Origin of the sequence: Vibrio sp. 1457 (assembly GCF_033340195.1) — a bacterium.
GTDB classification, from domain to species: Bacteria; Pseudomonadota; Gammaproteobacteria; order Enterobacterales; family Vibrionaceae; genus Vibrio; species Vibrio alginolyticus.
The window spans coordinates 57,672-115,342 of record NZ_JAWOWA010000006.1 but is presented as its reverse complement, the minus strand read 5'-3'; the positions used below and the strand labels follow the sequence as shown (position 1 = coordinate 115,342).

Here is a 57,671-nt window from a genome sequence, read left to right as displayed (position 1 = left end):
GCGCGGCTTTTTCGACGTACTTCCACGGCACATGCATGCACGATTCAATAGCGGTAGAGACTTGGTTGTCATGCAGACGCTGCGCGAGTTCTGCCACCAAATCCGCTTGCATGAGAGGCTCACCACCGGAGAAGGTCACGCCACCTTGGCTTTGGTCGTAGAAAGGTTTGTCCTTCATCAAGGTGTCGAACAGCATGTCTGATTTTGCTTCTTCACCGCAGACGGTCAGTGCTTGCGTAGGACAGACGTTTCGCAGCGCGATCAGTTGGTCTTCTTTGATGGCTTTGCGATTGATGATGATCTGGTTGTCGATGCGTTGAATACCATCGTTCACCGTTTCACTACCCGCAGTAGATTGAGTTGTAGCTTGATAAGCAGAAACGCACAGCTGGCAATCTTCCATGCAGCTTCGCTGATCAAACAACAGTGAATGCTTTTCGCTGCGGCTTTCTGGGTTTTGACACCAAGGGCAAGACAAGCTGCATCCTTTAAGAAAAAGAATGGAACGAATGCCATCGCCATCATGGGTAGAGAATCGTTGGATATTGAAATACATCTCTGCTTGCCTCTTGGTCTGTGCTACCGCTGTGTACTTAATCCGTTTCTTGCTGGTTAAGTTTTATCAGCGGCTTTTCTTTGTTCGAACTGAAAGCTTCATTTGAGCGTTTACAAGTTTCACTTAACTTTCATTTAATGAAATTATTATAGTTTCAAATGAAATTTCAATTGATCAAAATCAAGATCTCGTTCGATTGTCAGATCTATAGTGATCCCATCATCAAAACGAAGATTTTGTTTAAGGTAGAAACCATGATCGAACTTTATTTAGATACTGCTGATGTGGCAGAAGTAAAACGCTTTAACCAGTGCCTACCGCTAAAAGGCGTGACGACAAACCCAAGCATTTTGGCGAAGTCAAAGCAGGGACTGAATGAAACCCTAGCAGGTATGCAAGAAGCACTTGGCGGGACACCTCGCTTTCATGCTCAAGTCGTGAGTTCAACCGTCGAAGGCATGCTGGCAGAAGCGCGCCAACTGAATGAATTGCCTTACGATATGGTGGTAAAAGTGCCAGCAACAGAAACGGGCTTAGCAGCAATTAAGCTAATGAAAGAAGAGGGAATTCAGGTTCTTGCTACCGCTATCTATTCAGCTCAACAAGGCTTCCTTGCAGCACTGTGCGGTGCAGACTACCTAGCACCTTACGTAAACCGCATTGATGCGATGAACGGCAACGGTGTTGAAGTGGTCGCGGATCTTCAATTGTTGCTCGATCAAAACCAACTACCAGCGAAGATTTTGGCAGCCAGCTTCAAGAACACTCAACAAGCGATGGAGGTGATGAAACTGGGCATCGAAGCCATTACATTGCCAACCGATGTGGCGGCACAAATGTTCGCACATCCAGCAGTAAAACCGGCGGTTGAGCAGTTCGATAAAGACTGGAGAGAGACGTTCGGCGAGAAACTTTCATTTGAAAGTTAATTAAAAGTAAGAACTCAATATCTTAGTCAATAATAAGGGAATCTTAACTCACCCTGTGCGCCGGTGAGTTAAGATTCCCTTTTTGTATTTCATATAAAGAGGCGAGGTTTACAGCCGTTCTCTATTGGTCAGTGACCAAAGGTACACGCGTTTGAGTAAACTGATTTTGAGCCTCTTACGAATACCTCGTTTGGAATGGCGGAGTCGGTTTGGTAGCACAATGGCTCTCATCTCGGTTTTCATTTCTTTTCCATCCCCCAACACAGTAGACCTCCGATACAGTAAGCCAGCAGATCTTTCCAATCAAATGTGGCGCCCAAAATCACAGCCAGAGGCGATGAAGATTCGATACCAAGCCAAACCGCGACCTGTAACAATTGCCCTAACTCAACAGCGAACGCAATCAACACCACCAATGAAACCAGCCAGTTAACGGGCATAGAGAACATACTTGCAAGAAAGTAGTAGAGCCAAACCACAACGAGAACATCACCAAATGTCGGACGAATAAAGCTGTCTCGAACATAGAGTGCAATAACGACCAATGCGATAAAACACACCAAGCTTTTCAGTCCATTTTTTGCAGAAAATCGCAGGTGGATAGCGGATGTCTCTTCCACCATATCACTTGGCTGACCAGTGAGAATTGCTCGTTTAAACATCTTCATGATTCGCCTTTGCGCTTTCTTCTGCTTTCTTATTTCGTGCGTACCAGTCGATGTTGCGTGTAATAACCATAGTGAAGCTCAAAATCGCGAAACACAGCAATGCCCCCATAACCAATGCGTAGCTTTCTGCTTGTAGCAAGCCAAACAGTAATCCGTAGAGAGTGAGCAAACACGCTCCGAATATCGCGCCGTGCTTGGTGTTGCTCAACATACCGCTCACGTACACACTTAAAAGCCCCGTCGATGCGACTGCCGACACCACATACGCCCAGTTAAAGCCTAGGTGTTCACTCATCGAAATCAGCAACAGATAGAAAAGCGCTAAAGCCAGACCAATAAAGCCGTATTGCACTGGGTGAACCGGACGCGCTTGGAACAGCTCCAGTAAGAAGAAACTCGCAAATACTAATGTGATAACCAACAGTGAATAGTTCACAGCTCGGTGAGACTTCAAATAGTGGTCAACGGGGTCAATCAAATCTACGCCCATTTGTCGCTGTTCAAGCTCGTGACACGCATGATTCGATGACAAACAGCTTTGGAACAGCTGCGCGATATTGGTAGAGAAGTTATTGCTCGCCCACTGTGCATTAAATCCATCTTCAGATACCTCTGACGACACCGGTAAGTAATCACCGATAAAGCTTGGATGCGCCCATTTTGAAGAGAGCTCAACCGTTGTTTGACTGCCGATTGGTGTGACTTGAAGCTGCCCCATCCCTTGCAACAAGAAGTTAAGATCGAATGCCAAAGGTTGTTCTGCGTTTAGGTCTGCAAGTGTCAGAGTACTGTGGAAGCCTTGTGGTAACTGATTTAACCCCGTTCCCGGTGCGACTTCGATATCAGAGCTCGCCATGGTCATGTCATCCAAACGAATTAATCCGCGGCTGTCTTCAATGCCAACCACTAGGCTCATGTTGTCAATATCAAGCCCATGCAACGCCGCGAGATCGTCTGCATCGAAAGTGCCTTTCAGTGCCACTTGTGCTTTGTATAAACGCGCACGGTAAATGCCTCGGTACTTTTCAAAACTGTCCAGATTCGCGCTCATATCAAAAGTGCTAGGTAAAAGAAATTTACGACGCTCTTTAATCTGTACTTTGTCATCTCGGTAACTGGTTTCGGTGTAGTTAACCATGATGAATGGACCAATGATGCGCTGCTCGCCGCTGCTACTGCGTGCGATGTCGTTTCTGACTTCATCTTGGCGATATGAGCGTTCTGAGATCAGCCCTGTGACCATTGAAAGCGGGATTTGCAGTAAGACAAACAAAAACAGCACGAAGGCGAACTTCGTGCCGAGTTGGTTATTGAGGATCTTTTTCATGTTTCATTCTCCATTTGCTGATGGAAGTAATCTAAATCAGCAATTTGGAGAACGAATGGAGCTAATGTGGAGTTTCTATGGAGTTGGTAAAATCAGGGTCACTTTCACGCCAGAATCGACGTTTTCGACTTGTAACTGACCTTTGTGCAGCTTGATCACTTGCTCAACAAAATTCAGCCCGAGCCCAGTGCTCTTAACGCCATTTTCCCGAGCGAGGGAGTAGAAGCGTTCCGTCAAACGCGACATCGCGTAGTCGGGAATGTGAGGACCTGAATTGAAAATCGACAGGCACATTTTCTCTTTCGCGACCTCAGCTTTCCATTCAATGCATCCCTCCGAATCAACAAAATCCAGCGCATTGTCCATCAAGTTAAAAACGGCTTGTTTCAGTAAGAAGGCATCACCAAGCACGGCGAGATGGTCATCAATTTGGATGTTGGCAATCACCGACTTTGCACTCAAGCGCGCATCCGCCGATTCAACCACTTCATTGACCATTTGTTTTAGCGAGATAGCTTCGACTTGCTCTAGCTCGGGGCGCTTTTCAAGACGAGCCAGTTCGAGCAACTTATCAATCAATGACTGCATGCGGTCGCTTTCTCGCTCAATGTTGCCAGCAAAGCGCGTGACCTTTTCTGCAGGCAACGGCATTTGCAATATTTCACTCGCGCCTTTAATCGCTGATAACGGGCTTTTCAGCTCATGAGTCAGCGTCTGTACGTACTCTTCCACATATTGTTTACCATCGAGTTGATTGCGCATCTTCTCTAATGCGTCGCTTAGCGTGCCGTACTCATAAAAGATACGAAATGTCGGCTTAGAGACCTTTTCACCTTCACCCATTTTGGTCGCGTAGTCTTCTAGCTTGTTCAGTGCTGAGTGAATTCGCCAAGCAAACAATGCCCCTGCCAATAGCACTAAACCACTCATCCACACCATCCAAAACAGCACATTGCGTTTAGAAAGATCGATGAAGGGTTGTACTGAGCGATTGGATTTTGCCACCGTCACGCTGCCAATGATTTCACCTTTGTGGTAAATGGGCGCAGCCACGTGCATAACGGTTGAGAGCGGATCTTTAGGGTCTTCGATGGTACTGCGCGCGCCGTATTGACCACGCAACGTGAGATATACATCGTTCCATTGCGAGTAGTCTTTGCCTACGTCTTGCTGCCAAGAATCCGCAATCACAATGCCTTGTTTATCGGTAATGTAAATTCGATGGTTAATCGCTTTTTTGCCAATTTCCCAAATGCGCGCTTGAGGCTCTCGCTGCCCATAAGCCGCTAGTAGTTTGGAGAAGCGACTTTCAGACAACTTTCCGTTCGCAACATCTTCTTCTGCCAATACTGCAAGCAAGTTCGCCATATCCACCAGCGTCTCTTCGGTGGTTTGACGCACGGTTGGCTTAAGTTCTTGGACGACCGTTTTGCTCACCATGTAAGCCGTCATTCCGACTAAGATGAAGTAGAGAAAAAACAGTCTGAGTCCAAGAGGGATCTTCGGCCAGCGATTCATCATTCACCTTTAATGCAGTAAAAGTAACCAAAGCCACGCTTGGTACAGATGCGTTCAGACATCTCAAACGGCTTCAACTTATGGCGAATGGCTTTGATGTGGGTATCAATATTGCGCTCGTACGCAGCTTCCGGCGCCATGTCAGCAGCGACCATAAGTTGCTCTCGGCTCAATACATTGGAAGAGACAGAAATCAGTTTATCGAGAATCTTAAATTCGACCGCAGTTAACCCAAGCATTTGCCCGCCAACACCGTAGTCGAAGTTCTGCGCAACTAAATCATGGTTCAAATGAGGTTGTTCTGGAACAGCTACAGGCTCTGGTTTGTCCTCCATCATTGGCGCTTTAGCTTTGATTCGAAGTTTAATGCGAGCCAACATTTCGCGCGGGCTAAATGGCTTAGTCACGTAATCATCCGCGCCAATTTCCAAACCGACTACGCGATCAATTTCATCGCTTCTTGCGGTGAGAAAGATTATGGGAATATCAGAAAACTCACGGATGGTTTTGCATAATTCAAAACCATTGCCATCCGGTAAGCCTACGTCTAAGACAAGTAACGCTGCGGAGTTGTGCTGCAAAAAAGCTAAGCCCTCTCCTGCTGTTGTAAACCACTCTGCGTGGTAGCCATCCATCTCTAATACATGAATCAGGTTCTCTGCGATAGCAGATTCATCCTCGATAATAAGGACGGTGGGTTGTTCGCTCAATGTCTTAGCCTCATTGACGGTGTTTATCTTTATGTTGGTATTATCACTTAATTTGGAGCCAAGGCTAGTGGATTGATGCAGCAAAGGCGCAGTTCGTGGATAATACTAATCAAACACACTTCTATTCAGCATAATAAATTTATCACTTAGATTAATGGGTCACCACAATTGTGAATACAATGATTTCAACCATTGATATGAACAGTGTTCATTTTAAACTCAAGTTATCAATTCGATTTTATTTAAAGGACAGTCACTGATGAAAAGAGCGCTAATCCCCCTGGCTTTACTGACTTTGCTCTCAGGTTGCGCCAGCATGTCTCCGGATGAGTGCAAAACGGCAAACTGGTACAACGTAGGTTATCAAGATGGCCGAGATGGCAACGATCCAAACATTATCAATAGCTATACCGAAGACTGTGGTGAAGCGGGTGTGACACCCGACCGAGCGAAATGGAAAGAAGGCTTTGATAAAGGCACTATCCAATATTGCTCACCAGACAATGGGTACACTGTCGGTATCGAAGGCAAAGAATATTACGGTGTATGCAGCAGCAAAGAGTTTATTGAGAACTACCAGTTAGGTCATCAAGAATATCAACGCCAGCAACGCATCCAACAAATCGATACTGAAATCTCGGTCATCGATAATCAGCTTGATGGCAATCCAGACAAAGATAATGCCAAGAGACTGAAAGAGAAGAGAAAGCGATTGGCTGACGAGCGTTCAAGCCTCTTGTCGCCAACCATCAACTTGAATCTGAATTTCTAAATCGATTGGATTTAGCTTCTAAAAATTCATGGCCCTAACTCAGTTCTAGGGTCATGAATTGACTGTTCGGATCGAGTTCGTAATCCCCGAACGGCTCGCAGTACACAAAGCCATGCTTTTCATACAACAGGCGCGCTGGTTTAAAAAACTCCATCGAGCCCGTTTCTAAACTCAAGCGCTGCAAACCTTTTTGCTTCGCTTGCTCAATCACATGAATCAATAATTGAGATGCCACACCTTGGTTTCTTGCCGTAAGCGTGGTGCGCATGGATTTCAGCTCCGCGTGTTGGTCATCCAACTCTTTAATCGCTGCACACCCAAGCAGTTGCTCACCTTTCCATCCGGTCCAAAATGTCACTTCTGGCGCTTTGAGCTTATCTAAATCTAACGCATGCACGCTTTCTGGTGGTGACGTGGCGTACATGTCCTGTAAATGTCCTTCCAACAGCGCTATCACTTGCAGCCGTTCTAAATTGTCGATTTCAATCCTCATCTTTCCATCCTTGGTTTTTCCTAGCTAAAGCGGCTGTCTCATAATGTGTTGCGGTCCAACGGGGCCGCCGTGGTAAAGCTCATTGGTATCTTCAAACCCTGATTTTAAATAGCACTGATAAGCGGGTATGTTGCGGCAATTCACAGTGAGATAAAGCGCATCAAACTCGGGATAATGGCGTTTGGCGAAATCGGCAAACTGTTGAATGGCTTGCTTGGCGATGCCTTTGCCTTGATGACGGTGATCCACCAGCAAAGCACGTACGCCTAAACTGTTTTTCGGGCAAAAATCGTATTTCTCGCTGTAAGCAGCATCAAATAGAAAAAAGCCAACCACATCATCGTCTGTCAAAATCAGATGCGGAAGTTCTGTAGGTTCAAGACGCGTAAGCATTTCACCCACATCCGCGACCGTAAACTGCGATTGCTCTTCTAGCACACTAAGTTCGCAAGTTTGTTCATGTCGCTCAGGCGAATACTTTTCAATGGTAATCATAATCTTCCTTGTTGTTTTTATGCTCAATTCATACAGGGTATGTCGTAAATAGAAATACCTGGTGTCGTATTTCCCACTCGCAGGCAAACGTTTAGCACTCTATTATCCTCGCCATTCGATAGAGAGGTTTCCATGTCCCGTTTTTTACTTTGCAGTTTTGCACTCGTCTTACTCTACCCTACTGCCATTGATTTGTATCTTGTTGGTTTGCCTCAAATTGCGTCAGATCTCAACGCCAGTGAATCTCAGTTGCATATTGCGTTTTCGATCTATTTAGCTGGCATGGCTACCACGATGTTATTCGCGGGAAAAATTGCAGACTCTGTGGGACGAAAGCCTGTTGCCGTCGTCGGCGCGATGATCTTCGTGCTCGCATCTTTTCTCGGCGGGATGGCTGAACAACCAAACACTTTCTTGATTGCTCGCTTTTGCCAAGGCGTCGGTGCTGGATCTTGCTATGTCGTCGCGTTCGCGATTTTACGCGACACGTTAGACGATGAACGCCGCGCGAAAGTATTGTCGATGCTCAATGGCATCACCTGTATCATTCCAGTGATCGCACCCGTGATTGGTCACTTGATTATGCTGAAATTTCCTTGGCCGAGTTTGTTTACCACAATGGCAGGAATGGGCATTCTCGTCAGTGTATTGGCCATTTTTGTTCTCAAGGAATCACTACCCAGCCAACAAGGTGAAGAACAGACAGCGCCAGAGAGCCATCAAGAGACTTTCTTCGAGCGATTTTTTATCAGTAGGCTGATCATTACTGCACTTGGAGTGACCACCATTCTGACCTTTGTTACCGCTTCACCAATTGTCGTGATGAGCATGCTTGGTTTTGATCGCGGCGGCTATTCTTCCATCATGGCAGGGACTGCGACGATCAGTATGTTGATTTCGTTCTCGGCGCCATTGGCATTGGGGATTTTTAAGCAGCGAACCTTAATGATCACCTCTCAAGTATTGCTCGCTTGTGCAGGCATCGTGCTCAGTGCTGCCCATTTCCATGATGGACAATCTCTTTACTATGTATTCGGACTTGGGCTGATTTGCGCTGGTTTCGCTTGTGGCTTTGGCGTGGCCATGAGCCAAGCGCTCAGCCCATTCTCTCAACAAGCTGGCGTGGCTAGCTCGTTACTGGGCATTGCTCAAGTTTGTAGTTCAGCGTTCTATATTTGGTTTATGGGTTTCATCGGCGTTAGTGCACTGAATATGTTGGTGTTTATCTTATTGTTAGGTAGCGTAATCAGCCTTGCTCTAATACTATTGATTCCAAAGCCTGTTCACGATACCCATTATGAAGAAATCCCTAGCGCGACTTGATTTAAACTTACTGTTCACTCTGCAATTATTGCTGCAAGAGCAAAGCGTCTCGAAAGCCTCGAAAAAGCTGAACGTTACGCCCTCTACCGTAAGTAAGTCGCTCAACAAACTTCGTCATTGGTTCGATGATCCTTTGTTTGTCAAAACACCTAAAGGTCTTGCGCCAACGCCCTTGGCGCAAAGCATGGAGCAAGATCTTGCAGAATGGCTGCAAATTGGCTGCCAGATTGCAGAAAAACGCAGCGATATTACGCCTAAAGGAGTGCGGATATCACGATTGAGTCGCCATTAGTGCTCACAATGCTGGACAGACTCATCGTCGCTATCCACCAGCGATACCCTGAAGCGAAAGTAAAAACCAGTAACTGGGATTACGACTCACTCGACGCCATCATTCGAGGCGAGGCGGATATCGGTTTTACCGGCCGAGAGAGTCACCCGAGATCGAAAGAGTCGTTGGATCTTCTGCCTTATTTCTTGGATTTTGAGATTCTATTTTATGACCTGCCGATGGTGTATTTACATAAAGATCATCCGGCATTACAGCAAGAGTGGAATCTCGAGACCTTTCTGAGCTACCAACACATCAATATTGTTTGGGAAAAAAGTGAAACTTGGGCGTTGGATGAAGTATTAACGGAACTAGGGCTACAGCGCTCTATCGGGCTGACGATGTCCAACTTTGAGCAATCCCTTTTTATGGCAGCGCAGCCGACGCATGACATGATCACCACCGCGCCGCACTATTGCAAAAGTTATACAGAAAAGCTGCATCTCGATTTGGTGTGCTTGCCAATTCCATTAGACCAAGCTCAACAAGACAAGTTACTGATTCCATTTACCATGATTTGGCATAAACGCAATGCGTACAATCCCAAATTGCTATGGTTGAAAAACACCATTAAGTCATTGTACAAACAACCTTCCCAACCACAGTAAGACTCAGGCTAAGGTCAGGTTTTATCTGGTTATTTTTAATGACTTTCTTGCTCTGATAGCTATAACTAATCACTTTATCAACTAATAAAAATGTTCTTTTGGATCTACACTAGCTGTTCATTTACACGCTAAGGATCAAGGATGTCGACCTTTTTACTCACTGCTATTGCAATGCTGGCGTTCGCTGCCAATTCATTATTGTGTCGAATTGCCTTGGCAGAAGGGTTAATTGATGCAGGAAGCTTCACGCTCGTTCGATTGATATCTGGCGCGATTACCTTAATCGCAATGCTTGTCGTGAGAGGCCAGTGGAAAACCGATCGGCCAACTTCTCGCTTTCGCTTTTTTGCTGGCGTGGCGTTATTTGGTTACGCTGCCCTTTTCTCTTTCGCGTACTTACAACTGGCGACAGGAACTGGTGCTTTGCTTCTGTTTGGTGCCGTGCAACTGACGTTACTGGCAATCTATTGGTGGCAAGGTGAGCGCTTTCAGTTTCTCGAAATCATCGGTATCGGCCTTTCGATTGTTGGCTTTGTTTGGTTAATGTTGCCATCTGCCACTCGCCCCGATATCAGTTCTGCACTTCTCATGTTGATTTCTGGCGTTTGCTGGGCTGCGTTTACTGCGCTCGGCAAACAAGCGCCTTCTCCAAGTAGTGGCATCACGTGGGGATTCATCGCTGCATCTATAATTGGCATACTCCTATCACCATTGATGCTGTCCTCAATCCACCTTTCTTTGAGCGGAGTGTTGCTCGCTATCGCATCTGGTGCCATTGCCTCTGGCCTTGGTTATACACTTTGGTACCAAGTCGTACGTAAGCTCTCTTTGCTTCAAGCCGCCGTCAGCCAACTTTCCGTGCCAGCCATTGCTTTGCTACTCGGCAGCATCGTACTCCACGAGCCTCTTTCACTGCATACTCTTTTAACCAGCGGCATCATTCTTGGTGGGATCGCTTTGGTTTTTTTATCTCGATCCAAAAAAACAAACGAACAATCGGCAAGCCGATAAAAAGTAATAACTTTCCCTCTCAAATACCCATTCATCATCTATGCTTTTTAAAGCAGTAAAGCTCATTGCAGATGGTACAAGTGGTCTGCTTTGGTACCAGGCGAAGAATATAAGGTGAGAATTGGCTCACACAATGCAGCGATTTTGTTTCAAAAGTGAGAATCATCACAGATCGCGAATTTGCTCGTTTTAGGCGTTTCACCAATAACGCCAAGGGCTAGCGCGAGATCAAGCCAAATACGCACTTTTTGTTTTGACAAAGGGTTTACAAAGCACACTTTTTCACCCGCTATATTCCGCCCCCCGAATTTATTCAGAACAAGATTCTGATTATTCATATAAGAAATTCATCAACTTATAACGATAAGCCTGAGCAAACTTTGACACTATGAACGACAAAATAAAATTCGCTATTAAAGTATCGCTTAGCCTAACTCTGGCTTATCTGATCCCGTTTGCCATGGGTTGGCCGCAAGCATCGACGGCCGCAACCACAGTGATGCTGATTGCATCCACAAGCAGTCGTCGTGAATCCCTCGCCAAAGGTACCTTACGCGTGTTAGGTACATTGGTTGGTGCCGTGGTTGGCTTGTTACTGGTGGGGTTGTTTGCTCAAGATCGCTTGCTGTACATGCTGAGCGTGTCGGTTGTGGTCTCTTTCATTTTTTACTTCCGTAATGCCTATCAAAAAGATCCTACGCTACTCATGCTGACCGGTGTGATGACGTTGATGATGTCCAATGGCGGTGACGCAGAAGGTGCGTTCCTTTATGGCGTTGACCGCGCCTATATGACGGTGTTTGGGGTGGTGGTTTACACACTCGTGGGAACTTTCTTATTCCCGACCAAAACAGAACAAAACCTAAGACAGCTCATCGAACAACTCAACCAAGCACAACGCGCGTTGTTCACCGCTATCTTGCAAAATTTCGAGCAAAAATCGGCAGGGCAAATCTCTCCTCAAGAAGGCGGAGAAGAAAATCCAGAAGCTGAAGAGCCACAACCTAGCGTGGACACTCTCATCGAACAGATGTTTGCCGCCCAAAATGCGCTCGAACAGCGCTTTGCTACGGTCAGTGTGGAATGCAGTGAAGTGTCGGCCTACATGAAAGAGTGGCGCTTGGCGGTTCATTTGAACAAGCAGGTAACGCAACAATTGACCGTTGCGGCGCACAGCCACTTTAGCCACCAGCAAGACCGTGAAAGCATCAGCAACTTTGATCAAGCCGTTGCGGAAATTGACGCGCTATTTGATACCTGCCAACAAGTCTGGGACGAAAAAGAACCCGCTTTTCGTGTTCAGGAATTCAAAGTCAAATACAACCAAGCGTTGCTAGAAGACGCAACTCACCTAGAGAAAGGCTCTGCGCTTACGCTTGGTCACCTATTGGAACTGATGCATCAAAACTTGTCACGTTTAGCTGAGAGCATTAGCTGTATTGACTCTGTGACGAATAATGTCTCCTTTGACGTGCCACTGCCGAAACCGAAAGGCAAGTTTCTATGGTGGGACGCAGAAAACTTTAAAACTGCGGTCAAAACCTTTGTTACCTATTGGGTTGCAGGACTGATTTGGATTTACTTCAATCCACCAGGCGGCTACTCATTCGTGGTCTTCTCGACCATGTTTATGTCTTTGCTGTCGTTCGTGCCTGTGCACCCAATTTTGTTGCTTGTGCTGTTCACTTTCGGCTTCTTGTTCGCGGTACCTTCTTACGTCTTCATCCTTCCGCAATTGGATCTCGGATTAGAACTTGGCCTGTTTATCTTTATCTACACCTTTATCGGTTTTTATCTGTTTAACGGGCCAGTGACGATTTTCTATATGATTGGCTTGTTTGTTCTCGGTTTAGATAACAACATGTTTTATCACTTCGGGATCCTCATGACGATCATGCTGTTGTTTTACATGGTGGTGTTCATGATTATTTTCGCGCACTACTTCCCGTTTAGCTCACGACCAGAACACCTCTTTTTGACCATAAAAGAACGCTACTTCCGACATACCCGAGAGCTCTTCACTACCTATCAACAGCAGTCCAGCTCGGTTGTTACGCCGCTCAAACGGGCCTTGCACTTGGTGACGCTCAATGTCTCATCGAAAAAGCTCAAAGTGTGGGGTTCGAAAATCAACCACAAACACTTTGATAAAACCACGCCAGAAGCGATCGGCGCGTTTAGCAAAGCGTGTGATGTACTCAGTAATCACATCAACATCTTAATGGCCGCCGAGAAAAAGTTGATGACCAATCCACTAATTACTCAGCTTCGCCAACAGCACCGCGATTCCATCATTCCTTTGATGGCGGGCGCTTTAGCCAGCCATCAAGCAACACAAGAACTCGACTCCGTATTCGACCAATACAGTCAAGATTACCAAACATTCGAAGATAAACTGGAAGATTTTTTTAGTGAGTTGGATTTATCTGACTACGCTTATTCAGAGATAGCCGGTTTTTATATCTTGCTGAATTTAAAACGGAACGTGTTCGAAGCAATCAAGCATTGCAAGCAAACCTACGAGGATATCGATTGGGTGAACTTACAACAGAAGCGTTTTTAAAGGTGGGGATATGATGCTTCCAAAACTAACCAAACCAAGCCTCGCCATACTTTCTTTGCTCGGACTCAGTGCGTGTACCACGGTAGGACCAGATTATGTTCATCCAAAGCAGGCGCCACTGCCAAGTGACTGGTCGGTGCAAAAAGCAGCAGCCAAAGATACGCAGCAATCAGAGCAACAGCTACAACAATGGTGGCAGCAATTTAATGACTCGACTCTTAATCAGCTGGTTGAGTTGGCGAGCAAACAAAACCTCGATTTAGAAGCCGCAGGGCTACGAATTGTACAAGCACGTTCATTGCTTGGTATTTCGACGGGCTTGCAATACCCACAAGTTCAAACCGTGTCAGGAAACCTAGCGCGTGCCTACGTAAATGATCAGGGCGTGAATAACGCCACTTTGTCGTTTGATGCTGCTTGGGAAATGGATGTTTGGGGCAAGTATGCTCGCGGTATTGAGTCGGCAGAAGCGGGTTACTACGCATCCATCGCATCGTATCACGACATCATGGTCACTATAACCGCCGAAGTGGCGCGCAATTACATCAACTATCGCACATTCCAAGAACGTATTTTGCTGTCTCGCCGCAATATCGAGATTCAAGAGCGTGTCGTACGTATTACTCAGGTGCAGTTCGACTCTGGCAACGTTACAGAATTGGACGTTCAACAAGCTAAAAACCAACTCTACACCACCAAAGCAGCGTTACCGAGCCTCGAAGTGGCAATGAAGCAGTCACGTACTGTGTTGGCTTTGCTACTGGGTCTGTTACCAGAAGAAGTAGATCGACTGCTACAGTCGGATGGGATGCACAAGCAAATCGCTGAGTACGAAGCCCAGTTCAAATCGACGGGCAGAAAATCGGCGCTATCAGGCACCGACGAGCGCTCCATTGTGCCGCGTCCACCTCTGTTGGATACCCAAGTGGACGCAAACTTAGTGATGCGACGTCCGGATTTGCAAGTCTCTGAGATGCAAGCTCGCGCGCAGAGTGCGCAAATTGGCGTGGCGGCAACCGCTCTGTATCCAAGCTTTTCGCTGTTCGGTTCCATCGGTATCGACAGTACGGTTCCCGATGGCAGCAGTTTCAGTTTTAGCGATTCGCTCACCATGGTGGTTGGCCCAACGTTCAGTTGGAACATTTTCCAATACGGACGCGTGAAAAATAACATTCGTTTCGAAGATGCTCGCTTCCAAGAAACGCTGACGAACTACAACAAAAAGGTACTGCAAGCCGTTAATGAAGTCACCAATGCAATCGAAGCGTATGACCTGTATTTGCAGCAAAAAGATTTACGCTTGCAATCGGTCAACTCTTCCATTCGTGCGTTCAACATATCCATGACACAGTACGAAAACGGACAAATTTCATTCGAACGTCTGCTTAACTCGGTAGAAAAAATGACCCGCGCAGAAGACAGCTACGCAACGATCAAAGGTAATGTTGCGAACCAAGTTGTCGCGCTCTACAAAGCCCTCGGTGGAGGCTGGCAAACCCAAACAGGCAAACCTTTCATCAGTGAATCGATTGCCACGCAGATGACAGAGCGCACTGACTGGGGAAGTTATTTAAATGAAGAAAACCGCGTATTGCCGCCTTTGCGACTCGAAACTCCGGCTGAGACCAGTGATGAAAACAAAACGGAGGATCGGTAATGCCTCATGAACTCTCTTGGGGAGACGTTTACTTTTCTCCTACGCTACTCGTGCTCTTTCTCGCCGTCACGGCCACGTGGATAACGGTGATGATATTGAACAAGACACGTTTGTCTCGCTTCATCGCTTTTCCGTCTCTGACGTTTATTGCCATCATGGTCGGTTATGTGGTGGCCATCGACAGCTTTTATATTCAATTTTAGGTGCCAAACAAGATGAAAAAACTATTCGTAATCGCACTCAATCTTGTCATTCTTGGTGGCGCAGCTTGGCTCGGCTATCAAAAGTTTGAGGAATACTTTAATAACCCATGGACACGAGATGGGCAAGTGCGTGCTAACGTCATCAAAGTGGCTCCTCGCGTATCAGGCCCAATTGTAAATGTCGCGGTGCAAGACAACCAAGAAGTAAAAATGGGGGATTTACTGTTTGAAATCGACCCTGCGACTTACCAGGTTGCGTTATCTCAAGCCGAAGTAGCACTGGAGCGCTCCATTGTTAGCTCTCGCGGTAAAAAAATCGAATATGACCGCTTAAAAGACATTCGTGCCAAAGACCGTGGCGCAGTTTCTCATAAGGATCTGATTCGTCGTGAAATCGCTTACGAAGAATCGCTACTGCAAATCAAATCTGCAGAAGAACAACTAAAATCAGCACGCCTTAACCTCAGCTTTACCAAAGTTTATGCGACCGTCGATGGTTTTGTATCTAACCTCGATATTAGAAACGGTACGCAAGCGGTCGCAAACCAACCACTGCTCGCACTGATCGACAAAAACAGCTTTTGGGTATTTGGTTTCTTCCGTGAAAACCAACTTGCGCAAATCGAACCTGACAGCCAAGCGCGTGTCACTTTGATGTCTCACCCAGACACGCCAATTGACGCGACGGTTGACTCGATTGGTTGGGGTATTGCGCCCAAAGACGGCACGGTCGGCTACAACCTTCTTCCAAACGTAAACCCTGTTTTTCAGTGGATTCGCCTAGCACAACGTATTCCGGTGCGAATCTCCCTACAAGAACTTCCTGAAGATGTTGATCTTCGATTCGGGCTTTCTGCGTCCATCATGGTGATGAAAGAGTCATCCGCAGAAAGTGAACAATAACTAAGTGAGAAGAGCCATGGTCATTGGTAAAAACCTCAAAAATATTAATGAAGAAAACAACTTCTTCTATCTAACCTTAGCACTAGTGATTTTGTTGCTAGGGAGTGCGATGGCACAAGTCGTAGGTGAAGGGACGATTGAACACATACTTCAGGCTTTCACGGTTCTGACGTTTATCGTCTGTTTTGCGAGCCTTCGCTTTGACAAAACCTGGTCTCGTTTCCTCTACAGCCTGTTTGGTGTTTGGGTTCTTGTGATTGTGATCAAGACCGTTTTCGACATCAGAGAGATGAATGTGGTGATGCTTGCCCTCACCTTTGCGTTCTTTTTCGGCACTTTTAAATCCATCGCAAGACAGATTCTTTTCACCGGCCATGTCAACAGCAACAAAGTCATTGGCTCGGTAGCGCTTTTCTTGCTACTTGGTCTGATGTGGGCGATTGCCTACCTCATTCTGCTTGAGTTTTCGCCTGAAGCCTTTACCGGTATGGAAGCGATTTCTTGGGGGCAGAACTTCTCCAATGCAGCGTATTTCAGTTTCGTTACCTTAACCACGCTCGGTTATGGCGACATTAGTCCTCTAACACCACTGGCTCAAGTCGTGGTGTATTTAGAGGCCATCACAGGTGTTTTTTATATGGCGATTGTTGTTTCAAGTCTCGTCAGTTCTAACATTGATCATCAGGTAAACAAAAATGGATAAACAATCGGTAAAAATCGACAGTAAGCTTTTCATCAGTAATATGGTGGAATCAGCAATACGCATTGGCTTGATCTTTGTCTTGCTGATGTTTACGTACGACATCATCAAACCCTTCATACTTCCGGTTATTTGGGGCGCTATTATAGCCGTCGCTTTAATGCCGCTTACCCAAAAATTGCAGCGTGTATATGGTGGTCGCAGAGGTCTGGCAGCCACAACCATTGCTTTACTTGGTATTGCCCTCCTTGTCACGCCACTTGTTATGGTATCAGGCTCCATTGTGGATGGTGCAACGCACGCGCTTGAAGTACTACAAAATGGACAAGTGAAAATACCAGGGCCAAAACCTTCCGTAGCGGATTGGCCTATCGTGGGTGATAAGCTCTACGAAGTGTGGACCCTATTCGCTACTAATCTTGAGCAAGCGATTCAAACCTTTATGCCACAAATAAAGGCAGGACTCACATCTTTACTGGGTACACTTGGGGGCGTATTGGGAAGTTTACTGCTTTCAATCTTGTCACTTGCGATTGCAGCAGGTTTCATGACGTACTCTGAATCTGCAGCATCAGGCCTAAGAACCATCGCGATTCGAACCGCTGGTGAAAACGCAAAAAGCTGGACCACGCTTATCGCTGCGACAATTAAAAGCGTACTGCTTGGCGTAGTCGGTGTAGCGGCGATTCAAGCACTGTTGATCGGTGCTGGTTTCTTCGTATTTGGCGTTCCCGCAGCAGGTTTACTCACACTGCTTCTAATGATCTTGTGTATCGCTCAGCTCCCGGCGTTGCTCGCTGTGCTACCTGTGATTGGCTTCATGTACATGACCCAAGACACCTCAACAGCAACCATGTTTACTGTTTGGGTCGTAGTTGCTGCTCTTTCTGAAAACCTGTTCAAACCAATGTTAATGGGACGTGGCGTCGACGTGCCAATGCCTGTGATTCTGCTCGGTGCCATCGGTGGTATGCTTTTCTACGGCATCGTTGGTCTGTTCTTAGGTGCCGTTATCCTAGCAATTTGGTATGAGTTATTTGTTTGGTGGTTGAGCATTGAGAAAGCACAACAGCAAGAAGAAATGGCAGAACAACAAGACGCTTCTGATGACCAATCAGAACCTGGACACGGTGCTGGCATTTAATAAATCAATAAGTTAGAAAGAAATTTAATCCATAACTTATGATATCAAACCGCTGCATTTCAGCGGTTTGATTCTATTTGGATCACAGTTTCGTCGTAATAAATGCGATAAAAATGACGTTCTTGTTAAATTTTCATACTTATTACACTTGGGAGTTGCAATCGGGCAATGAACGATGCACTCTCGATGACCACTAATTTGCTTAGGATAAAAACAATGAAATTGATCAAGCCTTTAACTTGTGCGCTTGCTCTCGCAATGAGTGGCATGGCATTCGCAGATGTAACCGTGAGTGTTCCTGACAACGTTTCAGTATTAGCGGCTAACGGTGAAAAAGCAGATCTTTCGGGTGGTTTTTTCGCCTCTGAAAGAACACTGACGTTACCTGATGGCCTTAACCAAGTCGTATTTCGTTTCGCCCCTTACTTCAACCAAGGTAATGACCGTTTAAGTGTTGAAAGCGATGTTATCGTTACACGATTTGACGCGACCAATGCCGAACTCACTCTACAAATGCCAGAATACCGCAACCTACGTGATGCGGAAGAGAAGATCAAAGACTTAGATTGGAAACTGGTTGATGATTCTGGCAACGCAATCGCGGTTGACCAAGACAAGTTGCTCAAACCGGGTATGCAAATCGGTCGTGATTACGTACGTGAAATCGAAGATTATAACCAAGCTGGCGGTGCAGCAGCCGTGGCTTTTGCTGGCGCAGCAACCATGCAGCCAGTCACGCTTCCTGCAAAGGTTCCTGCGGATATGAAGCAAGTGAGAGCAACTGCGGTTAAAGCGGATTCGACAGCTGAAGAGATGCTGCACTTCTGGTACCAAAAAGCAGACGCAGAAACCAAAGCTCGCTTTAAGAAATATGTTAATCAACAGTAAATCTGGTTAACTTTATCGATATTAAAAAAGCCACTTCACGTGGCTTTTTTGATCAAAAATTAGGAAGCTTGGACAACTTTAGTATTGGCGATCAAGTCATGCAACAATCGTCGCTCCGGATGAAAGAACAACAATGCCAAATTTACCAACGGGATCCCCGGAATGAGCATCTCCAGCAAGTAGCTAATAACAAGCCTTAACCCTGCTGTAACTTTCGTTGCCTTACTATCATTTTTCATTACAACTTTAATACCAATCATGCGCATACCAATGGTTTGCCCATGACTCAATGCATTCCAGTTGATCATTAAAACCGTTGGTAAAGAAAGCAAGTAAAACGCCTGAGTTTCACGAACAAGCGTGAGGTTATCTGCTAAAGAGAGCTGAAAGTCGTTAAGAAAAGAGTTAATACTCAATGCAATTATTAACACGACCACCATCGTAAAGAGCAGGTCGATAAAACCAGCAATGATTCTCTGTTGCTTGCTCGCGATAAAAGCATACATGGACTTCAGTCACCTCAATGTAATTGGTTAAGCGAGAATGACTGAGTGTACAGACGCGCAATGGTGAGCGCAGTTTAGGTATTGCCAACATAATATTCAACTAAGAACATACTAAATCGCGGTCGTATCTCAAAAGTAATCATTACATCTTGAGCATAACCGTATCAATTTAACAAAACGCTACCAGTAACGTTCGTAAATGATATTTCCCCCAGTTTGATGGCGATACTTTTCCAAGCCTAGCTCTTGTAAAACGGGCACGGTATCTTTGATCATTTGTGGATTCCCACACATCATGACAAAGCTACGCTGAGCTGAGAATGGCGCATCAGCGGCGTTGGACAGTAAACCCGATTCGATGAGTTCAGGAATTCGGCCTTGTAATTTACCATCAACCACTTCCCTGCTGACTATCGGTATATACTTTAATCTGCCTTCATATCGTTGCTGAAGCTGTTCAATTAGGTATTTATAAACCAGATCTTTTTCGAAACGAACGGCATGAACCAGCACAATGCGCTCATTGTGAGGCGGTAAGTTTATATCATCCAGCAGCGACAAAAACGGTCCAATCCCCGTACCTGTAGATAGCAGCCACAGGTCATGAGCCTGTTTAGGAATAGAATCATGGATTAAATCGCCATGTGCGGTGGTACCGACATAAATGCTATCACCAGATTTAAGCTTTTGGAGCCGTGGAGAAAGTTGTCCTTGAGGGTCGGCTACTATTAGAAACTCCAACCAATCGAATTGCTCGCTTGGCGCATTAACCACAGAGTAAGCGCGGCTGATCGGCTTACCTTCATCATCAAGCAAAGCAAGCTTGGTGAATTGGCCAGCTTTAAAGGAAAGAGGCGCGCCAGATATTCTCAAACTGAACAGCTCACCTGTCCAATCGATGCGTTTCTCAACTCTTGCGAGGTTGAAACCTTTGAGTTCAATCATGAGACACCTCCTATCTGGTTACTCTTAGTTAAACTTACGCCTTCAACTCGATTATGTAAAGTTTCTGGTTTACATAATCAAACCACTATTTCATTTCACATTTTAAAAACAATTTTATTACATATTAAATGATTACATCTAGAATAAATGCTCAAAGTGATAAGTCGCGTCGCAATTTGTGGCAAAGCAGATGAAAAAGGAGCAATAGAAATGGACACACTGTTAAAGGACTTTCCCGTTATCACAGAGATAAAAGTCGCATGGGGTGAAATGGATGCTCTGCAACACGTTAATAACGTGGTCTATTTTCGCTACTTCGAGACCGCACGTTTAGATTACTTCAACAAAATTAACCTGCTGGTCGACCTGCAGACCTCGCAAATTGGGCCAGTACTGAGCGAGACTCAATGCCGCTACAAATTGCCTGTTACTTACCCAGACACGCTATTAGTCGGTTCTCGCGTAATCGACATGCAAGAAGATCGCATCACGATGGAGTACCAAGTGCTGAGTAAGAAGTGGGGTAAAATTGCGACCATCGCGACCGCCACTGGTGTGATGTTTGATTTTAAGAACAACGTTAAAGCTGCGATTCCAGATCACGTTCGCCAGTCGATTTTAGACTTGGAAGGAACCGTGGGTAGTACGCATCATTTGGAGTAGCAAGAAACGAGAGATTAAAGGCGAGGTTCCCGACAGCGCTCCTTCATCGCTATCGGGAATGATGCTGAGATACCATTCCAACTTACGCAATAAGAAAACTAGAGTCATTCTAATGAGCCTAAGTGAATCATTCGAAACCTCGCTAAACGTAACAGCAGCGCGACTCTTCCAGCCTACGCGATAAGAAAGCTACGTCATTCTAGCGAGCCATAGCGAGACTAAGAATCTACTTACCGCTTGCTGCAGACCATAAAGCCATGAATAAACTCAATACAATCTGAGAGTAGATTCTGAATCACGCTCGTTCCTCGCGGTTCAGAATGACGGTTCGAGTTTAACTCTGATCTCTACAAAACCATCCAAAAAAGCGATTCCAGAAGAACCTAAGTGAGTCACTCGGAATCTCGCTTTAGACGTATCAGCAGAGCGACTCTTCCAGCCGACGCGATAAGAAAAGCTGCGTCATTCTAGCGAGCCAAAGCAAGACTAAGAATCTACTTACCGCTTGCTGCAGACCATAAAGCCATAAATAAACTCAATACAATCTGAGAGTAGATTCTGAATCACGCTCGTTCCTCGCGGTTCAGAATAACAGTTCGAGTTTGGCTCTGAGCTCTACAAAACCATCTAAAAAAACGATTCCAGACAAACCTAAGTAACCATCCGGAATCTCGCTTTAGACGCATCAGCAGCGCGACTCTTCCAGCCTACGCGATAAGAAAAGCTACGTCATTCTAGCGAGCCAAAGCGAGACTAAGAATCTACTTGCCGCTTGCTGCAGACCATAAAGCCATGAATAAACTCAATACAATCTGAAGGTAGATTCTGATTCACGCTCGTTCCTCGCAGTTCAGAATGACGGTTCGAGTTTGGCTCTGACCTCTACAAAACCATCTAAAAAAGCGATTCCAGATAAGCCTAAGTGACCATCCGGAATCTCGCTTTAGACGCATCAGCAGAGCGACTCTTTCAGCCTACGCGATAAGAAAAGCTACGTCATTCTAGCGAGCCATAGCGAGACTAAGAATCTACTTACCGCTGCTGTAGGCCCATAGAGCTATGAATAGACTCAATACAAGCCTGAGGGTAGATTCTGAATCACGCTTTAAACGTAACAGCAGAGCGACTCTTCTAGCCTACGCGATAAGAAAAGCTACGTCATTCTAGCGAGCCATAGCGAGACTAAGAATCTACTTGCCGCTTGCTGCAGACTATAGAGCGGTTAGCAGAATGTCTCGATGTACAGCGCTTCGACTTTGTCTCTTGCCCATTGCGTTTTACGCAAAAACTTCAGAGAAGATTTGATCGACGGATCTTTCTTAAAACAGTTCACTCGAATGCGCTCATACAGGCCATTCCAACCAAAGTGCTCAACTAGTCGGGTGACGATTTTTTCTAAACTCAACCCGTGAAGTGGGTTATTCGGCTGCTGTTGGCTCATGCTATTGATCCGGTAAAGTGAAGTTGCGCGCTAATCTAACTCAAACTCGCCGTGCAACCTAATGTTTTAACCTTGAATTGCCCTACGACTCTCCCCTATAGTAGCCCAAACTTCATAAAAGCCCTTTTCACGATGAAAGCCCTCAACGACCTCAATATTTTTGTAGAAACAGCGCGCCAAGGCAGCTTTTCAAAAGCCGCTAACAGCATGGACATGACACCTGCCGCCATTAGCGCATCGATTAAGCGTCTTGAAGGGCAAATCGGTTTCCCGCTGTTTGTGCGTTCCACGCGAAGCCTGCGTTTAACCTCAGATGGCGAACTGTTTTTAGACAAAACCACGCAAGCATTGGCTACATTGCAAGAGGGGTTGGATCAGATCTCAAGTGCGCGTGGTGAGTTATCTGGTCAACTGCACATTACTGCGCCCTCCGATTTTGGTCGCAATATGTTGCTCGATTGGGTGGATGAGTTCATCGATCTCTACCCAAATGTTTCCATCAAACTAGAGCTGTCCGATAGCTTGACGGATATGTACACCAAGCCTGTCGATATTGCGATTCGCTACGGCGAGCCGGCCGACTCTAATCTGGTCGTGTTGGCATTGTGTGGGGCAAACGAGCGGATCTTATGTGCATCGCCAGAGTACGTAGCCACACATCCAGAACTCACCTCTCCTGCCGATTTAACGCAACACAACTGCTTGTGCTACATGGTCGCGGATTCGGTCTACAACAAATGGACGCTCACGCGTGACGGCGAGAAAGAACAAGTCGTGGTCAGCGGTAACTTGATGAGCAACGATAGTGACTTGCCACATCGGTTAGCGATCAAAGGCAAAGGCATTGCGAATAAATCATTGATGGACATTAGCCGAGACTTAATCGAGGGAAGATTGGTGCGAGTGTTACCAGAATGGGATTGCGGCCCAGTGCCGCTCTACATGGTATGTGCCGATCGTCGATTATTGACGCCAACGATTCGGACTTTCCGCGACTTTATCCAACAAAAATGCTGCCAGCAACGCGCCAACGTGCTGGCAACCTTCTGTCATTAGGCGATAAATCGAAGAGGACGAATCTGGGTATATTCAACCCAATCATTCTCTTCCAATGTTTCAAGAAACGTCGCCATATGCGGGCTTTGCAAATGCTTATCCAAGGCCTCTTGCGACGCCCAGATTTCTTGGAACATAAATAGGCCATCAACTTTTTCGTCGAGATACAACTCGTATTGGCAACAGCCTTCTTCTTTACGAGTTGGCTCTAGTAAACCAGCAAGCAAATTCACCACCTGATCCTTACTATCTGGATAGGCTTTCACTTCTGCGACTAAGTGGATCATCGTTTTATCACTCTTTTGCGATTTATATATTGATTACGGGGTTCTACGTCACCTGTAAGTAAGCTCGAATTAGATCTCGGTGAATACGGTTTCTGCGTCCCAGCGAGACTTTGGCGTTTTCGCGTTGAAGTCATCTTCCGCGTGGTAGCCAAGCGGCACGATCACAACACTGGTATAACCTTTTTCACGCAAGCCAAATTCTTCATCCAGCACTTTTGGATCAAACCCTTCAATTGGTACTGCATCAATTTCTAGCGTCGAAGCACCCAACAGCAACGTACCCACGTTGAGGTAAACTTGTTTCTCCATCCAATGGTTTGCATCTTTCAGATCAAAACGGTGCATGTTCACAAAGTAGCTACGACCACCGCGCACAGCCGCTTTCGCTTCTTCAGTTGGGAATCGACCATCTTTTTCTTCTTGCACCATTAGCGCTTCAATGTAGTCGTTATCGATGCCTGTTTTTGCACAAAACACCAATACGTGAGATGCGTTGAGAATCTTCGCCGCGTTAAACGCGTAATTCTCTTGCGCCGCTTTAGCGATGCGCTGTTTGCCTTCTTCTGTGCTTGCCAGAATGAAATGCCAAGGCTGGGAGTTCACACTCGATGGACTAAAACGAATCAGCTCTTTAACTGCATCGATTTTTTCTTGAGATAGCTTGCGCGTTGGGTCAAACACTTTCGTTGAGTAACGAGATTTTGCAGCTTGTACGATATCCATGAGGCTCTCCAATTAATGAGTTTAAGCTGAGTAACAGCATAACCTCATGAGATAAAGGGAAAAACCGATTTCGATTAAAAACATTTTCAAAATAAATTTGAAAATAAAACGATAAGAAAGGCTTTGAGCGTTCTCACTGGACTTCTTCATCTTTTCGGCAATAATGCATGTTTGCTCGCAACCAAACTCAACTCATGCTGCCTCAAGATAACGTTATTACATCCTTTCTGTGCAAAAAGCTCGGTCACAATCACCTTCGAATTGCCGGCGAATATTGGCACATTGAGAAGTTGGTGGCCTTGCAATGCATGATGTTGAAAGAAGCGCCTAACCTCCAAGAAGGGCTGCTTTGGTGGAGTAAAAGTGTCTCATTATTCGACCGCCGTTTGTACGTCACATTGCAGCATGGTGATGCCCAAATCCATCTGCAAGTCGAATGTAGAACGGGCGATATGCCAAATTGGGCGGAGTCGGTGTTTGGCTTGCTCAAAATGCAGTTGGAAATGCTTGAGTTAAGCGAATCAATACAGGTACAAGTTCACGCCAACAATCCACTCGCGGCCAATATTTTTCTAGTGGAAACGCGAGATTCTAAAACGAGTTCAAGCGTGTTTGAACTGGTGAAACATGTTTATTTGCTGCTTTCTCACCAACCAATTGAACAGCCAGAATTGCTGAGTGTTTTGAACGCCTTGTTCATCAAAAACAGTAATTACGCGCTCAAGTTAGAGCAAGCGGCAAGGCAACTGGGCGTCTCCAAACGCACCTTGCAACGTCGACTGCAAGAAAAGCAAATGAGCTACTCTCAATGCGTTGATTTCGCTAAAAGAAAGCAAGCACTCACTTTGCTTGCCGACACCCAACTCACAACGCAGCAAATCGCATATCAACTCGGTTATGAAGAACCATCGAACTTTCACCGCACTTTTCGCCGTTGGTATCCGTTTTCACCCATGCAGTATCGCCAACAATGTTTGGATAACCGAACTCAGCTAAATCAGCAACCGATCCGCTTGTACTACGCCAAAGCGAATACTTTAGCCGATCACGACATTGACCAACCCGTCGGTAGAATCTGGATGGAAGTAGATAATATTGCGTTTGAAAAAGTGGTCTCAGTTGAGTGTCGAGACCGTGATGGTGCATGGCGGCGCTATCCCGCCTTCTTCGAGCGCTTTTTAAGTCATGGCATCGAACTCTGGGCAACGACCGAACTTCCGGTAGCGCACCCCCTTACCTTTCGCCTTTGTTATGAAGTCGATGGGGAACGTTACATTGAGAATAACCACCAGCGTGATTACGTGGTTTCTAAGGGGCTTTTAATTGGCGCAACGGAATACATTGTCCCGACTCGGCAGCTTATTAATATTGGGGCGCAATACACGCTCTTTGTCGAACTGGCATGCCGACTTGAAAACGTTGCGAGGATTGACTGTTACGTCGATGATGCCCCTACACCTCACGTAATGCGCTTGACCCAACACTCGCTACATTATGCTTGTTGGGTGCTGCAATTATCGCTCACTCAAACTGCAAAGCAGTGCCGTTTCCGCCTTTATGATGAATCCGACAACGAGCTCGCGAAAGAGCATTACCCGATACAATATCCTATTGTGCAACCTCTCAATTAAAACTGTCGGTCAGATCAAAATCGTCTCTTCGTGACATCATATCACGTCTTTTTTGGCGTGAAATGACACTCTCAATTTCAAACCTTTGCTTTATCGTTTCTGCATTGCTGCATAACGGAGGCAAAGACCGTGTTTGAAACTCTACCTAACTCAATGAATAAAATAAAAATACTTCCTTTATCGATCGCTCTAGCTCTTTCTGGCTGTGGAAGCGACGAAACCGCACCAGTCGATACAGGCAGCCACGTGGCATCTCCTGATTGGCAAGATCAAATCATTTACTTCCTGATGATCGACCGTTTTAACGACGGCGACAGCGCTCTTAATGATCAAGGGCAAAACGAATTCGATCCGACTTCGGATAAAAAGTTCAGCGGCGGCGACCTCGTTGGCGTGAGTGATAAGTTAAGCTACATCGAAACTCTCGGTGCCACATCGATCTGGATTACTCCGCCAGTGGCAAACCAATGGTGGGATGCAGAACAAAACTATGGTGGCTACCACGGTTACTGGGCGCGTGACTTCCAAAAAGTGGATGAGCACTTTGGTGACATGGAAAGCTACCAAGCGTTAGCACGCGAAGTGCATGCGCGTAACATGTTCTTAATTCAGGACATCGTGACCAACCATGTAGGCAACTTCTTCACTTACGATGACCCATACAATTACGATCCTAGCCTACCTTACCAAGGTTTCCGTTTGATTGAAAATGCGCTACCAGCAGGACAAGAACTGCCTTACCCGCTCAACAAGAATGAGTGTAAAGAAGATGGCACAGGCAGCTACCACTGGACGCCAAGCATCACCGACCACAACGATCCGGTACAAGAAAAAACCTGGCAGCTCTCTGATTTGGATGACCTTAATACGTCCGATCCTGAAGTACGCGCTTATCTAAAAGAGAGCTACCGAAAATGGATTCGCGAAGTCGGCGTCGACGGATTCCGTATCGATACGGTGAAGTTTGTTGAGCACGATTTCTGGAACGACTTCCTGCACGCCGACGATGGTGTGATGACTCAAGCGGTTGATACTGGTCGCGATAACTTCCTGACCTTTGGTGAAGTCTTCGAAACATCTACGCCTTACAACACAGAAGGCGAAGAGAAGATGCTGACTTACATCGGCGAAAGCGGCTCGCCGGAGCAGTTAACCTCGGTACTGAACTTCCCATTGCAAGCGACCATGACGCGCGTATTTGCAGCAGGGCAACCGACCGATTACTTACGCTTCCGTCTTGAGAAAATGATGGAGATGTTCCCAAATCCATACATCATGCCGAACTTCATTGATAACCACGATATGCCGCGTTTTCTATCGCAAGGCAGTGTCAACGATATGAAGCAAGCTCTGATCACCATGATGAGCGTACCCGGTATTCCTGTGATTTACCAAGGTACAGAGCAAGCGATGCCAGCAGCGCGCGATGCGATGTTTGCTGGCGGTTACCGTGAAGACGGCGACTACGTAGATTCATTCGACCAAAACAGCGAGATGTACTTGTTCATCCAAGAGCTTGCTAAGTTACGTACCGAAAACAAAGTCATGACACGCGGCGAAATGAAAGTCATTGGCAGCGATAAAGCTGGTGCAGGTGTGTTCGCCTTTACCCGCACTTTGGATAACGACGAAGTCTTAGTGGTAATGAACACATCTAACTCTCCAATGTTGATGAACCAACTCGATGTAGAACAAGTTGGTGGCACCGTCTTCAAACAACAAATCATGTCGAACTGGGTAGACGCTCCAGAGCAGTTAATCGCAGATGAAAACGGTCACGTAACCCTTGAGCTACCAGCCAAATCTGCCGTGATTTACTCAAAAACTAACGATACCCAATCGGTAGATACCCCAGACCTCAACATACAACTGGCGCAGGATTGGGAAGGAAAAACCATCACTGGTGATATTGTTATCGCGGGTAGTGCGAACGCCAACGAGAAGTTGAACCTTGTCGTCGATGGTAACTTGGAAACAGCGCAAACCATTACTGTAGGTGCTGATGGTCAGTTTAGTGTCACGCTGTCGACTCGTCATTTTGCGATTGGCGAGCAACAGCACCGCTTCGCGATTTATTCCACCGAGAAAAAAGCAGGCATCGAGGACGTGAATTTTGTCTCCAACCTAAGCTGGTCAAACACGCCGGACGACACCATTGATGATGCGGGCGATGCACAAGACGGCGTGGGCGGCCCAAACGGCAACTACTCATTACCAACCGATCCAACATTCGATAAAAACAATAGCCAACTCGCAATCAACAAAGCTGAGGTATTTACCGTTGGCAGTAACGTACGTTTGACCTTCACTATGGACAACATCACCGACACTTGGTTGCCACCAAACGGCTTCGACCACGTAGGTTTCACCATCTTTATTGATTTACCTGAAGAAGCCGCAACTAACTTGTCTGAGCTACCGAAGATCAACGCTTCTATGCCAAGCGGAACCTGGAGTCGTAATGCGGTTGTTTTTGGCTGGCAAAGCTCGATTTACAACACCAAAGGAGCAAATGCGACGACATGGGGAGAAGCGGTCACGCCAGCACCAACAGTGACAGTAGACAAAGCCAATAACACTATTTCGATGGACTTTGCGAGTGACGCGCTGGGCCGCCCAGATTCGCTCGATGGTATCCGCTTCTATGTCACGACTTGGGACTTAGACGGCCTTTCGGCAACTTACCGTCCGCTAGAACAAGACAAAGGCCCTTGGAACTTCTCCGGTGGCGCATCGGATGAAAGTAAGATTTGGGACGATTTACCAATCATCACCTTGTCGGAATAAACCGTTAAATAAAACACCGCCCAGCGTTTAGCTGGGCGGCCATCAACAAAAAAATGCAGAAAGACACTTCTGCTCGTTTTTATTCTAGTTAAAGAACGATTTCACCCACAGCACCAGACTGTCCCAAAGCTGAGCGAACCACGAGCCCTCTTCTACCGCTTGGCTGCTGACCAAGGGATAACTCGCCACGGTACTGTCATCGCTTTTCCAAACGACCTTACCAATCTCATCTCCTTGCGCGATCGGCGCAATCAACGGTTCATTTAACACCACACTCTTATCAAGCCCAGCCGTCATTGAACGAGGCAGAGTGAGATAGGCATCTTTAGCAAAGATCGCCTCAACTTGATTAGCATTTCCCTTCCAAACGCGAACTTTAGACTCAACTTCCCCCTGTTTAGCAACTTGCTTGGTGTCATAAAAGCGAAAACCATAGCTGAGTAGATTCTTCGATTGGCTGATCCGAGCCTGTTTACTTGGCGTACCCATCACCACCGAGATAAGGCGCATTCTTCCTTCTTTGGCCGAGCTCACCAAGCTGTATCCGGCATTGCTGGTGTAGCCGGTTTTTCCCCCGTCGACATCAATGGAATTGTCCCACAACAACTTATTGCGGTTGTACTGCGTAATGTCGTTCCACTTGAAGACTTTCTCACTGTATAGCGCGTACACATCAGGAACATCGCTGATGATCGACTGCATGAGTCTTGCCATATCGGTTGGTGAGGTTTGGATGCCATCACTATCAAGACCATGGGAGTTCACAAAATAGGTGTCTTGCAGTCCTAATTTCTCCGCCCAACCATTCATCAAGGCAACAAAGCCGCGTTCACTGCCTGCAACATGCTCAGCCAGTGCAACGCACGCGTCATTTCCTGATTGGATGATCACGCCGCGCATTAAGTTCGCAACACTAATTTCATCTTTCGGTTTGATGAACATTTTAGAAGAACCGGGAAACTTGGCCGACCACGCGTTTTCGCTCACGGTGACAACATCATCCCATTTCAAACGCCCCGCTTTGATTTCTTGTCCAACTACATAAGCGGTCATCAACTTGGTTAAACTCGCCGGAGCAAGGCCTGCTCGCCCGTTATACTCGGCAATAATGGCACCGGATTGAAAGTCCATTAATACGTAGCCTTTTGCCTGTAACTGAGGTGGGTTGGGCGTAACAACGGCAAAAGTAGGTACGCTTATTAAACAAGTCACAATTGTCCATCGAGCCAGTGACACTTTCATCCGACTTCCTCCATGCTCTTACTTTGTCGCAACTCTATTGAGCATAGCTCACTCAACCAGTTGCACCAGTCGCTAATCGTTTCATTTTCTTGAACTTACATTGATTTGACCAAGGTATAGAACTGAAGAGGCAATTGGGAAATAGCGTTGGTTCTTCGCGCCATTCGCAGTAAAGTAGCGCTACCCCTCAATAAGGAAATAAAGATAACAATGAACGCTCAATCATTTATCGACGCAGGATTGCATTACACTCCCCACAGTTTTACCGTTCCTCTGGATTACCAAAACGCGAGCAAAGGCACCATTGAAGTCTTCGCCCGTGCGGTTTGCCTAGTTGGCGAGGAAGAATCGACCAAACCTTGGTTGGTTTACTTTCAGGGCGGACCTGGCTTTCCCTCTCCGCGTCAAAACGGCAATAACGGCTGGGTAAAACGCGCGCTGCAAGAGTACCGAGTTTTGCTTCTCGACCAGCGCGGTACGGGCAACAGCAGCGTAATTAATCACCAGACGCTTGCTCACCTCACGCCAGAGCAACAAGCAGACTACTTGAGCCACTTCCGAGCGGATAACATCGTGCGCGACGCGGAATACATTCGTGAGCAATTTGGCGTCGAAAAATGGGCGATCTTAGGTCAAAGCTTTGGTGGTTTTTGCTCCCTCACCTATTTGTCTTTGTTCCCAGACAGCTTGCTACAAAGCTACATCACAGGTGGCGTGCCATCAGTCTCGCGTCATGCCGACGATGTGTATGAAGCCACTTTCAAACGCACCATGGAGAAAAACCAAGCGTTCTTCCAACAATTTCCCAATGCACAGCAACTTTGCCAAAACATTGCGAATCACTTGCTAGAAAATGAAGAGTACCTACCAAATGGTCAACGCTTCACGGTGGAACAATTTCAACAAATCGGCATCAACTTTGGTGTGAGTGATACTTTCTTACCAACTTACTATTGGCTAGAAAGCGCGTTGATTGAAGTGAACGGCAAACCACAACTTCGTTATGAGTTCTTAAACGATATGTTGGCGCAGCAAAACTTCCAAACCAACACGATCTACGCCATTTTACATGAATCGATTTACTGCCAAAGCTTCGCGTCGAATTGGAGTGCGCACCGCGTTCGCCAAACCCGATCAGAGTTTAATTATGAATCTGGCAAGCCATTTTACTTCACGGGGGAAATGGTCTTCCCATGGATGTTCGACCAATACGTTAACCTCAAGCCACTAAAAGACACCGCAGAAATATTGGCAGCGAAAGAAGATTGGACTGCGCTGTACGATCAAACACAACTGGCTCAGAACAAAGTGCCTGTCAGTTGCGCCGTTTACGCCGATGATATGTTTGTTGAAATGGATATCAGCCGAGAGACGCTCGCGTTAATACCAAACTCAAAAGCGTGGATCACCAATGAGTATGAGCACAACGGTTTACGTGCCGACGGTGAACGTATTCTCGACAGGCTCATAGCCATGGGCAAACAGACCGCAGCTACGTTGAAATAAGCACGGCAGACGTTAGAAAAACGCCTTTTCAGTATGTGGTGAAAAGGCGTTTGTTTTATAGCGGTTTATGAACAATGGCGATCAGTCATTCACTCTTTGTCCCTAAACCTTTATCCCTCACCACCTCATGTATAAAACTGCGACATGTCCTTTCCTTGTCAATGACTCCGGTGATTACTTGGTGCTTCTTGCGCCTAACTTTTTTGAAGGGCCCAAAACAGCATAAATTTAAACCAAAAGTATCGGCTCCAACCTACCTAACCCACTATAATTAATGCTTATAATTTGAACACATAGCGGCTTCACCTGCGGACATGCTCCCCCTATCAAAGACCGCCAGGCCCCGCCTACTCATAATATCCGTATAATTTGTCCGTATTTCCGACTAGTTTAGTCAGGTATACTTCGTGCCGCTAAAATTTTAAGGTCGTTGACCACCTGTATTTTTAAAGGAAACCTCATGAGTCAGTATGTAGTTTGTGCGCTGTACAAGTTTGTTGAGCTGAATAACTATCAAGAGCTACGCGAGCCATTACTTGCGTTGATGGAAAAACACCATATTCGCGGAACATTACTACTGGCAAGTGAAGGTATCAACGGTACTGTTGCATCTGATCGTGCAGGTATTGATACGCTACTGGAGTGGCTAAACAACGAACCTCGTTTGACTGGCACCGTATACAAAGAGTCGTATTCTGAGACCCAGCCATTCAATCGCACCAAAGTGAAACTGAAAAAAGAGATCGTAACATTAGGTGTTGAAGGTATAGACCCTCGCCACGTAGTGGGTACTTACGTGAAACCTCAAGAGTGGAACGATCTTATTGCTGATCCTGAAGTGTTTGTTGTCGATACACGTAATGATTACGAAATCGAGATCGGGACATTCAAAGGCGCTGTAAACCCAAATACTGAAACCTTTCGTGAATTCCCAGACTATGTAAAAGAAAACATGGACCCGGCAAAACACAAGAAAGTTGCGATGTTCTGTACCGGTGGTATCCGCTGCGAAAAATCAACGGCTTACATGAAAGAACAGGGCTTTGATGAGGTCTACCACCTAGAAGGCGGCATTCTTAAATATCTTGAAGAAGTTCCTCAAGAAGAGAGCATGTGGGAAGGCGATTGTTACGTATTTGACGGGCGTGTTGCAGTGAACCACCAGCTAGAAAAAGCAGATTACGATTTATGTAACGCTTGTCGTCTACCGATCACTGAAGAAGACAAACAGTCAGAATTGTTCGAGCAAGGCGTGAGCTGTCCAAAATGTCACGGCACACACTCAGAAGAACAAATTGCTCGATTCCGCGAGCGTGAAAAACAAATTGTTCTTGCAGAGCAGCGAGGCGAGCAGCATGTTGGTGGTGAAAGTGCCAAGCAAAGAGAAGCCCGACGTGCCGCTAAGTACGCGCAAAAAGAAGCGCAGCGTAAACAAGACTAAGCCTAACTCTCCTTATATTTAGCGAGCTGCCGTAAGGTGGCTCGCTTTTACTGCGCACCAATACTCTTTCAATACAATTTTGTATCCCTCACCAATACCTCTAGTTGATTGTCTCTTTTGCCTTCGGGTAGCCCCACCATTTCATCATAAGCACTTTGATGCACTAGAACCTGCTTATTTGCTTTGATATTCCTGCACTTCTTTTGCATCTCGATCAGGGAATGAGCCCTCAAAAAGATACCGTTGTCATCAGTGATAAATTGCGCTTCTCCATCAATCACAACAGATGCCTGATACAATGCGAGATCAAGCGAATGAATGACCAATTTGTCCACATAGAAGTATTTTTGTAACTTACTCAATGCTATTGCCATGTGTCACCTCCCTAAAAGTTATGTCTACGTTTTGTGGAATAAAACCGATCATTGGATGAGATTTCTTCGGTTTACTTGCGTACAACATCGGAAACAAAGAGGATTCCGATGCAAACAATCAATGTCGTGTGGTTAAAGCGAGATTTAAGGCTGACTGACCATCAACCACTAACTCAAGCATTATCAACAAAGCACCCAACTGTGCTTTTGTATATTGTTGAACCATTGCTATTGAACAACCCACACTATTCTGAGCGCCACTGGCGATTTGTTTGGCAATCACTGCAAGACATGGATGAAACGCTCAAAGCGTATGGGCATCGAATCACGGTGCTGTTTGACGATGCCTTAGCATGTTTCCAATCAATTCAAGCGCAATATCAAATCAACGCTGTTTTTTCTCACCAAGAAATAGGACTCAACTGCACCTTTGAACGAGACCGACAAGTTGCCGCTTGGCTGTATGAGCAGAACATCGACTGGTTTGAATTCGAACACGGTGCTGTAATCAGAGGTGCAATAAACCGGCAAGGTTGGGACAAACATTGGGACTCTGTCATGAGAGCCTCAATAAGCCCTATTGAGCTCCAAACCGACTTATTGCATTCATTGGATGCAGAAGCTCTCGGCTGTTCGTTTTCGCCACCATCATCCTGGCTATCAAAATGCAAAGGAATGCAAACGGGAGGAAGCCGGCTCGCTTGGAAAACACTAGAGGACTTTTTCCATCGTCGAGGTCGTGATTACTATCGAAGCATTTCTAGTCCCACAGCCTCACGCACAGCCTGTACTCGACTTTCTCCATATCTCGCTTGGGGTAACATATCTTTGCGTGAAGTGTATCAATACCTTTTGAAACACTGGCAAGTCGCTGGGTTTCGTCGCAGCTTAATTGCATTGTCTTCACGGCTTCATTGGCACTGTCACTTCATCCAAAAATTCGAATCGGAATACGACATGGAGTTTTACTGCGTTAATCGGGCTTACGAACCATTGATTAAACAAAGTAGTACTTTCGATGAAGAAAAGTTAGCAGCATGGAAATCCGGGCATACTGGCGTACCTTTGATTGATGCCTGCATGCGCTGTTTGCACCACACTGGTTACATTAACTTTCGCATGCGTGCCATGCTGGTTAGCTTTCTTACTCACCACATGAACATGGATTGGCGAGTAGGTGTAACGCATTTAGCGCAACTGTTTCTCGACTTTGAGCCTGGAATTCATTACCCACAATTCCAAATGCAAGCAGGAGTAACCGGGACTAACACAATCCGTATTTATAATCCGATCAAGCAAGCCCAAGAACATGATCCTAACGGTACGTTCATCTACAAGTGGGTACCTGAGTTACAAATGGTTCCTCCCCCTCTTTTATTCGAGCCCTGGACAATGACCCAGATGGAAGCTGTCATGTATCAATTGCAGCCAGATAGCCGTTACCTTGCACCTATTATCGCACCAGACAATGCAGCTAAGGCAGCAAGAGAGCGCTTATGGACGTGGCGGAAACGAGCCGATGTGAAACAAGAAGGCAGACGAATTCTTGCGCGACATGTTAGACCCTCAAAAGAAAGTAGGACGCGATGATCATCTTTCAATCACGATGCGTACAAATGCAAACACACTCCAGGGAACCCGTTGTACCCTCAACTAGTAAGGAACACATTATGTTCAAACGTATCTTAGTTATCGCGGCGACACTGATGGCGACATTATCTTTTATGCTTCCCGTTCAGGCTCATGAGCATGGCATGATGAAAGCCGATATTGTCGACGTTGCCGCTGAAAATGGCTCTTTCAATACGCTTGTTGCTGCGGTGAAAGCAGCGGGCCTGGTTGACACTCTCAAAGGGGAAGGCCCATTTACTGTTTTTGCACCAACGGATGACGCTTTTGCAAAACTGCCAGACGGCACAGTCGACATGCTCTTAATGCCGGAAAACAAAGACAAGTTAGTATCTGTTTTGACTTATCACGTCGTCCCAGGGAAAGTGATGGCTGCCGATGTTGTTAAGCTAGACAAAGCGACTACGGTTCAGGGGCAAGATGTGATGATTAAAACCATGGGCGATAAAGTCATGGTTAACGATGCAAATGTCATCGCAACCGATGTGAAAGCTAAAAACGGTGTCATTCACGTGATTGATACTGTCATAATGCCGAAATAACACCATCCAGAGGGCGGTACACTCCGCCCTTTAGACAGAACTTCTTCCACCCTTAGCACGATTCCTCTCCATTTATCCCCAACAAACCTCCACTCATTCTCCATGATTATTAATAAGATAAAAACAAAATTAAAATCAATATCTTGCAATACGATACTGCATAATATTGACGAGGTTAAGATATCGTTATCTTTCAATTTGAGAACAGGATTCCATGTCAGTGACGTTTACTTTTCCACATGTAAATTCTTAAGCTAAATTTTGGCTGCTCAATCACATTTCGGCAAACCATTCGAAAGGGTGGGACGCAAAGCTTCCGGTCTGTCAGCATTTAAAAATCTAAAAGAATGCTCATGATAGCGGGGTTACCATGACTCAGTGTTACAGAAGTCCAATTTCTGTAGCGTTGCTTTATGCTCAGCATGCGCCGGGGTGTGACATTAGTTTGTCAGTCATAACAGAGGACATGTGATGAAATCATTTCCAACCAAATCCGCACTCGCGTTAGCACTTGCAAGCATTAGCTCAGGTGCTGCGGCTCACGGTTATGTATCAGAAACCAATGGTGGTGTCGCTGCAAGTCGCTCGGCACTATGTAAGTATCCATCGCCAGATACTAACGAAAAAAATAATAACTGCGGTGCGATTCAATATGAACCGCAAAGCGTTGAAGGCCCTGATGGCTTTCCCGAAACAGGGCCTCGCGATGGTAAAATAGCGAGTGCCGAAACCGCTTTAGCAGCTGCCCTTGATGAGCAAACTGCCGACCGTTGGGTAAAACGCCCTATTCAAGCAGGTACACAAACTTTTGAATGGACATTTACCGCTAACCACGTGACGCGCGACTGGAAATATTACATCACCAAGCCTGATTGGAACCCAAACGCTTCACTATCACGAGACTCTTTTGATCTAACTCCTTTCTGTGTCGTCGACGGCAATATGGTTCAACCCCCGAAACAGGTAAGCCATCAATGTAATGTGCCTACTCGCGAGGGATACCATGTCATCCTGGCAGTATGGGATGTTGGCGACACTGCAGCCTCATTTTATAACGTGATCGATGTGAAATTTGATGGTGGCAGTCCCGTTATTCCAGATTGGAAGCAAGGCGGTCAAATTATTCCTACAATGGATTTAAATATTGGGGATTCGGTTTATACACGCGTATTTGATCAAGCAGGTGAAAACGTGGCGTATAGAACTGAACTAGAAATTACCGATGCAGCAATGGGCCAAGCGAAAAACTGGTCTTACGCACTCGCGACTAAGCTAAACCAAGAACAAGCAAAACTGCAAGCCGGGCAGTATGCAGAGGATAAATTCACTCCTGTTTATGGTACTAATCCGGTGTATCTGCAAGCAAATAGCGGCCTTGAGCGAGTAGAGATCGGCTATAACATTGAAACTCCTGTTCCAGAATACTCACTCACAGTAGATGGCTTAGCAGACGAGTATATCATTGAGTCAACACCGACAACGTTGGATCTGACACTAACTGCTGAAGGCGATTTAAATGCAGAACTCACCGTTTACAATCACCATCGCGAACCACTTGCAAGTTGGGCAAACGAAATGAAAGACGGCTCGGTAGAGGCGATATCGCTCGCTTTAAGTAAATCGGAGCCGGGTCACCATATGCTCGTAACACGTATTAAGGATAAAGATGGCAACTTGGTGGATCAGCAAACACTCGACTTTCACTTAAAAGAAGAGTCAGTTACTCCACCACCATCTGATGAGTACGATTTTGTCTTCCCTGAAGGACTATCTAGCTACACGGCGGGCACAAAAGTGCTTGCCAGCGACGGGGGCATTTATCAATGTAAACCTTTCCCATACTCTGGTTACTGTATGCAGTGGAAAGAAAGCGCAAACCATTACGAGCCTGGAATAGGTTCACACTGGGAGATGGCTTGGGATAAAGTCAACTAAATCACCCTTTGAACGTTATGCAAAAGAGTCTCACTATGAGGCTCTTTTATAATCAAACGCAAAAATGACAATTTTCCCGGTCTAAACCATGAACACCAGATAAACTAGTGAGATGCGCTCGCCCCTCAATCAGTCCCATTTCATACCCTTCTAGTAAAACGGATTGTCGCATTGATAAGCGCTGAACATGAAAATTATCTGGTGGGGCAATTACCCTAACATGTGTTCCTGGTGGAGGGTTACGAATAAACTCTAATGATTGATTATAGTTATCTGCACGTCTTAACATCGCATCCGCCATTTTGGGGTGCTCCGCAAACAGTTTCTTCATCAGCCATGTGGTCTTAACTGGCTTTTTGGCATAATTCAGCGGGTGAGAGAGTACTACGGTTATGTCGCGAGCCCCTCGACGATAAGCTTCACGCACTGGGATAGAATCAGCGACCCCACCATCGGTATAACAACCACCAGAAAAACAAGGGGTATGCTTGTAGGCAATCGGTAATGCTGTTGTCGCTTCAATCGCATGGTGAAAATTATCACGTGTCACGCGATAGTAATCTGCCTGCCCTGTATCTACATTTGTTGTCGCTGCGAGAAAAGGAACGCCATTAAACAGTTTATTTTCATCGACGGGATACAAGCGATTAGATTCTTCAAACAACCACTTCACATCGATGAGGTCCCCACCTTTAACGAAGCGAGTCGGGTCAAAAAAGCGTTTGCTTGTGGCCAGCTTAGTAATGACGTTAATACTGCGATGCGGGTAGTCGGTCAAATACCCAATCAAATTTGATGCACCAGCAGATACACCGATTGCAAAATCAAACGGTTTATAACTCTGCTCTAAAAACGCATCTAACACTCCGCTTGCGAAGACGCCTCGCATCGCGCCACCTTCTACTACAATTGCTTTTGTTGCCATATTTCCCCCATTCTCCTTGCCAAAAGAGTAATGAAATTCGTGCAATCACAACAATTGAATATTCTTATTATTGAAATAGGTGAAGTCTATTTATTTCTCTCTTAGAAAATGAAAACTAAAGTTCAAAAAATCCGTACCCGTTAGAAATGTAATTGCGGGCTTAACCAAGGTGGCAAGGTCTAAGAGAAATCTAGGAGAAAACCGTTTTATAGGCTTCGCCCGCGCCATCAATAAACATTTGAGTACCAATAACCGCTAGAATTAAGCCCATCATTTTAGTCACAACATTTAGAGCACTTGGTCCAACCGCTTTGACCAATTTGTCTCCAAACAAAAACAGTACATAGGTGATCACACAAAGGACAGCGAAAGAAACGATAGTAATAATGGTTTGATCGAAACCACCCGCTGTCGCAAAGTTCATCGCGGTAGCAATCGTTCCGGGCCCAGCTAATATTGGCATCGCCAATGGAGACACTGCAATACTCAATGCCGCCCGTTGCTGAGCTGGTGAATACGCCTTCTCTTTGGTTTTCTGATGCGTCGAATCACCTTGAAGCATGTTAAAACCTATCAAAAACACCAAAATACCGCCTGTTATTCGCAATGCATAAAGCGTGATACCAAACAAATCAAAAATTAACTTACCGGCAATAGAAAATATCGCGATGATAATAAATGCAATAAAGACTGAGCGGAGCGCAATGGAACGGATGGTTTCTTTATCTTCATCAGCAGTTAAACTCAAAAAGATGGGGATATTGGCGATAGGGTTCATGATGGCAAAGAAGCCCATAAACACCGTAACTGTATGAACAATGAGTTCTTTCATATTTTCCACTGCATTTAAATTATTGATTCTAAAAACAGTATATACGCTCTCAAACAGAACGAGTGGTGTAATCTCGAATCGTCTTCACACTTATGCGCCAAGCATTGTTTTTCTTTTGAGATAGTTTACCGACTCATCAAATGTCGCTAAGGTGAGTCTTCAGCCTTTAACGTAACAGGGGATGTTAAGTCACCATGAACAGCACGATTCAAACAATTCTCAATCACCGCTCAATTCGAAAATTCACCTCACAACCGATTGAGAGCGAACAATTAGATGCCATTCTTCAAGCCGGCCTTGCGGCGTCCTCATCAAGCATGTTGCAAGTCGTTTCAATTATCCGCGTGACCGACAAAGAAAAACGTACGCTATTAGCTCAATATGCCGGAAATCAAGGGTACGTTGAAAGCGCGGCTGAGTTTTTGGTGTTTTGCATTGATTACCAACGCCACGCCAGTATCAACCCAGATGTTCAAGCTGACTTTACCGAGTTAACGCTAATAGGCGCTGTAGACTCGGGCATCATGGCACAAAATTGCTTGCTTGCGGCGGAGTCGATGGGACTAGGAGGTGTGTATATTGGTGGTTTACGAAACAATGCCCAAAAAGTAGACAAATTATTAGGTTTACCTAAAAATACCGCCATTTTATTTGGTATGTGTCTTGGTCATCCAGATCAAACCCCTGAAGTAAAACCTCGCCTACCTAAGCATGTCGTGGTGCATGAGAATCAGTATCAAGACCTAAACTTGGATGATATTCAGACGTATGACCAAACTATGCAAAACTACTATGCAAACCGTTCGAGCAATCAAAAACAGAGTACTTGGTCGCAAGAAGTCACCAGTAAATTGGCTGGGGAATCACGTCCGCATATCCTGCCTTACTTAAACAGAAAAGGGCTCACTAAAAGGTGATGACTACAATACGATAGGATCAAAAAAGGCCTCTGAAGAGGCCTTTAGAATTTGTCAGCAAAAACTTGCTTAGTTACCGCCTGTCGCGCCAGTGCCTGGACCCGGTGGATCTTCAGGTTCAATTGGCTCACCGACTTCCGCATCTGGAATTTGTGGTACGTCAGGTTCGATATCTTCTAATGGAATCTCGTTATCGATAGCCTCTTGTACATCAGCAACAACTTTCTGAGTATCTTCAGCTTGAATCGTTACGTAGATAACGTCACCTGAATCATTCTCAGGATAATTTGGGTTCGCCGCGATTACATCTTCTGTGATTGCTTTTGCAGCAACAGCTACAGCTTCAGGCGAAGCTATTGGGTTCGCTTTGATGATATCTGATACAACGTTTGCTGTTGCAACTAGCTGAGTAGCAAGTGCGCTGTTACCACCCTCACTGCCAAGTCCTGCTACTACAGATTCTGTATCACGAAGGATTTCGTCAACTGTTTTACCACTTGCATTGATATCGATACCCAAATTCTCGAATACTTTTTCAGCGATATCAGAAGAGTATACTTCACCATCTTTTAAAGAGTTAGCAACCAAAGTCGTAAATGGAGAGCCTGTTACCAATGAATCCGCCTGGGCTAGGCCTTGAGGGATTTTGTAGTCAGATGTAATAGGTTTGCCATTTGACGCGTCTTTACTATCTTCTGTGTGCGTTAATACGAAAGCACAATCACCTGGCGCATTTACAACGTTGATATTTTCAAAACGCGCTTTACCAACCATACCTTCATAGTTTGTTGTATTTTCAATAGCGTCGTATGTCTCACCACCACATACTGCTTGAACTTTCATGCCGATAACAGCTGGGTCATAAGCCTGAACTGAGTATCTTTTTACCTCAGGATCGCTGTCACTACCACAACCTGCTAGTAGGACTGCTGCCACACTTGCCGTTAAAAGTTTGATTTTCAAAATTAGCTCCAATATTTGTTGTTATATCCGACCGCAACAGGAAGCATAACGGCAGTTGCATATAGTGTAAATAGGATGCATACAACTTTGGCATGAGTTTTTTCACATTCTTGCCTGTTTGCTTGTGCAAAATCATGCATTCATCTCATTAACGTTAAATAGACACAATTTTGTCATGTATTCGTCAGTATTTTTTCAAGTAACTTGTTGCCTTTATTGCAACCAGATGGATAATAGTTGACTATTTTTTGTGGGTCGGATTTTCACACCTTCATTAATGAAACTAAGAGCTCTAAGTCGCTAGCAGCCATTTGGAGTGTTTATTACACAAATAATTCTGAATGGACTCGCTTTCTAAAGGCTTAAAACTGCAGTAAATCATCAATATTGATGAAATGCAGTTCAATTAGAATGAATCAATTTCAGTCGGCAAACTTTCTTTCGGTAGTTATAAACCAATGAACACATTTAATAAATTTTTGGGGATATCAGTACTTCCTATCCTTCTTACAGGGTGTACTTTGCCTGGTAGCCACCTTTCGGTCAGTGACAAAACAGTCATGAGCACTGAATCGAGTGATATAGAGTCTCAGGTTACCGTTTATCCCTTAACTTTGGAGCGCGTAACGTCTTTAAATTCAGTGGACCCTTTTTCAAAACCAAACCCAGAGTTAGATATTGAAATCGCAAAATATGAATACGAAGTAGGACCTGGCGATATCCTAAATATCACTATTTGGGATCACCCAGAGCTAACGATCCCAGCGGGCTCATACCGAAGCTCAGCCGAAGCGGGTAACTGGGTGCATTCGGATGGCACGATCTTCTACCCTTACATAGGTGTCGTACATGTTGAAGGCAAAAACGTACGTCAGATTCGTGCAGACATTGCAAGCCGCCTTGCAAAATACATTGAGAGCCCACAGGTCGATGTAAGCGTTGCGGCATTTCGCTCTAAAAAGACTTATGTAACTGGCGAAGTTAACAAGCCAGGACAACAACCAATTACAAACATCCCCCTTACACTTCTAGATGCTGTGAATAGAGCTGGCGGACTGGCTGCCGAGGCTGATTGGCGTAATGCGACACTGACACGCAATGGCGTTGTTGAAAACGTCTCTTTGTATGCTCTGATGCAACAAGGCGATTTAACTCAAAACCGCCTTCTAAAGCCTGGCGATATTGTTCATATTCCTCGAAACGATGCGCAAAAAGTATTTGTTATGGGCGAGGTTAACGATCCGAAATTACTCAAAATTGATCGTAGCGGCATGAGCCTTACTGAGGCTCTTAGCAGCGTTGGTGGTATCAGTGAAATCTCCGCAGATGCTACCGGTGTGTTTGTCATCAGACGTTCAAAAGAAGAAGCTAAAATGGCGGACATTTATCAGCTAGATGTTTCTGACGCTTCTGCTTTGGTGATTGGTACTGAGTTTGATCTCAACCCTTACGACATAGTCTATGTGACGGCTGCACCTGTTAGTCGTTGGAATCGTGTGATTGCTCAGCTCGTTCCAACCATTTCCGGCTTTAATGAACTAACCGAAGGTGTACTACGAGTACGCACTTGGCCGTAAAACAACGTGCCGCAAGAAAATTATCTCTTGCGGCACGTAATCGATAGCTACTCAGCTCAATTGCGCAATATAAAGAAGCCAGCAATTCAGTTGAGATCATAAGCATACAACTTAAAGTAGGGTAAGCATTTGTTTTCTAATATTCTTGTCGTCTGTGTCGGTAATATTTGCCGCTCTCCAACAGGAGAGCGGCTTTTGCAGTCTTTACTACCAAACAAACATGTCGCATCAGCAGGAATCGCAGTAGATAAGAGCCATCTAACGGGAAAAGCTGCTGACGAGATGGCAACCACTATCGCGAACGAACATGGCGTAAGCTTAGATGGACACGAAGCACGACAATTAACACCTGAGCTTTGCGCTCAATACGATCTGATATTGGTTATGGAAAAAGGTCATTTAGAAGCCTTAACCAAAATCGCTCCTGAGGCACGAGGTAAAACGATGCTGTTTGGACAGTGGATAAATGAAAAAAGCATCCCTGATCCATACAGACAAAGTAGAGAAGCTTTCGAACATGCATATACGCTTATAGAAAAAGCAGCAAAAGCGTGGTCTCAAAAACTATAAGCCGCAAGGCTAAATAAACGCCAATGGCAAGGTATTTAAGAAGTTAAAGTAATGACAACACAAACTATTAAGCAATCACGTCAAGCCGACGATGAGATCGATTTGGGAAAGTTATTTGGGATCATTCTCGATGCCAAATGGCTCATTCTATGTACCGTAGTCCTATTTTCAATTATAGGCGTCGGCGTTGCCATTCTATCAACACCTATCTATAAAGCTGACGCTCTTATCCAAATCGAAAGTAAGAGTTCAGGTGGTATTTCAGCGATGGTTGGTGATATGGGAGAGCTGTTTTCAGCAGAATCATCAGCGACAACAGAAATAGAGATCATCAAATCTCGTATGATCTTGGGCGGTACTGTTGATAAGTTCAACTTAACGACTGTCGTTTCTCCAAACTACATGCCAATTATTGGTAAAGGCCTGGCTCGACTACAAGGTGAGCAAATCAGTCTGAGCGTTTCACGATTTAATGCTCCTTCTTACGCAGTTGGCGTTCCTTTAACTCTTGAAGTTATTGATTCTGAAAAACAGACGTTCAGGCTCTTAGAAGATGACAATAACGTCATTCTAGAAGGTAAAGTTGGTGAACTGCTTGAGAAGAATGGATACCAGTTTTTGGCGACTGAACTTGTGGCTCAAACTGGTGACTCATTCACGGTTAGCAAAATCAGTAAATTAGATGCAATTAATAAACTTCAAGAAAACTTATCGATTAGCGAACGTGGTAAGCAAACCGGGATTATATCTTTAAGCTTCTCTGGTGAAGACCGCGCTAAGATTCAAGATATCTTGAACGACATTAGCCAAAACTACTTCTTACAAAACGTTCAAAGAAATTCTGCGGAGGCAGAGCAAAGCCTCGAGTTCTTGAAAGGTCACCTCCCAGACATCAAAACAAAACTGACCGCTTCTGAAGACGTTTTAAATCGATTCCGTCAAGAAAATGAATCTATCGACTTGGGCCTTGAAGCTCAGTCAACGCTGAAAGTAATGGTTGAGTTAGAAGCACAGCTAAATGAGCTTACATTCAAAGAAAGTGAGATCAGCCAACGCTTCACACAGGATCACCCAGCTTATAAGTCGCTACTTGATAAACGTGAAACACTACTAAAAGAGAAAGAACGTCTTAATAAACAAGTTCAAAAGTTACCGAAAACACAGCGTGAAGTTCTACGTATGACACGCGATGTAGAAGTAAACCAACAAATCTACATCCAACTATTGAACAAGGTTCAAGAGCTCAACATTATTAAAGCCGGAACAGTTGGCAACGTTCGAATCTTAGATAACGCTCAATCTTTCTCTAAGCCAATCAAGCCGAAAAAAGCGCTTATTGTTGTGCTAGCAACACTGCTTGGCGGTATGGCAGGCGTGGCTTTCGTATTAATTCGTGCAGCATTCCACCGTGGTGTGGAAACACCAGATCAAATTGAACAGATTGGCATGCCAGTTTACGCAAGCGTTCCAAAATCTATTCAACAACTGGAATTTGCAAACAAGCTTAAGCGCAACAAAGGCAGCAACAATGAGCTAGTCCTTCTAGCGGAAGCTAACCCAGCCGATCTTTCCATTGAGGCTCTACGTAGTCTTCGCACTAGCTTGCACTTTGCAATGATGGAAGCGAAGAATAACGTTCTTATGATTTCAGGTCCTGCACCATCTATCGGCAAAACATTTGTATCGACCAACTTTGCGGCCGTCGCTGCGAAAACCGGTCAGAAAGTGCTGCTTATTGATGCGGATATGCGTAAAGGTTATTTGCAGCAATGCTTCGGTCTACGTTGGGACAACGGTCTTTCTGATTACTTGAGCGGTAAGACATCCCTTAGCAACATCATTAAATCTACATCCATTGATAATTTAGATGTTGTGACTCGCGGCCAAGTACCACCAAATCCGTCAGAACTTCTTATGCACCCTCGCTTCAAGAGCTTTGTTGACGAGATGTCTGCACAATACGATCTAGTCATCATCGATACGCCGCCTGTACTCGCAGTTACCGACCCAAGCATTGTTGGCGCGCTTGCAGGAACAACTCTGATGGTCGCTCGTTTTGATCAAACGACTTTGAAGGAGATTGAAGTCGCGCAAGGTCGCTTCGAGCAATCAGGCGTTGAAGTTAAAGGTGTGATTCTCAATGCGGTTGAGAAAAAAGCATCTAACTCATACGGCTATGGATACGGCTACTATAACTACGCGTACAAAAGCGAATCATAAATTGAATTTAGATCGCTAATTAAACCAAATATGACAAAGCCCTGCTAGAAACAGCAGGGCTTTTTCTATTGCACTCTTAATTGCTTGTACGTAATCAAACTAAGCAAGACAAAGAATATTGGGTCACTCCAACCAAAACCGACAAATACTCCGATAATGCCGGCATAGGTAGTAATCACTGCCCCTAATCCATTAGTAATCAATAATGCTTTAAACAGCTGTTTCGCAGTATGCCCTGATTCCACATTACGTAACATCAAACTCACCGCAGCGATTCCACCTAAGAAGATCGAAGTATGCTGCGATAAAAACAGCGCGTACTGGTCGTTAATTTGTACTCCATACATCGGCCACATTATGGTGGGTACAAAAAAAACAACGCAAAAGCGAATACCGTATATACGACACCATGAACGGTTAGAAAAGTGCGGTTGGTCATCATCTCCTTATCCTCTAATAGGCCCTTGATTGAGCGTCGTTAACGGCACATTGATATCGAAAATTTGACCTCGTACTTCGACTACGCCCATTTTTCGTAAGCGTGCGGCATGCATTTCGAGATAAGCTTGCGCCGTGTCTTCATCTTCAAAAAGATAGATACCACCACCGAGTTTGTCTTTTTCGCTTTCCGTCCAGATTTTCCAAACCATGCCCGGCTCTTGGTTAATCGACTTAGCTAAGTCGACCAGAGCATTCGACATCTCGTCACCAAACGGACCATGAAATTCAAAATCAACTTGCAATAATTTCGCCATCTTGAGTCTCCTCGTCTTATTGACTCGTTTTCGATGACAAGATTATTACCTTTATAAAACTGACAAAAAAGTTCATAATTTTGCCATTAACTGTCTAAAAAATTGACTCATGAGACTAAAAACGACCTTAGAACAATGGCAAACACTACAAGCGATTGATCAAGAAGGCAGTATTCAATCCGCAGCTTTACTGCTCAACAAGAGCCATACCACATTGATCTACTCGGTGAGGAAGTTAGAAGACCAACTTGGTATTCAACTTATCGAAGTACGAGGGCGCAAAGCGGGTTTGACAGAGCACGGCAAAACCATACTGCGTCGTGCACAATCCATGCTTGAACAAGCGCGGGAACTAGAAGTCATCAGCGAGCAGTTAAAAAGTGGGGTGGAATCTCAAATCACGGTCGCAGTAGATCATCTTTGTGACCCTTGTTGGCTTTATGCACCACTCAGTCAATTTTTGGAGGACAACAACACGACCTCCGTTCAAGTGGTTGAAACGTCACTGAGCAAAACAACCGAAATGGTCGTAAATGAGCTCGCTGACATCGCAATCATCAACTTACCGATAACCAACTACCCTGCCGAAGCATTTGGCGTAACAACCATGCTGCCTGTAATCGCAGCACACCATCCACTCGCTGAAAAGCCGCATGTTTCCATCGACGATTTTGCAACCACCAGCCAAATTGTTATCCGTGACTTAGGTGATGCAGACAAAACGAAAAGAGATGTGGGTTGGTTACGCGCACGTCAGCGTATTACCGTCGATAACTTCGACCACGCTTTTCACGCCATAGAGCAAGGCGCTGGATTTTGTCGGCTACCAGCGCACTTAGTCGCAGCCCGCAAGAGCGATAAAATTAAAGTATTGGAGATCGAACAATCCCATCAATATCAAGTTGCGCTGCACCTCACTTTACCCAAAGGAGCCAAAAGTGGTCCTGCTACTCAAGCGCTTTATCGTACTTTACTCAAAAGTGTAGAAACTCGAGCCTAGCGACAGTGGTATTGAGTTGAATCGCTAGTGTTATCGCCTATTGATTCTCCCTAAACATAGAGAAACGGCCATTTTGTGACGCTACACTCTCACAAAAGGTTGCACGAAGGATAGCGACCACCTACTATCACTCTGCTCATGCCTAAAGCACCCAACACTCGCGGAAAGAACTCGGTTCACGGCAATATCCTCACCTGCTTGGTTTAGCAGGCACAATCTGTTTTTACCTTCTTTTTAGCTTCTATATAGGCGAGTGTGGAAGAAATAAGAAAGGTGAAATATGAACTCTACAAATAGCTTCTCGATCAATATCAATCAGCAAAAATCCATTGCTAAAAAAAGGCTCAAAGCTATCCGCCTATACGATGACGCCACGTTGGAGTTAGTTAAGCGATTTCACTCCAAACCAGAATCTTTGGCTCCCAATACAATTCAATTGGCTGACGTTCAACATGCACTCGCAAGAGAACTGGGCTTATCCAGTTGGAGTAAACTAAAAGTTCATGTCGAAGAGCTAGAAGCGCACAAACGAGCCATCAAAGAACAAAAACCGCCCCTAGATGCAAAAGTAAAAACGCTACACGTTCGTTGTGGCCACGACATTCAACAACAACTTAAAGCCAGCGGATTTGAAGGGGCATTTTTAGCCCTGATCGATCCGCTTTGTATTGGCCCCATACCAGCAACACCACAGAACTTCCTTGCCATTCGTGCCCAATATGTCGTAGAGACTCTGCTGCCTGTGATGAAGCGTGAAGACTCGGTTCAAGATATAGTCACATTGGAACAATCAAACCTCGATCTGTTGCAAAGTGATGTATTTGAACGAATCGTCTTTTGGGTCGAACATGACAGTTATGATCAATTGATGCTAATTCGTGCTCTAACACAGTTAGAGAATGTAGAGAATAAAGTGATAGAGGTCATTGAGTTGAACCAGTTCCCGGGCACTGAACGATTCATCGGCTTTGGGCAGTTGCCTGAAGAAGCTATTCGTTCTTGTTGGCGATACCGTAAACCTGTGACAGCAAAATTATTCAGTCAGGCTAAACGGTGTTGGCACGCTATTACATCACCGACACCTATTTCCATAGTTAATTTGATTCAGCAACATAACCTGGATTGCTTGCCCAATATATTCAACGTGCTTAAACGCCATTTGCAAGAGTTACCTAATTCACAAACTGGATTGAGCTTGACACAACACCTCGCGCTAAAGGTCTTGAGCTCGCAAAATCGTTCAATTCCCATCAAAGATTGGTTTGAGCAATATCAACAACTAGAACCTCTTCCTTACCTAGGAGACGTGATGTTTTACGCGTTACTCCTCCCTCTAGCACAGTGTCAAACACCTTTGATCACGATTGAGTCACGTGAAAGGCACTGGTGGGAACAAAGCGTCCGTATCACTGAGGCTGGCAAGCAGTGTTTGGAGGGTTTAATACGAGCGAAACAATGCTATTGGGTTGGAGGGATTAAAAATACCAGTCAAAGTTATTGGAGCTGGGATCACCTCCAACTAACTACACTTGCCAACCATTATTGAGTTGACAAATATGAAAGCATAAAAGGTTCGTTGGCTCTGATGAACACTCAATACTAAAGTATCGCTAAAGAAGCGACCGCTAGTCTGAATACAACTTAAATAGTTATGCAGAAATGCATCCACTCAAAGAGAGTATGCACTCTATCTCTTATTAAAATTTATTGTAAATCCTCTTTGTTATCGGTTGTATATTCGATAAAAGTGTTAAAATACAAACTTTTCATCCGGCCAATTAGTTAATATTTGGTTAAAATCCCATTTTTATTAGTGATAAAGTTCACATCTATTAACCATTTAGAGGATTATTCTTTCGTATTTTCTCACTCCGCTGCTAATCTGCTCGCCGCTTTGAAGTGAACTCAAGGTGCATAACTATAAGGAGTGTTCTCATGAATACCAAGAAACCGATGTCGCTTACCAGCCGCGTAATTTTAGGTATGGTTGCGGGTATCTTGACAGGATTTGCAATTCGCACACTTTTTGCCGACAACGGATTTGTCGACGCATACATTGTTAATGGATTATTCGAAGTTGGTGGACAGATCTTCGTTGCCAGCTTAAAAATGCTTGTTGTACCGCTAGTATTTGTTTCGTTAGTTTGTGGTACTAGCTCTCTCAAAGACCTCTCTACACTGGGTCGCATGGGCGGTAAAACCCTCGCTTTCTACGTTACGACAACGGCTATCGCGATTACGCTTGCTCTAACTATGGGTACTCTGTTCCAGCCAGGTGCTGGCGCTGACCTAACCGCAGCAAGTTCATTCAAATCAGCAGAAGCACCATCTTTGGGTCAGGTGATCATCGATATGTTCCCAACCAACCCTATCAGTGCGATGGCTGAAGGTAAAACCCTGCAAGTTATTGTGTTCGCGGTACTATTTGGTATCGCGATCAGCGCAGCAGGCAAACCTGGTGAACGTATTGCAGCGTTCTTCGCTGATCTGAATGAAGTGATCATGAAACTGGTCGCGATTTTGATGAACTTGGCGCCTTATGGTGTGTTCTTCTTAATGGCGAAGCTATTTACTGGTCTTGGTCTGGGCGCAATCGTCAATCTGGCAGAGTACTTCTTAGTACTGGCGGGGACGCTTGTCCTGCACGGCCTAGTCACTTACAGCTTAATGTTAAAAGGTTTCACTGGTCTAAATCCAATTACGTTCCTGCGTAAGATGGAAGACGCGATCATGTTTGCTTTCTCGACCGCATCATCAAACGCGACGATTCCAGTGACAATGGAAACAGCAAAGCACCGCATGGGTGTTGAGAACCGTGTATCATCGTTCACAGTACCGCTTGGTGCAACCGTGAACATGGACGGTACGGCGATCATGCAGGGCGTAGCAACTGCGTTTATTGCTCAAGCTTTCAATATTGATTTAACTATGGGCGATTACCTAATGGTTATCATGACGGCAACTCTGGCGTCTATCGGTACCGCAGGTGTTCCTGGTGTGGGTCTTGTCATGCTTGCTATGGTATTGAACCAAGTTGGTCTGCCGCTTGAAGGTATCGCGCTCATCATGGGTGTTGACCGTCTACTTGATATGATTCGTACCGCAGTTAACATCACCGGTGACAGCGCAGTGACTATCATTGTTGCTAAATCGGAAGGCGCACTGGATGAAACTCGCTTCAACGATCCAAAAGCTGGGGTCGCAGAAGAAGAAGTGCATCTAAAACGCGCGGAAGCTTAAACCCTTCCAAACTCAATTATCCTGTCTAAATGAAAGCCCCGATGGAAACATCGGGGCTTTTGTTTTATCTGGAATCTACAGCATAGGTCATAGCCGCCCTACTCCGTCATCGAACTCAGCTTTTCTCTCGCTTGTTCTTCATGCTCGTCGGTGATGGCATTACCGACCGAGTTCGCCGCTAGGGTCAGTGCAGCCATGTCATCGGTAAAGCCGACACCAGCTAGTACGTCTGGCACCATATCTGTTGGTAGGACGAAGTAAGCCAGCGCGCCACCTAAAATAGCCTTGTGGCGAACAGAGGTGTTGGAATCTGCCATCGCGAGCCATGATTTTATGCCCATTACGGCAATTTCTTCACCCGCTTTCTTAACCGACCCTTTTATTTTTCGCCAGAATGTTTTCTCATCTGGCGCTTGCATCGTTTGATCTTTGGCGTCTTTCGGCGCCGATTTTACAGACATTGTTGTGGTCATCGTTGCCTCCGAAATTTATGACTATGTCCAACATATTAATAAATCGAACCTGAACGCAAGATTAATAACAAGAAATGATAGTAAAGTGAAACACAGATAGAAAAATCCCCAAACCGAAGTCCGGGGATTATTGCTTTGGAAGCAAAAAGTCTTGGAAATCAAAAGTCTTAGAAACCAACAGCTTTGGGAGCCAAGCTTTAGAAGCAGAATGCCTTATTGAACAATCTTCTCCAGTACACGTATCAACATTTTGATACTTGGTTCAATAGACTCAAGCAACAAGTACTCTTGATCGCTGTGGAAGCCCGCACCGATAGGTCCTAGACCATCCAAAGTTGGAACACCAAGAATCGCCGTGTTGTTTGCATCAGAGCCACCACCTACTTCTTTCCAGTTGATGTCGATCGCCAGTTCACTTGCGGCTTCTTCAACTAGCATCATCAGGCTTTCTGTTTGTGGGCTTGGCACCATAGAAGGCTTATAAGCTTCACGAACCAACTCAATTCTCACGCCATCAACGAATGGTGTTTCCAGCATGCCATTTAGCTTGCTATCGACATCATCGTATTCTTCGTTGCTCCAGAAACGCACATCCACGATCGCTTCCGCGTGCTCAGGGACGATGTTCGCACCGTTGCCGCCAGAAACAATGCCGACGTTCAGCGTAGTACCAGATTCAAAGTTGGTCATTGCATTGACAGCCAGAATCCAATTCGCCATCTCAGTGATTGCGCTGCGGCCGTTTTCTGGCTCGTTACCTGCGTGAGCAGCAACGCCATTAAAGGTCATTTTGTAGCGAGCCATGCCTTTGCGCGCTTTCACTAAACCACCGTCTGCACGTGCTGCTTCTGCAACCAGCACATTCTTAGCGTTTTTCGCAACTGATTGAATCCAATCCACAGAGTCCAGAGAGCCCGTCTCTTCATCTGGGTTCATGCAGATAGCGATAGACAACTTATCCAACACCGCTTGGTCTAGATTGCGCATCGCGTATACGATGTTCAGCAAGCCAGATTTCATGTCCGAGACTCCCGGACCGTAGGCTTTCTCTGCATCTTGAGACATTGGACGAAGCTCAGCAGTACCCACAGGGAACACGGTATCCATGTGACCAATCAGCATTACGTCGATTTGCTCAGCTTCCGGCTTGTTTCGAACTTCAAGACCGACGCCCGCTCTGCCACAGTCGATGCGTTTTACGCTCCAACCTGACATCGCTTGGTACTTCTCTTCAAATTGAGAAGCGATAAACTCGATACCATCAGTCGTGTAAGTGCCACAATCCACATTAATCAGCGGACGTAGCTCTTCTAGATATTCATTTAGAGAGAATTGCATGACTCACTCCTAGACAAACAGATTCATCACCAGCATTGCGCCAAATGCGTTCAATACTGAGATTGCAATCATAACTGGGATGTAACGACCTTCAGTACCGATTGGCCCCATGATACGACCCATGTACTGAACTTGAGAGCCCATTAGGTAGATAGCAGGTGCAAGAATCGCAATGTGCGTGCCGTTAAGGATACCTTGGTCAAACAGCGTGATAACCACACCCACTGCGCCACCCATCGACATCCAAGCACCGATCAATACCGCTGCAGCTTCACCCGGAAGACCAAACACCGCCATGATTGGAGAGAACACCGTGCCCATCAGATCCAGCGCGCCAGTGATTTGTAGCGCCTTGATGATAACAAATGCCATCAATACGTTAGGCACCGTAGAGGTAGTCGCAATCACCCAACCTTTCTTAGCACCTTCGACGAAGATATCCGTCACCATTGGTTTTTTCGCTTTAACGTCACCCATTATGCCGTCTCCTCTTTTAAGTTCTCTGATTTGTTTTGGTCTTGCTTGTCTTCTTTACCTTCCGTCATGTTCAGGTAGATACGGAACAGGTTCGCGCCGATGATCTTAAATGCGAACATCACCACAACTGCTAAACCAATAGAAGACGTTACTGCTAGAGAGCCGTCAGCCATCGTCAGTGTGAACAGCACAGCACCCGATGAGAAGAAGTTCACGATGGTTGCACCTGCAGTGAACTGGAACATGGTAAATACGTCCGTTTCACGCTTAGTTAGGTGACCTTCATCTTTTAGCTGACGCGTCATTGCCGCACCTGCATCGGTACTTTGTAGAGAAGCAATTAAAGCCAGACCAGAGTTACCAGGGATGCCCATTAGAGGACATAGAAGAGGAGTAAGAAGCTTACGAGCTGCTTCAAGTGCACCGTAGTGCTCAAGTACGTTGATCATACCTAAGGCGAACATAACAGTTGGAATCAAAGTAAGTGCGAAAATGAAACCGTCGCGAGCACCGCTACCACCAGTACCACGGAAAGATGTGGTCGCAGCTTGTACCTCGCCATCCGCACCTTCCGTTACGCCGTAAGCCACTTTACCGAAAGAGCCATTAAGCGTTGTAAAGTCGAATACACCGTACCATTCGTTGGATTGCATCAGACCAGAAAAGAACACAACCGCAAACGCCAGAGCAACGTAGCACCCCAGTGTAACTTTACGCTCAGTTTGAACAGGAATTTTCATAACATTACCTACACATGTGGAACTTAACACATATGTTCACCTGAATAATGTGCTAGAGAGATGATCAAAATCAATCCATTTACCGAACAATCATGTCACTCAATTATGAAGTTTTATTTTATGATTTGAATCACATTTAAAAGATAATAAATATTTATGACCAAGATAAGGTAGATTTATCTAACTATCAGCAAATCTCATCCATTAACAAAACAAGCCAAAATTATGAACAAGTTTGTTATTAGCCACACCTTCGACGTGCTTCATGGTTTGTTGCTTATTTGAGATTTCTTGACCAAAAATTAACAAAAGTTCCGTGTAATTTATTTTAGGGTGGTTCGGTCATTACTTAGAGACTTACTCAGGGTTTGCCTTTTGCTTCGATCACAATCCAACATCGCTCGATGGACACTCGCCCTTGTGGCTTGGGTTATCGTGATCTGTTTAAGTAAAAATGCTGGCTTCTACCAATCTTGCCCTCTGATTGGCGCGCAAGTGACACCTGAGCACGCCACTGCGCAGCAACAAAAGAGCGAGAAAGGGCTGACTAAGCAGTGTGAACTGTCTGAAAAGCTGATTCAGGTTTCACAAAACCATCTCGACAGCTTCATTGTGCCCTTATTCCTATTTGCGTTTGTCTTGCTGTCTATCACTAGCACCGAGCGTAATGCTTTCCGCCATCATACCGAGCCGATACCCGACAAATATCGGGTGCACCTCAAGCTATGTGTGTTTAGAGAATAAAACCCGATTGCTATTCATCCCCAAATCAATTGTTTTATTTTTAATCACTTCGCGACAAAAACCGCGAAGAAAGAGAGTTTTAGGAAATATCATGAAATTCACACGCACACTATTAACTGTGGTTATCGCGCTGGTACCTCTATTTTCACACGCAGCAGAAAAAACATCAGAAGAGAAGCTGCAAGAAATTACTCAACTGCTGAAAGAAAACCCGCAGATCCTCGATTCACTGCATCAAAACCTGCAAGACTACGTCGCTTATCAAAAGACGTTTAACGCGACTTTGGATGAAGCGCGCGCCTATCTTAACGATGGCAAGCACTCTTACTTCGGTGCGGAGAACCCAGAACTGACGATCATCAACGTGACCGATTACAGCTGTCCTTTCTGTAAGCGTCTTGAAGGTGAGTTAGTGAAGGTAGAGAAAGAATACCCGCAGGTAAAAGTGCTGAACATGACGGTATCGTTCAAAGAACAGTACGAGAAGAACGGTTACAACTCGGCAAGTTACGCATTGAACGTATGGCAGAACCAACATGACAAGTACAAAGAAGTACACGACTTGTTGGTGAAGAAGCCGGGTCCACATGATGCTAGTTCACTACAAAAAATCGCTAAGAAGACTGGCACAGAAGCACAGCTTGTCGACGACAAAGAGACCAAAGCGTTGTTGGATAAAAACTACGAGTACTTCACTCGCTTAGGTCTACGAGGCACACCAGCGATCATCATTAATGATCAAGTCATTCCGGGTTATGTACCTTTCGAGGAGCTTGAGAAAGTCATCGACCAAGAGCTAAAGAAATAACTATCGAAATCGATAGCTCTTGAAATAGATAAGTAACCATCGAAAACAACAAAGCCCTTCCCTGAGAACTCAAGGAAGGGCTTTTTCTATCTAGGCTTAAAACGAAGTTCTAACTACTTTTCGCGACCCACAAACGCCACAACGACTTTGTCATTGCCAAGCGAGCGAGAGAACACATACGCACCTTCTTGTTCAATCACTTGATGTTGACCTGCACCAATCGCTGGGTGCGCTTTACGGAACTGACCAAGGGTTTGCCAGTGTTTGAGTAGCGCTTGCTTCTCATCCGATAGCTTCCACACCATGTCAGAACGTGTGCCTTGGTGGAAATCATCCGCGTAAGGACCAATGTTACGACCAATTTCATCACCATAATAAACCTGAACAGCACCAGGACTCAGAAGCAGTGCATTCGCGGCGTTACGCTGCATACCGTAATCTTTGAAGCGAGAGAAGAACAGCTCGGTATCGTGAGAAGACATGTAGCTCACAGGGTTAAAGTCTTTCTCATTGGCGATAGTATCTGCGTAACTTTGGTAAGTGTCTGCCATTTGGCTGAAACACGCCGCGCCTTTGTCTAACTTCTTCTGCATGTCGAAGTTAATCAACGCGTCAAAGCCATCGTCAAAGTAAGGGCTGCGATAAGCGGTATGTCCCCATACTTCACCCATCATCCAGAATGGCTGACCTGACTTACCGTTCTCTTTACGCCATTGCTCAAGGCTGCTTGATGCCTCTTCTTTCAAGCGTTTCCACACATCGCCTTCAACGTGCTTCACCGTGTCGACACGGTAACCATCAATACCAAAGCGTTTCACCCAATCAGTTTGCCACTCAATTAGGTAGTCCGAGACGGTGTAATTATCACGCGCCTCAACGCGAGTGCCAGGGTTATCCAATAGCCATTGAGCTGGCTTCACGGCTTTGTCTGATTCAGTGATAAAGTCAGGCAAACCCGCCAATGACATGGTGATATCACTGCTGCCCGGAGCTGGGTATCCCGGTAGACCTGTTCTTATCCAGTCACCGCCCCACCATTTCGCCCAGTTTGGACTCTGGTAATCAATATTCTGGTGGTAGCTATGCCAATTTTCACCCGCTTTTGGTTGCCAATCCCCCCACTTCTTAGGTAGTTCAGCGTTTGGTTTTAACTCCTCAATACCATCAAATTGCAAATCGGCTAACGTTGAGTAACCGGTGTGGTTGATTACTGCGTCCATCAATACTTTAAGGCCACGTTTGTGTGCCTCTTCCACCAGCTTTTTCAGGTCATCTTCGTTACCGAAGTTCTCATCAATCTTGGTGAAATCACGCGTCCAGTAACCGTGGTAAGCGTAAAATGGGAATGAGCCGCTATCGCCGCCGCCCACAAAACCATGCACTTGCTCAACGATTGGCGACAGCCAAATTGCATCTGTACCTAGGCTCTTGATGTAATCTAGCTTTTCGATCACGCCTTTTAGGTCACCACCGTGGAAGGTACCAATCTCTTCTTTGCCGTCTTTCTTGCGCCCATAGCTGTTATCATTGCTGGTATCGGCATTGTTAAAACGGTCGACCATCACGAAGTAAATGTTGGCATTACGGTAATCAAACGGTACTGCTTCTTTGGTTTTCTTCACTGGCTCTAGTAGCACCAAACCGCCGGAATCTTTGCTTGGTGTCAGCGATACTTGCTGATCTTTTACTTCGACCATTTGACCAGAATAGGCATCACGCAACTTGGTGCCATCGGGGAAACTGTCACCCAGCGCGATGGTGACTTCGCCGCCTTGGTAAACCTCACATTGCACTTGTGGGATTGGGCGTTTGAATTCTGTCTTGGCAGCTTTCTTAGGTTCACGCTTGAAGCGTAGAGTTTTGGCTTCCGCATCAAAAGCAAAAGAGTAATCGCCAGTAAAACGGATTTTTAACGGCAGTTCTGTTGGTTTTCCGCAGTTCAGCGCGATAGGTTTGTTGAATTTGACCTTCTGACCATCAGGCGCGACACAGTCGCCTTCAACACCCGTGATTTTGAGCGTGTATCCGTCTTTGGTTAAGGGCACAACCAAAGGTTGCTCTGCACTTAAAGGAAAGTCACGGCTGTTGGTCGTGGTAGAAATGGTGATGTTTGGCTCGGCGATGGCACTTGCCGATGCAAGCAATAAGGTCGTCGTAATCAGATTCAGTTTCATCGTTCAGTCCATTGGTTGCGCATAGGCGCAGTATTCGTGTTGTAGTTTTATTCACACTAATAGTAAATGGATGAAAAACTGAGCACATCATTCTGAAAAGCTACGCCCTAAAGCTTGTGACGCTTCACATTTTGCTTTTATGGGGGCGTAGTTCTACTTATGAGCAGGGTAAAAAGGAGTTTAAAGCTGAACGCTACCAAGGTTACGCATTTGTCTCATCGCCCAATTGACGCGGCTGATGGTGTAAGAAGTCTGAGGGTAAACTTTGATGCGATACGGATTTGGCAGCACCACCGCAAGCCTTGCTGCTTGGCGTGTTGAAAGTTGTTTAGCAGGAATACCAAAGTAGTTTTGCGCAGCGGCTTCCGCGCCATAAATACCTGGACCAAACTCCACCACATTCAAATACAC

General features: G+C 45.5%; 53 protein-coding genes, 2 pseudogenes and 1 riboswitch (2 of these 56 cut by a window edge). Of the genes and pseudogenes, 30 read left to right on the top strand and 25 right to left on the bottom strand.

Annotated features, from left to right (window positions below):
• Window positions 1-556 carry the 5' portion of a glycyl-radical enzyme activating protein gene (locus tag R7Z41_RS08560; RefSeq protein WP_064369611.1) on the bottom strand. 386 nt of this gene lie to the left of the window's left edge, so the window shows 556 of its 942 coding nt (coding positions 1-556); the start codon lies at window positions 554-556; the stop codon falls past the left edge of the window.
• Window positions 557-810: 254 nt separating this feature from the next.
• Here R7Z41_RS08560 and R7Z41_RS08555 point away from each other — a divergent pair, with 254 nt between their 5' ends.
• Window positions 811-1,485, top strand: a complete 675-nt coding sequence (locus tag R7Z41_RS08555) for a fructose-6-phosphate aldolase (RefSeq protein ID WP_137283015.1) — start codon at window positions 811-813, stop codon at window positions 1,483-1,485.
• A 239-nt stretch (window positions 1,486-1,724) separates the two neighbouring features.
• Here the strand turns inward: R7Z41_RS08555 and R7Z41_RS08550 are convergent, their stop codons facing one another.
• The 4 genes from R7Z41_RS08550 to R7Z41_RS08535 form a co-directional block, all read right to left on the bottom strand.
• Window positions 1,725-2,153, bottom strand: a complete 429-nt coding sequence (locus R7Z41_RS08550) for a DUF2809 domain-containing protein (protein ID WP_206970604.1) — start codon at window positions 2,151-2,153, stop codon at window positions 1,725-1,727.
• The gene (creD, locus tag R7Z41_RS08545; RefSeq protein ID WP_206970603.1) at window positions 2,140-3,480 is read right to left on the bottom strand and encodes a cell envelope integrity protein CreD; all 1,341 of its coding nucleotides are present in this window, start codon (window positions 3,478-3,480) and stop codon (window positions 2,140-2,142) included. The genes R7Z41_RS08550 and creD overlap by 14 nt, the downstream gene beginning before the upstream one ends.
• Before the next feature lie 75 nt (window positions 3,481-3,555).
• Complete coding sequence (creC, locus tag R7Z41_RS08540) at window positions 3,556-4,998, bottom strand: two-component system sensor histidine kinase CreC (RefSeq protein WP_104980176.1); 1,443 nt, start codon at window positions 4,996-4,998, stop codon at window positions 3,556-3,558.
• Window positions 4,998-5,708, bottom strand: a complete 711-nt coding sequence (locus R7Z41_RS08535; RefSeq protein WP_053307945.1) for a response regulator — start codon at window positions 5,706-5,708, stop codon at window positions 4,998-5,000. Before R7Z41_RS08535 ends, creC begins: the two co-directional genes overlap by 1 nt.
• A 259-nt stretch (window positions 5,709-5,967) precedes the next feature.
• Here R7Z41_RS08535 and R7Z41_RS08530 point away from each other — a divergent pair, with 259 nt between their 5' ends.
• Complete coding sequence (locus tag R7Z41_RS08530; RefSeq protein WP_005374970.1) at window positions 5,968-6,480, top strand: DUF2799 domain-containing protein; 513 nt, start codon at window positions 5,968-5,970, stop codon at window positions 6,478-6,480.
• A gap of 34 nt (window positions 6,481-6,514) precedes the next feature.
• Here R7Z41_RS08530 and R7Z41_RS08525 read toward each other — a convergent pair whose 3' ends face one another.
• Together R7Z41_RS08525 and R7Z41_RS08520 are read right to left on the bottom strand one after the other, a co-directional pair.
• On the bottom strand, window positions 6,515-6,973 hold the full coding sequence (locus R7Z41_RS08525; RefSeq protein WP_206957654.1) for a GNAT family N-acetyltransferase: 459 nt from the start codon (window positions 6,971-6,973) through the stop codon (window positions 6,515-6,517).
• 24 nt (window positions 6,974-6,997) lie between these two features.
• Entirely contained in the window at window positions 6,998-7,468 is a 471-nt protein-coding gene (locus R7Z41_RS08520) for a GNAT family N-acetyltransferase (protein ID WP_005386917.1), read from the bottom strand.
• Between the two features lie 132 nt (window positions 7,469-7,600).
• Here R7Z41_RS08520 and R7Z41_RS08515 point away from each other — a divergent pair, with 132 nt between their 5' ends.
• The 10 genes and pseudogenes from R7Z41_RS08515 to R7Z41_RS08470 all read left to right on the top strand — a co-directional run bounded on the left by R7Z41_RS08515 (window position 7,601) and on the right by R7Z41_RS08470 (window position 18,799).
• A complete protein-coding gene (locus R7Z41_RS08515) occupies window positions 7,601-8,791 on the top strand; it encodes an MFS transporter (RefSeq protein WP_206970602.1) in 1,191 nt (396 codons plus the stop codon).
• Window positions 8,766-9,730: pseudogene (gene yidZ, locus R7Z41_RS08510) on the top strand (HTH-type transcriptional regulator YidZ). The gene R7Z41_RS08515 and the pseudogene yidZ overlap by 26 nt, the downstream one beginning before the upstream one ends.
• Before the next feature lie 141 nt (window positions 9,731-9,871).
• Window positions 9,872-10,741: a DMT family transporter gene (locus R7Z41_RS08505; protein WP_206970601.1), complete on the top strand. Its 870-nt coding sequence runs from the start codon at window positions 9,872-9,874 to the stop codon at window positions 10,739-10,741.
• Between the two features lie 388 nt (window positions 10,742-11,129).
• Entirely contained in the window at window positions 11,130-13,304 is a 2,175-nt protein-coding gene (locus R7Z41_RS08500; protein ID WP_206970600.1) for an FUSC family protein, read from the top strand.
• Between the two features lie 10 nt (window positions 13,305-13,314).
• Complete coding sequence (locus R7Z41_RS08495) at window positions 13,315-14,961, top strand: TolC family protein (protein WP_053350009.1); 1,647 nt, start codon at window positions 13,315-13,317, stop codon at window positions 14,959-14,961.
• Window positions 14,961-15,164 carry a DUF1656 domain-containing protein gene (locus tag R7Z41_RS08490; protein ID WP_005374946.1) on the top strand — a complete coding sequence of 68 codons (204 nt, stop codon included), beginning with the start codon at window positions 14,961-14,963 and terminating at the stop codon, window positions 15,162-15,164. The genes R7Z41_RS08495 and R7Z41_RS08490 overlap by 1 nt, the downstream gene beginning before the upstream one ends.
• Window positions 15,165-15,176: 12 nt before the next feature.
• The gene (locus tag R7Z41_RS08485; protein ID WP_225477319.1) at window positions 15,177-16,067 is read left to right on the top strand and encodes an HlyD family secretion protein; all 891 of its coding nucleotides are present in this window, start codon (window positions 15,177-15,179) and stop codon (window positions 16,065-16,067) included.
• 16 nt (window positions 16,068-16,083) lie between these two features.
• The gene (locus R7Z41_RS08480) at window positions 16,084-16,770 is read left to right on the top strand and encodes a potassium channel family protein (protein ID WP_017634413.1); all 687 of its coding nucleotides are present in this window, start codon (window positions 16,084-16,086) and stop codon (window positions 16,768-16,770) included.
• Complete coding sequence (locus tag R7Z41_RS08475) at window positions 16,763-17,911, top strand: AI-2E family transporter (RefSeq protein WP_005386936.1); 1,149 nt, start codon at window positions 16,763-16,765, stop codon at window positions 17,909-17,911. Before R7Z41_RS08480 ends, R7Z41_RS08475 begins: the two co-directional genes overlap by 8 nt.
• Before the next feature lie 216 nt (window positions 17,912-18,127).
• Window positions 18,128-18,799 (top strand): DUF2057 domain-containing protein, encoded by a 672-nt coding sequence (locus R7Z41_RS08470; protein ID WP_017634411.1) that lies wholly within the window; start codon window positions 18,128-18,130, stop codon window positions 18,797-18,799.
• 59 nt (window positions 18,800-18,858) lie between these two features.
• Here R7Z41_RS08470 and R7Z41_RS08465 read toward each other — a convergent pair whose 3' ends face one another.
• Together R7Z41_RS08465 and R7Z41_RS08460 are read right to left on the bottom strand one after the other, a co-directional pair.
• Entirely contained in the window at window positions 18,859-19,305 is a 447-nt protein-coding gene (locus R7Z41_RS08465) for an RDD family protein (RefSeq protein ID WP_047102393.1), read from the bottom strand.
• A gap of 180 nt (window positions 19,306-19,485) precedes the next feature.
• Window positions 19,486-20,250: a ferredoxin--NADP reductase gene (locus R7Z41_RS08460; protein ID WP_017820554.1), complete on the bottom strand. Its 765-nt coding sequence runs from the start codon at window positions 20,248-20,250 to the stop codon at window positions 19,486-19,488.
• A gap of 210 nt (window positions 20,251-20,460) precedes the next feature.
• On the opposite strand from R7Z41_RS08460, the gene R7Z41_RS08455 reads away from it, so the two are divergent.
• On the top strand, window positions 20,461-20,913 hold the full coding sequence (locus tag R7Z41_RS08455) for an acyl-CoA thioesterase (protein ID WP_005374933.1): 453 nt from the start codon (window positions 20,461-20,463) through the stop codon (window positions 20,911-20,913).
• A 1,222-nt stretch (window positions 20,914-22,135) separates the two neighbouring features.
• Here R7Z41_RS08455 and R7Z41_RS08450 read toward each other — a convergent pair.
• Entirely contained in the window at window positions 22,136-22,354 is a 219-nt protein-coding gene (locus R7Z41_RS08450; RefSeq protein ID WP_025768615.1) for a VF530 family DNA-binding protein, read from the bottom strand.
• Window positions 22,355-22,486: 132 nt separating this feature from the next.
• On the opposite strand from R7Z41_RS08450, the gene R7Z41_RS08445 reads away from it, so the two are divergent.
• On the top strand, window positions 22,487-23,410 hold the full coding sequence (locus R7Z41_RS08445) for a LysR family transcriptional regulator (protein ID WP_017447210.1): 924 nt from the start codon (window positions 22,487-22,489) through the stop codon (window positions 23,408-23,410).
• On the opposite strand, the gene R7Z41_RS08440 is transcribed toward R7Z41_RS08445, so the two are convergent.
• Window positions 23,407-23,697, bottom strand: coding sequence for a putative quinol monooxygenase (locus R7Z41_RS08440; RefSeq protein WP_005374925.1), 291 nt, complete (start codon window positions 23,695-23,697; stop codon window positions 23,407-23,409). The genes R7Z41_RS08445 and R7Z41_RS08440 overlap by 4 nt on opposite strands.
• Before the next feature lie 69 nt (window positions 23,698-23,766).
• A complete protein-coding gene (locus R7Z41_RS08435) occupies window positions 23,767-24,420 on the bottom strand; it encodes an oxygen-insensitive NAD(P)H-dependent nitroreductase NfsB (protein ID WP_005384588.1) in 654 nt (217 codons plus the stop codon).
• Window positions 24,421-24,587: 167 nt separating this feature from the next.
• Between R7Z41_RS08435 and R7Z41_RS08430 the strand changes: the two genes are divergently transcribed.
• Window positions 24,588-26,051, top strand: coding sequence for a helix-turn-helix transcriptional regulator (locus R7Z41_RS08430; RefSeq protein WP_170960398.1), 1,464 nt, complete (start codon window positions 24,588-24,590; stop codon window positions 26,049-26,051).
• A 129-nt stretch (window positions 26,052-26,180) separates the two neighbouring features.
• Window positions 26,181-28,838 carry an alpha-amylase family glycosyl hydrolase gene (locus R7Z41_RS08425; RefSeq protein ID WP_318136347.1) on the top strand — a complete coding sequence of 886 codons (2,658 nt, stop codon included), beginning with the start codon at window positions 26,181-26,183 and terminating at the stop codon, window positions 28,836-28,838.
• An 84-nt stretch (window positions 28,839-28,922) separates the two neighbouring features.
• Here the strand turns inward: R7Z41_RS08425 and R7Z41_RS08420 are convergent, their stop codons facing one another.
• Entirely contained in the window at window positions 28,923-30,080 is a 1,158-nt protein-coding gene (locus R7Z41_RS08420) for a D-alanyl-D-alanine carboxypeptidase family protein (RefSeq protein WP_104976414.1), read from the bottom strand.
• A 210-nt stretch (window positions 30,081-30,290) separates the two neighbouring features.
• Between R7Z41_RS08420 and R7Z41_RS08415 the strand changes: the two genes are divergently transcribed.
• Both R7Z41_RS08415 and R7Z41_RS08410 read left to right on the top strand, forming a co-directional pair.
• Window positions 30,291-31,586, top strand: a complete 1,296-nt coding sequence (locus tag R7Z41_RS08415; RefSeq protein WP_225477314.1) for an alpha/beta fold hydrolase — start codon at window positions 30,291-30,293, stop codon at window positions 31,584-31,586.
• 460 nt (window positions 31,587-32,046) lie between these two features.
• Window positions 32,047-33,027, top strand: coding sequence for a rhodanese-related sulfurtransferase (locus R7Z41_RS08410; RefSeq protein ID WP_017634441.1), 981 nt, complete (start codon window positions 32,047-32,049; stop codon window positions 33,025-33,027).
• Window positions 33,028-33,095: 68 nt separating this feature from the next.
• Here the strand turns inward: R7Z41_RS08410 and R7Z41_RS08405 are convergent, their stop codons facing one another.
• The gene (locus tag R7Z41_RS08405; RefSeq protein ID WP_017634442.1) at window positions 33,096-33,401 is read right to left on the bottom strand and encodes a DUF6482 family protein; all 306 of its coding nucleotides are present in this window, start codon (window positions 33,399-33,401) and stop codon (window positions 33,096-33,098) included.
• A 108-nt stretch (window positions 33,402-33,509) separates the two neighbouring features.
• Between R7Z41_RS08405 and R7Z41_RS08400 the strand changes: the two genes are divergently transcribed.
• From R7Z41_RS08400 to gbpA, 3 genes are all read left to right on the top strand, one after another.
• On the top strand, window positions 33,510-34,991 hold the full coding sequence (locus R7Z41_RS08400; RefSeq protein WP_225477312.1) for a cryptochrome/deoxyribodipyrimidine photo-lyase family protein: 1,482 nt from the start codon (window positions 33,510-33,512) through the stop codon (window positions 34,989-34,991).
• A gap of 80 nt (window positions 34,992-35,071) precedes the next feature.
• Window positions 35,072-35,572: a fasciclin domain-containing protein gene (locus tag R7Z41_RS08395; protein WP_005374896.1), complete on the top strand. Its 501-nt coding sequence runs from the start codon at window positions 35,072-35,074 to the stop codon at window positions 35,570-35,572.
• Window positions 35,573-35,844: 272 nt separating this feature from the next.
• A riboswitch (cyclic di-GMP riboswitch) is annotated at window positions 35,845-35,945 on the top strand.
• Window positions 35,946-36,043: 98 nt separating this feature from the next.
• A complete protein-coding gene (gene gbpA, locus R7Z41_RS08390) occupies window positions 36,044-37,507 on the top strand; it encodes an N-acetylglucosamine-binding protein GbpA (RefSeq protein WP_225477310.1) in 1,464 nt (487 codons plus the stop codon).
• 52 nt (window positions 37,508-37,559) lie between these two features.
• On the opposite strand, the gene R7Z41_RS08385 is transcribed toward gbpA, so the two are convergent.
• Both R7Z41_RS08385 and R7Z41_RS08380 read right to left on the bottom strand, forming a co-directional pair.
• On the bottom strand, window positions 37,560-38,432 hold the full coding sequence (locus tag R7Z41_RS08385; protein WP_017634445.1) for a patatin family protein: 873 nt from the start codon (window positions 38,430-38,432) through the stop codon (window positions 37,560-37,562).
• A 190-nt stretch (window positions 38,433-38,622) separates the two neighbouring features.
• On the bottom strand, window positions 38,623-39,264 hold the full coding sequence (locus R7Z41_RS08380) for a MarC family protein (RefSeq protein ID WP_005374889.1): 642 nt from the start codon (window positions 39,262-39,264) through the stop codon (window positions 38,623-38,625).
• 194 nt (window positions 39,265-39,458) lie between these two features.
• On the opposite strand from R7Z41_RS08380, the gene nfsA reads away from it, so the two are divergent.
• Window positions 39,459-40,181, top strand: coding sequence for an oxygen-insensitive NADPH nitroreductase (gene nfsA / locus R7Z41_RS08375; RefSeq protein ID WP_206970594.1), 723 nt, complete (start codon window positions 39,459-39,461; stop codon window positions 40,179-40,181).
• A 69-nt stretch (window positions 40,182-40,250) separates the two neighbouring features.
• On the opposite strand, the gene R7Z41_RS08370 is transcribed toward nfsA, so the two are convergent.
• Window positions 40,251-41,144 carry a hypothetical protein gene (locus R7Z41_RS08370; protein ID WP_318136348.1) on the bottom strand — a complete coding sequence of 298 codons (894 nt, stop codon included), beginning with the start codon at window positions 41,142-41,144 and terminating at the stop codon, window positions 40,251-40,253.
• A 458-nt stretch (window positions 41,145-41,602) separates the two neighbouring features.
• Between R7Z41_RS08370 and R7Z41_RS08365 the strand changes: the two genes are divergently transcribed.
• The 3 genes from R7Z41_RS08365 to R7Z41_RS08355 all read left to right on the top strand — a co-directional run bounded on the left by R7Z41_RS08365 (window position 41,603) and on the right by R7Z41_RS08355 (window position 45,511).
• Window positions 41,603-42,721 carry a polysaccharide export protein gene (locus R7Z41_RS08365; protein WP_017820139.1) on the top strand — a complete coding sequence of 373 codons (1,119 nt, stop codon included), beginning with the start codon at window positions 41,603-41,605 and terminating at the stop codon, window positions 42,719-42,721.
• A gap of 129 nt (window positions 42,722-42,850) precedes the next feature.
• Window positions 42,851-43,291 (top strand): phosphotyrosine protein phosphatase, encoded by a 441-nt coding sequence (locus tag R7Z41_RS08360; RefSeq protein WP_025768627.1) that lies wholly within the window; start codon window positions 42,851-42,853, stop codon window positions 43,289-43,291.
• A 51-nt stretch (window positions 43,292-43,342) separates the two neighbouring features.
• Complete coding sequence (locus R7Z41_RS08355) at window positions 43,343-45,511, top strand: polysaccharide biosynthesis tyrosine autokinase (protein ID WP_005374875.1); 2,169 nt, start codon at window positions 43,343-43,345, stop codon at window positions 45,509-45,511.
• 65 nt (window positions 45,512-45,576) lie between these two features.
• On the opposite strand, the pseudogene R7Z41_RS08350 reads toward R7Z41_RS08355, so the two are convergent.
• Window positions 45,577-45,950 (bottom strand): annotated as a pseudogene (locus tag R7Z41_RS08350) (hypothetical protein).
• A 7-nt stretch (window positions 45,951-45,957) separates the two neighbouring features.
• Window positions 45,958-46,266 (bottom strand): monooxygenase, encoded by a 309-nt coding sequence (locus tag R7Z41_RS08345; protein ID WP_225477308.1) that lies wholly within the window; start codon window positions 46,264-46,266, stop codon window positions 45,958-45,960.
• Window positions 46,267-46,375: 109 nt separating this feature from the next.
• On the opposite strand from R7Z41_RS08345, the gene R7Z41_RS08340 reads away from it, so the two are divergent.
• The 3 genes from R7Z41_RS08340 to R7Z41_RS08330 all read left to right on the top strand — a co-directional run bounded on the left by R7Z41_RS08340 (window position 46,376) and on the right by R7Z41_RS08330 (window position 50,506).
• Window positions 46,376-47,266, top strand: a complete 891-nt coding sequence (locus R7Z41_RS08340; RefSeq protein ID WP_225477306.1) for a LysR family transcriptional regulator — start codon at window positions 46,376-46,378, stop codon at window positions 47,264-47,266.
• Window positions 47,267-47,546: 280 nt separating this feature from the next.
• Complete coding sequence (locus R7Z41_RS08335) at window positions 47,547-48,812, top strand: DUF1835 domain-containing protein (protein WP_225477304.1); 1,266 nt, start codon at window positions 47,547-47,549, stop codon at window positions 48,810-48,812.
• 389 nt (window positions 48,813-49,201) lie between these two features.
• Complete coding sequence (locus R7Z41_RS08330) at window positions 49,202-50,506, top strand: dicarboxylate/amino acid:cation symporter (RefSeq protein ID WP_176311354.1); 1,305 nt, start codon at window positions 49,202-49,204, stop codon at window positions 50,504-50,506.
• 98 nt (window positions 50,507-50,604) lie between these two features.
• On the opposite strand, the gene R7Z41_RS08325 is transcribed toward R7Z41_RS08330, so the two are convergent.
• The 4 genes from R7Z41_RS08325 to R7Z41_RS08310 form a co-directional block, all read right to left on the bottom strand.
• Window positions 50,605-50,979, bottom strand: coding sequence for a YkvA family protein (locus R7Z41_RS08325; protein WP_225477302.1), 375 nt, complete (start codon window positions 50,977-50,979; stop codon window positions 50,605-50,607).
• A 213-nt stretch (window positions 50,980-51,192) separates the two neighbouring features.
• On the bottom strand, window positions 51,193-52,317 hold the full coding sequence (locus R7Z41_RS08320) for a M20 family metallopeptidase (RefSeq protein WP_225477300.1): 1,125 nt from the start codon (window positions 52,315-52,317) through the stop codon (window positions 51,193-51,195).
• A gap of 9 nt (window positions 52,318-52,326) precedes the next feature.
• A complete protein-coding gene (locus R7Z41_RS08315; RefSeq protein WP_005374849.1) occupies window positions 52,327-52,794 on the bottom strand; it encodes a YjiG family protein in 468 nt (155 codons plus the stop codon).
• Window positions 52,794-53,534, bottom strand: a complete 741-nt coding sequence (locus tag R7Z41_RS08310; protein ID WP_225477298.1) for a nucleoside recognition domain-containing protein — start codon at window positions 53,532-53,534, stop codon at window positions 52,794-52,796. Before R7Z41_RS08310 ends, R7Z41_RS08315 begins: the two co-directional genes overlap by 1 nt.
• 420 nt (window positions 53,535-53,954) lie before the next feature.
• Between R7Z41_RS08310 and R7Z41_RS08305 the strand changes: the two genes are divergently transcribed.
• Together R7Z41_RS08305 and R7Z41_RS08300 are read left to right on the top strand one after the other, a co-directional pair.
• Complete coding sequence (locus tag R7Z41_RS08305; protein WP_318128754.1) at window positions 53,955-54,278, top strand: hypothetical protein; 324 nt, start codon at window positions 53,955-53,957, stop codon at window positions 54,276-54,278.
• 91 nt (window positions 54,279-54,369) lie between these two features.
• Window positions 54,370-55,086: a DsbA family protein gene (locus tag R7Z41_RS08300; protein ID WP_050924436.1), complete on the top strand. Its 717-nt coding sequence runs from the start codon at window positions 54,370-54,372 to the stop codon at window positions 55,084-55,086.
• Window positions 55,087-55,199: 113 nt separating this feature from the next.
• Here R7Z41_RS08300 and R7Z41_RS08295 read toward each other — a convergent pair whose 3' ends face one another.
• Both R7Z41_RS08295 and mtgA read right to left on the bottom strand, forming a co-directional pair.
• Complete coding sequence (locus R7Z41_RS08295; RefSeq protein WP_225477295.1) at window positions 55,200-57,260, bottom strand: alpha-amylase; 2,061 nt, start codon at window positions 57,258-57,260, stop codon at window positions 55,200-55,202.
• A 180-nt stretch (window positions 57,261-57,440) separates the two neighbouring features.
• On the bottom strand, window positions 57,441-57,671 hold the final stretch of the coding sequence (gene mtgA, locus R7Z41_RS08290) for a monofunctional biosynthetic peptidoglycan transglycosylase (RefSeq protein WP_053303908.1). Its footprint extends 444 nt past the window's final position; the window shows 231 of its 675 coding nt (coding positions 445-675); its start codon lies off the right edge, out of view; the stop codon is at window positions 57,441-57,443.

Bases quoted from the DNA above. Each gene is read 5' to 3' on its own strand.
- creC (WP_104980176.1), bottom strand. From the start codon at position 4,998: ATGAATCGCTGGCCGAAGATCCCTCTTGGACTCAGACTGTTTTTTCTC.
- R7Z41_RS08355 (WP_005374875.1), top strand. From the start codon at position 43,343: ATGACAACACAAACTATTAAGCAATCACGTCAAGCCGACGATGAGATC.
- R7Z41_RS08335 (WP_225477304.1), top strand. From the start codon at position 47,547: ATGAACTCTACAAATAGCTTCTCGATCAATATCAATCAGCAAAAATCC.
- R7Z41_RS08515 (WP_206970602.1), top strand. From the start codon at position 7,601: ATGTCCCGTTTTTTACTTTGCAGTTTTGCACTCGTCTTACTCTACCCT.
- R7Z41_RS08480 (WP_017634413.1), top strand. From the start codon at position 16,084: ATGGTCATTGGTAAAAACCTCAAAAATATTAATGAAGAAAACAACTTC.
- R7Z41_RS08430 (WP_170960398.1), top strand. From the start codon at position 24,588: ATGTTTGCTCGCAACCAAACTCAACTCATGCTGCCTCAAGATAACGTT.
- R7Z41_RS08490 (WP_005374946.1), top strand. From the start codon at position 14,961: ATGCCTCATGAACTCTCTTGGGGAGACGTTTACTTTTCTCCTACGCTA.
- R7Z41_RS08400 (WP_225477312.1), top strand. From the start codon at position 33,510: ATGCAAACAATCAATGTCGTGTGGTTAAAGCGAGATTTAAGGCTGACT.
- R7Z41_RS08385 (WP_017634445.1), bottom strand. From the start codon at position 38,432: ATGGCAACAAAAGCAATTGTAGTAGAAGGTGGCGCGATGCGAGGCGTC.
- R7Z41_RS08505 (WP_206970601.1), top strand. From the start codon at position 9,872: ATGTCGACCTTTTTACTCACTGCTATTGCAATGCTGGCGTTCGCTGCC.
- R7Z41_RS08520 (WP_005386917.1), bottom strand. From the start codon at position 7,468: ATGATTACCATTGAAAAGTATTCGCCTGAGCGACATGAACAAACTTGC.
- R7Z41_RS08365 (WP_017820139.1), top strand. From the start codon at position 41,603: ATGAACACATTTAATAAATTTTTGGGGATATCAGTACTTCCTATCCTT.
- R7Z41_RS08500 (WP_206970600.1), top strand. From the start codon at position 11,130: ATGAACGACAAAATAAAATTCGCTATTAAAGTATCGCTTAGCCTAACT.
- R7Z41_RS08345 (WP_225477308.1), bottom strand. From the start codon at position 46,266: ATGGCGAAATTATTGCAAGTTGATTTTGAATTTCATGGTCCGTTTGGT.
- R7Z41_RS08435 (WP_005384588.1), bottom strand. From the start codon at position 24,420: ATGGATATCGTACAAGCTGCAAAATCTCGTTACTCAACGAAAGTGTTT.
- R7Z41_RS08300 (WP_050924436.1), top strand. From the start codon at position 54,370: ATGAAATTCACACGCACACTATTAACTGTGGTTATCGCGCTGGTACCT.
- R7Z41_RS08380 (WP_005374889.1), bottom strand. From the start codon at position 39,264: ATGAAAGAACTCATTGTTCATACAGTTACGGTGTTTATGGGCTTCTTT.
- R7Z41_RS08445 (WP_017447210.1), top strand. From the start codon at position 22,487: ATGAAAGCCCTCAACGACCTCAATATTTTTGTAGAAACAGCGCGCCAA.
- R7Z41_RS08405 (WP_017634442.1), bottom strand. From the start codon at position 33,401: ATGGCAATAGCATTGAGTAAGTTACAAAAATACTTCTATGTGGACAAA.
- nfsA (WP_206970594.1), top strand. From the start codon at position 39,459: ATGAACAGCACGATTCAAACAATTCTCAATCACCGCTCAATTCGAAAA.
- R7Z41_RS08550 (WP_206970604.1), bottom strand. From the start codon at position 2,153: ATGAAGATGTTTAAACGAGCAATTCTCACTGGTCAGCCAAGTGATATG.
- R7Z41_RS08395 (WP_005374896.1), top strand. From the start codon at position 35,072: ATGTTCAAACGTATCTTAGTTATCGCGGCGACACTGATGGCGACATTA.
- R7Z41_RS08455 (WP_005374933.1), top strand. From the start codon at position 20,461: ATGGACACACTGTTAAAGGACTTTCCCGTTATCACAGAGATAAAAGTC.
- R7Z41_RS08315 (WP_005374849.1), bottom strand. From the start codon at position 52,794: ATGGGTGACGTTAAAGCGAAAAAACCAATGGTGACGGATATCTTCGTC.
- R7Z41_RS08325 (WP_225477302.1), bottom strand. From the start codon at position 50,979: ATGACCACAACAATGTCTGTAAAATCGGCGCCGAAAGACGCCAAAGAT.
- R7Z41_RS08555 (WP_137283015.1), top strand. From the start codon at position 811: ATGATCGAACTTTATTTAGATACTGCTGATGTGGCAGAAGTAAAACGC.
- R7Z41_RS08320 (WP_225477300.1), bottom strand. From the start codon at position 52,317: ATGCAATTCTCTCTAAATGAATATCTAGAAGAGCTACGTCCGCTGATT.
- R7Z41_RS08410 (WP_017634441.1), top strand. From the start codon at position 32,047: ATGAGTCAGTATGTAGTTTGTGCGCTGTACAAGTTTGTTGAGCTGAAT.
- R7Z41_RS08340 (WP_225477306.1), top strand. From the start codon at position 46,376: ATGAGACTAAAAACGACCTTAGAACAATGGCAAACACTACAAGCGATT.
- R7Z41_RS08460 (WP_017820554.1), bottom strand. From the start codon at position 20,250: ATGATTGAACTCAAAGGTTTCAACCTCGCAAGAGTTGAGAAACGCATC.
- R7Z41_RS08450 (WP_025768615.1), bottom strand. From the start codon at position 22,354: ATGAGCCAACAGCAGCCGAATAACCCACTTCACGGGTTGAGTTTAGAA.
- R7Z41_RS08470 (WP_017634411.1), top strand. From the start codon at position 18,128: ATGAAATTGATCAAGCCTTTAACTTGTGCGCTTGCTCTCGCAATGAGT.
- R7Z41_RS08530 (WP_005374970.1), top strand. From the start codon at position 5,968: ATGAAAAGAGCGCTAATCCCCCTGGCTTTACTGACTTTGCTCTCAGGT.
- R7Z41_RS08475 (WP_005386936.1), top strand. From the start codon at position 16,763: ATGGATAAACAATCGGTAAAAATCGACAGTAAGCTTTTCATCAGTAAT.
- R7Z41_RS08485 (WP_225477319.1), top strand. From the start codon at position 15,177: ATGAAAAAACTATTCGTAATCGCACTCAATCTTGTCATTCTTGGTGGC.
- R7Z41_RS08295 (WP_225477295.1), bottom strand. From the start codon at position 57,260: ATGAAACTGAATCTGATTACGACGACCTTATTGCTTGCATCGGCAAGT.
- R7Z41_RS08465 (WP_047102393.1), bottom strand. From the start codon at position 19,305: ATGTATGCTTTTATCGCGAGCAAGCAACAGAGAATCATTGCTGGTTTT.
- gbpA (WP_225477310.1), top strand. From the start codon at position 36,044: ATGAAATCATTTCCAACCAAATCCGCACTCGCGTTAGCACTTGCAAGC.
- R7Z41_RS08330 (WP_176311354.1), top strand. From the start codon at position 49,202: ATGAATACCAAGAAACCGATGTCGCTTACCAGCCGCGTAATTTTAGGT.
- R7Z41_RS08525 (WP_206957654.1), bottom strand. From the start codon at position 6,973: ATGAGGATTGAAATCGACAATTTAGAACGGCTGCAAGTGATAGCGCTG.
- R7Z41_RS08440 (WP_005374925.1), bottom strand. From the start codon at position 23,697: ATGATCCACTTAGTCGCAGAAGTGAAAGCCTATCCAGATAGTAAGGAT.
- R7Z41_RS08310 (WP_225477298.1), bottom strand. From the start codon at position 53,534: ATGAAAATTCCTGTTCAAACTGAGCGTAAAGTTACACTGGGGTGCTAC.
- R7Z41_RS08420 (WP_104976414.1), bottom strand. From the start codon at position 30,080: ATGAAAGTGTCACTGGCTCGATGGACAATTGTGACTTGTTTAATAAGC.
- R7Z41_RS08495 (WP_053350009.1), top strand. From the start codon at position 13,315: ATGATGCTTCCAAAACTAACCAAACCAAGCCTCGCCATACTTTCTTTG.
- R7Z41_RS08415 (WP_225477314.1), top strand. From the start codon at position 30,291: ATGAACGCTCAATCATTTATCGACGCAGGATTGCATTACACTCCCCAC.
- creD (WP_206970603.1), bottom strand. From the start codon at position 3,480: ATGAAAAAGATCCTCAATAACCAACTCGGCACGAAGTTCGCCTTCGTG.